The 56,580-nt window shown below is 59.9% G+C and carries 52 protein-coding genes and 11 pseudogenes (1 of these 63 only partly in view); 28 read left to right on the plus strand and 35 right to left on the minus strand.

Going from position 1 to position 56,580, the window contains the following annotated elements; genetic code table 11:
• The 8 genes and pseudogenes from ACVWY5_RS06915 to ACVWY5_RS06950 form a co-directional block, all read left to right on the plus strand.
• Window positions 1–983, plus strand: a pseudogene (locus tag ACVWY5_RS06915) (ParB/RepB/Spo0J family partition protein) (it extends 1,142 nt beyond the left edge of the window).
• A 106-nt stretch (window positions 984–1,089) separates the two neighbouring features.
• Window positions 1,090–1,518, plus strand: coding sequence for a hypothetical protein (locus tag ACVWY5_RS06920; protein WP_321177012.1), 429 nt, complete (start codon window positions 1,090–1,092; stop codon window positions 1,516–1,518).
• 264 nt (window positions 1,519–1,782) lie between these two features.
• A pseudogene (locus ACVWY5_RS06925) lies at window positions 1,783–3,063 on the plus strand (methylase); the annotation flags it as partial.
• Complete coding sequence (gene trbL, locus ACVWY5_RS06930) at window positions 3,021–4,079, plus strand: P-type conjugative transfer protein TrbL (protein ID WP_321177011.1); 1,059 nt, start codon at window positions 3,021–3,023, stop codon at window positions 4,077–4,079. The pseudogene ACVWY5_RS06925 and the gene trbL, both read left to right, overlap by 43 nt.
• A 99-nt stretch (window positions 4,080–4,178) precedes the next feature.
• Complete coding sequence (trbF, locus tag ACVWY5_RS06935) at window positions 4,179–4,862, plus strand: conjugal transfer protein TrbF (RefSeq protein ID WP_028336505.1); 684 nt, start codon at window positions 4,179–4,181, stop codon at window positions 4,860–4,862.
• Window positions 4,859–5,893, plus strand: coding sequence for a P-type conjugative transfer protein TrbG (trbG, locus tag ACVWY5_RS06940; protein ID WP_028336506.1), 1,035 nt, complete (start codon window positions 4,859–4,861; stop codon window positions 5,891–5,893). The genes trbF and trbG overlap by 4 nt, the downstream gene beginning before the upstream one ends.
• Window positions 5,890–7,101, plus strand: a complete 1,212-nt coding sequence (locus ACVWY5_RS06945; protein WP_028336507.1) for a TrbI/VirB10 family protein — start codon at window positions 5,890–5,892, stop codon at window positions 7,099–7,101. The genes trbG and ACVWY5_RS06945 overlap by 4 nt, the downstream gene beginning before the upstream one ends.
• Before the next feature lie 4 nt (window positions 7,102–7,105).
• Window positions 7,106–7,348 carry a DUF2274 domain-containing protein gene (locus tag ACVWY5_RS06950; protein ID WP_028336508.1) on the plus strand — a complete coding sequence of 81 codons (243 nt, stop codon included), beginning with the start codon at window positions 7,106–7,108 and terminating at the stop codon, window positions 7,346–7,348.
• A gap of 184 nt (window positions 7,349–7,532) precedes the next feature.
• On the opposite strand, the gene ACVWY5_RS06955 is transcribed toward ACVWY5_RS06950, so the two are convergent.
• The 3 genes and pseudogenes from ACVWY5_RS06955 to ACVWY5_RS06965 all read right to left on the minus strand — a co-directional run bounded on the left by ACVWY5_RS06955 (window position 7,533) and on the right by ACVWY5_RS06965 (window position 10,659).
• Window positions 7,533–8,417: a TauD/TfdA dioxygenase family protein gene (locus ACVWY5_RS06955; RefSeq protein WP_321177010.1), complete on the minus strand. Its 885-nt coding sequence runs from the start codon at window positions 8,415–8,417 to the stop codon at window positions 7,533–7,535.
• A gap of 281 nt (window positions 8,418–8,698) precedes the next feature.
• The gene (locus tag ACVWY5_RS06960; RefSeq protein WP_028336510.1) at window positions 8,699–9,379 is read right to left on the minus strand and encodes an HAD family hydrolase; all 681 of its coding nucleotides are present in this window, start codon (window positions 9,377–9,379) and stop codon (window positions 8,699–8,701) included.
• Between the two features lie 650 nt (window positions 9,380–10,029).
• Window positions 10,030–10,659 (minus strand): annotated as a pseudogene (locus tag ACVWY5_RS06965) (FMN-binding negative transcriptional regulator).
• Between the two features lie 788 nt (window positions 10,660–11,447).
• Here ACVWY5_RS06965 and ACVWY5_RS06970 point away from each other — a divergent pair.
• Together ACVWY5_RS06970 and ACVWY5_RS06975 are read left to right on the plus strand one after the other, a co-directional pair.
• Complete coding sequence (locus ACVWY5_RS06970) at window positions 11,448–11,693, plus strand: hypothetical protein (protein WP_028336511.1); 246 nt, start codon at window positions 11,448–11,450, stop codon at window positions 11,691–11,693.
• A 688-nt stretch (window positions 11,694–12,381) separates the two neighbouring features.
• Window positions 12,382–13,452, plus strand: a complete 1,071-nt coding sequence (locus tag ACVWY5_RS06975) for a cytochrome-c peroxidase (protein WP_080667198.1) — start codon at window positions 12,382–12,384, stop codon at window positions 13,450–13,452.
• 62 nt (window positions 13,453–13,514) lie between these two features.
• On the opposite strand, the gene ACVWY5_RS06980 is transcribed toward ACVWY5_RS06975, so the two are convergent.
• Window positions 13,515–13,934 (minus strand): hypothetical protein, encoded by a 420-nt coding sequence (locus ACVWY5_RS06980; RefSeq protein ID WP_456671660.1) that lies wholly within the window; start codon window positions 13,932–13,934, stop codon window positions 13,515–13,517.
• Window positions 13,935–13,962: 28 nt separating this feature from the next.
• Here ACVWY5_RS06980 and ACVWY5_RS06985 point away from each other — a divergent pair, with 28 nt between their 5' ends.
• The 4 genes from ACVWY5_RS06985 to ACVWY5_RS07000 all read left to right on the plus strand — a co-directional run bounded on the left by ACVWY5_RS06985 (window position 13,963) and on the right by ACVWY5_RS07000 (window position 15,938).
• Complete coding sequence (locus ACVWY5_RS06985) at window positions 13,963–14,220, plus strand: hypothetical protein (RefSeq protein ID WP_028336514.1); 258 nt, start codon at window positions 13,963–13,965, stop codon at window positions 14,218–14,220.
• A 435-nt stretch (window positions 14,221–14,655) separates the two neighbouring features.
• The gene (locus tag ACVWY5_RS06990; RefSeq protein ID WP_028336516.1) at window positions 14,656–15,156 is read left to right on the plus strand and encodes a hypothetical protein; all 501 of its coding nucleotides are present in this window, start codon (window positions 14,656–14,658) and stop codon (window positions 15,154–15,156) included.
• Window positions 15,157–15,182: 26 nt separating this feature from the next.
• On the plus strand, window positions 15,183–15,482 hold the full coding sequence (locus ACVWY5_RS06995) for a hypothetical protein (protein ID WP_028336517.1): 300 nt from the start codon (window positions 15,183–15,185) through the stop codon (window positions 15,480–15,482).
• A gap of 252 nt (window positions 15,483–15,734) precedes the next feature.
• Window positions 15,735–15,938, plus strand: coding sequence for a cold-shock protein (locus tag ACVWY5_RS07000; RefSeq protein WP_028336518.1), 204 nt, complete (start codon window positions 15,735–15,737; stop codon window positions 15,936–15,938).
• Between the two features lie 1,312 nt (window positions 15,939–17,250).
• Here the strand turns inward: ACVWY5_RS07000 and ACVWY5_RS07005 are convergent.
• Window positions 17,251–17,370: pseudogene (locus ACVWY5_RS07005) on the minus strand (ATP-binding protein); the annotation flags it as partial.
• A 29-nt stretch (window positions 17,371–17,399) separates the two neighbouring features.
• Between ACVWY5_RS07005 and ACVWY5_RS07010 the strand changes: the two are divergent.
• On the plus strand, window positions 17,400–17,906 hold the full coding sequence (locus ACVWY5_RS07010) for a hypothetical protein (RefSeq protein ID WP_321177008.1): 507 nt from the start codon (window positions 17,400–17,402) through the stop codon (window positions 17,904–17,906).
• A pseudogene (locus ACVWY5_RS07015) lies at window positions 17,842–19,053 on the plus strand (recombinase family protein); the annotation flags it as partial. The gene ACVWY5_RS07010 and the pseudogene ACVWY5_RS07015, both read left to right, overlap by 65 nt.
• Window positions 19,054–19,359: 306 nt before the next feature.
• Here the strand turns inward: ACVWY5_RS07015 and ACVWY5_RS07020 are convergent.
• The 7 genes and pseudogenes from ACVWY5_RS07020 to ACVWY5_RS07050 form a co-directional block, all read right to left on the minus strand.
• Window positions 19,360–19,593 (minus strand): hypothetical protein, encoded by a 234-nt coding sequence (locus tag ACVWY5_RS07020; RefSeq protein WP_028336520.1) that lies wholly within the window; start codon window positions 19,591–19,593, stop codon window positions 19,360–19,362.
• A gap of 244 nt (window positions 19,594–19,837) precedes the next feature.
• Window positions 19,838–20,230: pseudogene (locus ACVWY5_RS07025) on the minus strand (ATP-binding protein); the annotation flags it as partial.
• An 11-nt stretch (window positions 20,231–20,241) separates the two neighbouring features.
• Window positions 20,242–21,780: pseudogene (istA, locus tag ACVWY5_RS07030) on the minus strand (IS21 family transposase).
• 141 nt (window positions 21,781–21,921) lie between these two features.
• On the minus strand, window positions 21,922–22,476 hold the full coding sequence (locus ACVWY5_RS07035) for a hypothetical protein (protein ID WP_321177007.1): 555 nt from the start codon (window positions 22,474–22,476) through the stop codon (window positions 21,922–21,924).
• Window positions 22,477–23,107: 631 nt separating this feature from the next.
• Window positions 23,108–23,422: a hypothetical protein gene (locus ACVWY5_RS07040; RefSeq protein WP_321177006.1), complete on the minus strand. Its 315-nt coding sequence runs from the start codon at window positions 23,420–23,422 to the stop codon at window positions 23,108–23,110.
• 1,195 nt (window positions 23,423–24,617) lie between these two features.
• The gene (locus tag ACVWY5_RS07045; RefSeq protein ID WP_321177005.1) at window positions 24,618–24,785 is read right to left on the minus strand and encodes a hypothetical protein; all 168 of its coding nucleotides are present in this window, start codon (window positions 24,783–24,785) and stop codon (window positions 24,618–24,620) included.
• 632 nt (window positions 24,786–25,417) lie between these two features.
• Complete coding sequence (locus ACVWY5_RS07050; protein WP_143270977.1) at window positions 25,418–25,600, minus strand: hypothetical protein; 183 nt, start codon at window positions 25,598–25,600, stop codon at window positions 25,418–25,420.
• Between the two features lie 1,233 nt (window positions 25,601–26,833).
• On the opposite strand from ACVWY5_RS07050, the gene ACVWY5_RS07055 reads away from it, so the two are divergent.
• Window positions 26,834–27,118, plus strand: coding sequence for a hypothetical protein (locus ACVWY5_RS07055; protein ID WP_321177004.1), 285 nt, complete (start codon window positions 26,834–26,836; stop codon window positions 27,116–27,118).
• A gap of 72 nt (window positions 27,119–27,190) precedes the next feature.
• A pseudogene (locus ACVWY5_RS07060) lies at window positions 27,191–28,180 on the plus strand (tyrosine-type recombinase/integrase); the annotation flags it as partial.
• Here the strand turns inward: ACVWY5_RS07060 and ACVWY5_RS07065 are convergent.
• The 16 genes and pseudogenes from ACVWY5_RS07065 to ACVWY5_RS07140 form a co-directional block, all read right to left on the minus strand.
• Window positions 28,177–28,962: an ATP-dependent DNA ligase gene (locus ACVWY5_RS07065; protein WP_080667192.1), complete on the minus strand. Its 786-nt coding sequence runs from the start codon at window positions 28,960–28,962 to the stop codon at window positions 28,177–28,179. The pseudogene ACVWY5_RS07060 and the gene ACVWY5_RS07065 overlap by 4 nt on opposite strands.
• 763 nt (window positions 28,963–29,725) lie before the next feature.
• Window positions 29,726–29,923: a hypothetical protein gene (locus tag ACVWY5_RS07070; RefSeq protein ID WP_456671661.1), complete on the minus strand. Its 198-nt coding sequence runs from the start codon at window positions 29,921–29,923 to the stop codon at window positions 29,726–29,728.
• Window positions 29,924–30,135: 212 nt separating this feature from the next.
• Entirely contained in the window at window positions 30,136–30,342 is a 207-nt protein-coding gene (locus ACVWY5_RS07075; RefSeq protein WP_051376276.1) for a hypothetical protein, read from the minus strand.
• Window positions 30,343–30,441: 99 nt separating this feature from the next.
• A complete protein-coding gene (locus tag ACVWY5_RS07080) occupies window positions 30,442–30,636 on the minus strand; it encodes a hypothetical protein (protein WP_028336527.1) in 195 nt (64 codons plus the stop codon).
• A gap of 410 nt (window positions 30,637–31,046) precedes the next feature.
• Window positions 31,047–31,460, minus strand: coding sequence for a hypothetical protein (locus tag ACVWY5_RS07085; protein ID WP_028336528.1), 414 nt, complete (start codon window positions 31,458–31,460; stop codon window positions 31,047–31,049).
• Window positions 31,461–31,540: 80 nt separating this feature from the next.
• Window positions 31,541–31,666, minus strand: a complete 126-nt coding sequence (locus tag ACVWY5_RS07090) for a hypothetical protein (RefSeq protein WP_321177003.1) — start codon at window positions 31,664–31,666, stop codon at window positions 31,541–31,543.
• Window positions 31,667–31,705: 39 nt separating this feature from the next.
• Window positions 31,706–31,909 (minus strand): hypothetical protein, encoded by a 204-nt coding sequence (locus ACVWY5_RS07095; RefSeq protein ID WP_028336529.1) that lies wholly within the window; start codon window positions 31,907–31,909, stop codon window positions 31,706–31,708.
• 113 nt (window positions 31,910–32,022) lie between these two features.
• A pseudogene (locus tag ACVWY5_RS07100) lies at window positions 32,023–32,292 on the minus strand (SOS response-associated peptidase family protein); the annotation flags it as partial.
• Window positions 32,293–32,334: 42 nt separating this feature from the next.
• Window positions 32,335–33,870 carry an IS66 family transposase gene (gene tnpC, locus ACVWY5_RS07105; RefSeq protein WP_431017467.1) on the minus strand — a complete coding sequence of 512 codons (1,536 nt, stop codon included), beginning with the start codon at window positions 33,868–33,870 and terminating at the stop codon, window positions 32,335–32,337.
• A gap of 94 nt (window positions 33,871–33,964) precedes the next feature.
• Entirely contained in the window at window positions 33,965–34,312 is a 348-nt protein-coding gene (tnpB, locus tag ACVWY5_RS07110; RefSeq protein ID WP_028338269.1) for an IS66 family insertion sequence element accessory protein TnpB, read from the minus strand.
• The gene (tnpA, locus tag ACVWY5_RS07115; protein WP_028338270.1) at window positions 34,309–34,707 is read right to left on the minus strand and encodes an IS66-like element accessory protein TnpA; all 399 of its coding nucleotides are present in this window, start codon (window positions 34,705–34,707) and stop codon (window positions 34,309–34,311) included. The genes tnpB and tnpA overlap by 4 nt, the downstream gene beginning before the upstream one ends.
• Window positions 34,708–34,753: 46 nt before the next feature.
• Complete coding sequence (locus tag ACVWY5_RS07120; protein ID WP_321177073.1) at window positions 34,754–35,044, minus strand: hypothetical protein; 291 nt, start codon at window positions 35,042–35,044, stop codon at window positions 34,754–34,756.
• A 994-nt stretch (window positions 35,045–36,038) separates the two neighbouring features.
• Window positions 36,039–36,263 carry a hypothetical protein gene (locus ACVWY5_RS07125; protein ID WP_321177075.1) on the minus strand — a complete coding sequence of 75 codons (225 nt, stop codon included), beginning with the start codon at window positions 36,261–36,263 and terminating at the stop codon, window positions 36,039–36,041.
• Between the two features lie 178 nt (window positions 36,264–36,441).
• The gene (locus ACVWY5_RS07130) at window positions 36,442–37,254 is read right to left on the minus strand and encodes an Abi-alpha family protein (protein WP_028337242.1); all 813 of its coding nucleotides are present in this window, start codon (window positions 37,252–37,254) and stop codon (window positions 36,442–36,444) included.
• A gap of 122 nt (window positions 37,255–37,376) precedes the next feature.
• The gene (locus tag ACVWY5_RS07135; RefSeq protein WP_063616651.1) at window positions 37,377–37,706 is read right to left on the minus strand and encodes a hypothetical protein; all 330 of its coding nucleotides are present in this window, start codon (window positions 37,704–37,706) and stop codon (window positions 37,377–37,379) included.
• Between the two features lie 124 nt (window positions 37,707–37,830).
• Window positions 37,831–38,277 carry a hypothetical protein gene (locus tag ACVWY5_RS07140; protein ID WP_028337241.1) on the minus strand — a complete coding sequence of 149 codons (447 nt, stop codon included), beginning with the start codon at window positions 38,275–38,277 and terminating at the stop codon, window positions 37,831–37,833.
• A gap of 1,452 nt (window positions 38,278–39,729) precedes the next feature.
• On the opposite strand from ACVWY5_RS07140, the gene ACVWY5_RS07145 reads away from it, so the two are divergent.
• The 5 genes and pseudogenes from ACVWY5_RS07145 (at window position 39,730) to ACVWY5_RS07165 (ending at window position 43,618) form a co-directional block, all read left to right on the plus strand.
• The gene (locus ACVWY5_RS07145; RefSeq protein WP_051376331.1) at window positions 39,730–40,014 is read left to right on the plus strand and encodes a KTSC domain-containing protein; all 285 of its coding nucleotides are present in this window, start codon (window positions 39,730–39,732) and stop codon (window positions 40,012–40,014) included.
• A 165-nt stretch (window positions 40,015–40,179) separates the two neighbouring features.
• Window positions 40,180–40,338: pseudogene (locus ACVWY5_RS07150) on the plus strand (DUF4236 domain-containing protein); the annotation flags it as partial.
• A 117-nt stretch (window positions 40,339–40,455) separates the two neighbouring features.
• Window positions 40,456–41,661, plus strand: coding sequence for a hypothetical protein (locus tag ACVWY5_RS07155; protein WP_321177086.1), 1,206 nt, complete (start codon window positions 40,456–40,458; stop codon window positions 41,659–41,661).
• Window positions 41,662–42,308: 647 nt separating this feature from the next.
• Window positions 42,309–43,115: pseudogene (locus ACVWY5_RS07160) on the plus strand (amidase family protein); the annotation flags it as partial.
• Between the two features lie 203 nt (window positions 43,116–43,318).
• The gene (locus ACVWY5_RS07165) at window positions 43,319–43,618 is read left to right on the plus strand and encodes a putative quinol monooxygenase (protein WP_028337240.1); all 300 of its coding nucleotides are present in this window, start codon (window positions 43,319–43,321) and stop codon (window positions 43,616–43,618) included.
• Window positions 43,619–44,700: 1,082 nt separating this feature from the next.
• Here the strand turns inward: ACVWY5_RS07165 and ACVWY5_RS07170 are convergent.
• The 3 genes from ACVWY5_RS07170 to ACVWY5_RS07180 form a co-directional block, all read right to left on the minus strand.
• Window positions 44,701–45,330, minus strand: a complete 630-nt coding sequence (locus ACVWY5_RS07170; RefSeq protein WP_080667261.1) for a hypothetical protein — start codon at window positions 45,328–45,330, stop codon at window positions 44,701–44,703.
• Window positions 45,331–45,344: 14 nt separating this feature from the next.
• Window positions 45,345–45,665 (minus strand): PepSY domain-containing protein, encoded by a 321-nt coding sequence (locus ACVWY5_RS07175; RefSeq protein ID WP_028337238.1) that lies wholly within the window; start codon window positions 45,663–45,665, stop codon window positions 45,345–45,347.
• 1,167 nt (window positions 45,666–46,832) lie between these two features.
• Entirely contained in the window at window positions 46,833–46,970 is a 138-nt protein-coding gene (locus ACVWY5_RS07180) for a hypothetical protein (protein WP_321177076.1), read from the minus strand.
• A gap of 166 nt (window positions 46,971–47,136) precedes the next feature.
• On the opposite strand from ACVWY5_RS07180, the gene ACVWY5_RS07185 reads away from it, so the two are divergent.
• Window positions 47,137–48,408, plus strand: a complete 1,272-nt coding sequence (locus tag ACVWY5_RS07185) for a hypothetical protein (RefSeq protein WP_028337237.1) — start codon at window positions 47,137–47,139, stop codon at window positions 48,406–48,408.
• Between the two features lie 883 nt (window positions 48,409–49,291).
• Window positions 49,292–49,708, plus strand: a complete 417-nt coding sequence (locus ACVWY5_RS07190; protein WP_152977400.1) for a formate dehydrogenase accessory sulfurtransferase FdhD — start codon at window positions 49,292–49,294, stop codon at window positions 49,706–49,708.
• On the opposite strand, the gene ACVWY5_RS07195 is transcribed toward ACVWY5_RS07190, so the two are convergent.
• Window positions 49,622–49,879 carry a hypothetical protein gene (locus ACVWY5_RS07195; RefSeq protein ID WP_321177087.1) on the minus strand — a complete coding sequence of 86 codons (258 nt, stop codon included), beginning with the start codon at window positions 49,877–49,879 and terminating at the stop codon, window positions 49,622–49,624. The genes ACVWY5_RS07190 and ACVWY5_RS07195 overlap by 87 nt on opposite strands.
• Between ACVWY5_RS07195 and ACVWY5_RS07200 the strand changes: the two genes are divergently transcribed.
• On the plus strand, window positions 49,845–49,976 hold the full coding sequence (locus tag ACVWY5_RS07200; protein WP_321177085.1) for a hypothetical protein: 132 nt from the start codon (window positions 49,845–49,847) through the stop codon (window positions 49,974–49,976). The genes ACVWY5_RS07195 and ACVWY5_RS07200 overlap by 35 nt on opposite strands.
• A 19-nt stretch (window positions 49,977–49,995) precedes the next feature.
• Here the strand turns inward: ACVWY5_RS07200 and ACVWY5_RS07205 are convergent, their stop codons facing one another.
• On the minus strand, window positions 49,996–50,853 hold the full coding sequence (locus ACVWY5_RS07205) for an SDR family oxidoreductase (RefSeq protein WP_028337235.1): 858 nt from the start codon (window positions 50,851–50,853) through the stop codon (window positions 49,996–49,998).
• A gap of 571 nt (window positions 50,854–51,424) precedes the next feature.
• Here ACVWY5_RS07205 and ACVWY5_RS07210 point away from each other — a divergent pair.
• Window positions 51,425–51,652 carry a hypothetical protein gene (locus tag ACVWY5_RS07210; protein ID WP_051376329.1) on the plus strand — a complete coding sequence of 76 codons (228 nt, stop codon included), beginning with the start codon at window positions 51,425–51,427 and terminating at the stop codon, window positions 51,650–51,652.
• On the plus strand, window positions 51,649–51,855 hold the full coding sequence (locus ACVWY5_RS07215; RefSeq protein ID WP_028337233.1) for a hypothetical protein: 207 nt from the start codon (window positions 51,649–51,651) through the stop codon (window positions 51,853–51,855). The genes ACVWY5_RS07210 and ACVWY5_RS07215 overlap by 4 nt, the downstream gene beginning before the upstream one ends.
• Here the strand turns inward: ACVWY5_RS07215 and ACVWY5_RS07220 are convergent.
• On the minus strand, window positions 51,852–52,133 hold the full coding sequence (locus ACVWY5_RS07220; RefSeq protein WP_028337232.1) for a hypothetical protein: 282 nt from the start codon (window positions 52,131–52,133) through the stop codon (window positions 51,852–51,854). The two genes, ACVWY5_RS07215 and ACVWY5_RS07220, sit on opposite strands and share 4 nt — an antisense overlap.
• A 1,159-nt stretch (window positions 52,134–53,292) precedes the next feature.
• Window positions 53,293–54,252, minus strand: coding sequence for a sensor histidine kinase (locus ACVWY5_RS07225; RefSeq protein WP_028337231.1), 960 nt, complete (start codon window positions 54,250–54,252; stop codon window positions 53,293–53,295).
• Between the last annotated feature and the right edge of the window lie 2,328 nt (window positions 54,253–56,580).

Genomic DNA, 56,580 nt, shown 5'->3' on the forward strand with positions numbered 1-56,580 from the left:
GGCTTTCTGTCGATCGGGGCTATGTCCGACCGGAGGACGAGGCGCCTGCGGCCGCTTGCGAAGGCGAGCGGGGCACCAGTGCATCCTTGAATGAAGGGCAGGAGCCCGGTGCGTCCGCCCAGCGCACGACGATTTCGCTCGCCGGTGAATCGAGCGAGACGGACGAGGATGGAGAGGATGCGGCAAGGCCGTTGCCGGATCGGCTCATCACCGAACTGACGGCGCATCGTACGTTGGCATTACGGGATGCGCTGGCAGAAAATCCGGCAATCGCGTTCCAGGCGGTGCTGCACAATTTCGTGCTGACAGCCTTTTACCGGTACGGATCGTCCGGCTCGTGTCTGGAGATCGGACTTCGCACGCCGACCTTTCCCGCTCAAGCCCCGGGGCTCAGGGAAAGCGCATCTGCCAAGGCCGTTGAGGCCCGGCACGAGTCCTGGAAGGCACGGCTGCCCAAGAGTGAGAACGATGTGTGGGATGCGCTCACGGTCCTTGACGGTGCCGCACAGGCATCCTTGTTCGCTCACTGTGCGTCATTTGCGGTCAACGCCGTCCATGAGCCGGCCAACCGTTACAATCAGGGCCGTGTCTCTGCTCACGGCGTCGGCTCTCGGCTCGGCCAGGCCGATGTGCTGGCGCGCGCCGTCGGCCTCGACATGGTTCAGTCTGGCTGGAGACCGACCGTCGACAATTATCTCGGCCGCGTCACCAAGCCTCGTATTCTGGAGGCGGTGCGGGAGGCACGAGGTGAATCGTCCGCGCAATTGATCGATCACCTGAAAAAGACCGACATGGCCAAGGAGGCCGAGCGTCTTCTCGATGGTTCGGGCTGGTTGCCGGAGCTGCTGCGTCTCGTCGACGCCACCGCCGCGCCGGTCGAACAGGAGGCGGAGGCTGGCCCACTGCCCGAATTCCTCGCCAACGCGGGGCAGGAGGACGGCGGCGACGGCGACGCTGAACCACAGCTCGATCCCGCCGAATGAAGCCCTTTATCGCGGGACGGCTCCGGCCGTCCCGCACGCCTTCCATCGCAATTCTCATCCCGCGCTCGGCTTCGTGCCGGGCTTTCGGTTTTCCAAGGAGGCACAAATGGCCGATGACGATAGCTCAAGTCGTCCAGCAGACGATCCCCGAAGCGGACATGAGCCTGCTTTGGAACGATTGCTGCTCTCTCGCATCTTCGATGCCGAACGTGACGGCGAGGGCTGGTATTTCTTTTCAGAAGTCGGACCGACCGACATGATAACGCTTGAGCGCGCGCAGCTCGAAGCCGCGCTCGCAGCGTCCCCAATGGCCGGCTCGAACGTCGCGAGCAGCATCGTCAGAGAGCATCTGGCAAAGCGTGCGGCCGGCGAACCGCCGTCACACGACGTCGAGCTCGATCTTACGACGACATCCTGGGAGTTCATCATTCAGGACATCGTGCGGCGCTCGCCGACGCTGGAGTGTGTATCGGCCGTTTCCTCCTTTGCTTGTTCGCGGATGCGTGCGACGGTTTTGGCGGCGCGGTCGTTGTGATCTCGGCCAATCAAATCCTCGGCAAGTCCACCTACGATCTCCTCGAGGAGTTCATCGCTCAGGTCACGCCGTAAGGCCGGCCGGTCGCCCTCGCACTGCCCGGCAATGCGTTTCGTCCTGTCGACGCCCGAATGCCGTGGCGCGGCGTGAGGACGGCCGCGCGATGAGAGGCAGAGAGCGGCCGGGACGGGGTTTGAGCCGGCGCGGTCCAGAGAGAGCGCCAGCCGGATCGACCCGTTCCCGCTCTCCGAAAGACATCCTGCCATGACCGAATCTCTTACCGGCGGCGCCGCCGCCACGCCGCTCTCGATGCGTGCCGTTGCAAGTCTCACCTCCGCCGCCCTCCGCGCCGCGCAGCAGCTCCTGACCGAGCTCGAACGCGGCCATCGCATCGATGCCGCCGTCCTGCGCGGCGCCATGGAGGCGGCCTTCGGCGCCTCGGATGCAGCCGGCGCCTGGAACTGGAAGACCGCCTATGATGCCTGCGAGGCGGCGACCGTTCTATTCCTGCGCAAGTTCGGCCCGGCCATGCGCGCCAAAGCGGGCTCGACGGCCGCTATGCTGCCGATGCTCGCGAGGATCGCGAGCTGTCTGCCAACCCATACGCGGCGCTCCGAGGACAGCCAGGCACTTCAACAATTCTCGACGCCGATTTCACTTGGCCTTGTTGCATCTATGGCGGCGGGCGTAACGCCCGCCGATCGCGTGCTCGAGCCCTCTGCAGGGACGGGCCTGCTCGCTACCTTTGCCGAGCTTTCGGGCGGCGCCTTGGTGTTGAACGAGTTGGCCGAGGCCCGCGCCACATTGCTAGATCACCTCTTCACCAAGGTTAAGGTCAGCCGTTTCGACGCCGCCCAGATCGATGATCACCTCGATGCGAGTGTCGTACCGAGCGTCGTCTTGATGAACCCGCCGTTCTCGGCGGTGGCCAATGTCGAACGACCGATGCCGGACGCAGCTCTCCGGCACATCACCTCGGCCTTGGCTCGCCTTTGCGACGGCGGGCGTCTTGTCGCCATCGTGGGCGCGAGCCTTGCGCCGGATAATCCGGCATGGACGGAAGCCTTTGTTCGTCTCCAGGAACGCGGGCGGGTCGTGTTTTCTGCCGCCATTGACGGCGCCGTTTACGCCAAGCACGGAACACGAACGGACACAAGGCTGCTTGTGATCGACAAGCTGCCTGCGGCTGATCCGAAGGTCTTTCCTGCTTCATTGGGCATGGCGAGCGATGTCGCCATCTTGCTTGACTGGGTGACCCAGCATGTGCCTCCGAGGTTGCCCATCGCGAGGCCGGTAGCGGTCGGCCTTAGCCGTTGTTATCCGGCAAAGTCGAAATCGAGTGCGGCCGCTGCACTGTGTTCACCGTCCACGTCGGGAAGCGCGGCGCCAGAAGGCTTAGAGCTCAACTACGAGACGGTCGAATGGTCGCCACGGGACGGAGCCCGACTGACCGATGCCCTTTATGAGGAGTACGGATTGCAGTCGATCCGTATTCCCGGATCGTGCGCACATCCAACCAAACTCGTGCAGTCCGCGGCGATGGCTATCTCATCGGCAATTGGAACAGCCTGGCGCGCATCGTCTTCGAGAGCTTCGCCGGTCTTGGACTGAAAGCATCGGGCGCAAGCCTGTCCGCATCCGATTTTCTGAGACCTGGAAAGATCGCTCAAGTCGGGCTCGACGCCGGCCGACCGTTGCTCGACTCGATCTCTAACCTGATGGGTTACATCAGCTTCTTCGAGAATTTCGTCCAGATCGTCGTTCTCCTGTTCGCCTGGGTCGTGGTGTTGCTCGCCTTCTTCATTCTCGCGATCCAGCTCTTTGTCACCTTGATCGAGTTCAAGCTCACAACGCTGGCTGGCTTCGTGCTCATCCCATTTGGTCTGTTTGGCAAGACCGCCTTTGCTGCGGAGCGGGTCTTGGGCAACGTCATCTCCTCAGGGATCAAGGTCCTCGTCTTGGCCGTCATCGTCGGCATTGGATCGATCCTGTTCTCGCAGTTCACCGCTGGCTTTGGTGGCAATCAGCCGACCATCGAAGACGCGATGACACTGGTGCTTGCGGCGCTCTCCTTGCTGGGCTTGGGCATCTTCGGTCCAGGAATCGCCGACGGCCTGGTGTCCGGCGGACCGCAACTCGGCGCCGGTGCGGCGATTGGAACGGGCCTTGCCGCTGGCGGTATTGTTGCCGCCGGCGCAGGCCTCGCCGCCGGCGGTGCTGGTCTCGCTGGCGGCGCGATCGCGGGCGCCGCGCGCAGTGGCGGCGCTGCCATGAGCGGAGCATTAGCGGCCTATCGGAGCGGCGGCCTTGCCGGTGTCGCGGAGGCCGGCGCTACCGCTGCGATGAGCCCGTTGCGTCGTTCAGCGGCTGCGCTCGGCGGAGGTGGGGAAGCCGGCGCGCAGGGCGCGAGCGCTTCGGCCGAAGGGCAGCCCGATTGGGCGCGGCGCATGAAGCGTGCCGAGACTGTTCGGCACGGTGCGTCGGCAGTCAGCCACACGGTCCGCTCAGGTGATCACGGTGGCGGCGGCTCGTCCGTCGATTTGTCTGAAAGAGAGCGCTGACACTTCGCCACTGCGCCTTTGCCAGCCGCTGCGCGACTGACTGAAACGCGGACACCGAACAACTCGAAAACGATTACTTGATCTCAAGGGCAACTATCGATGTTCAAACGACCTTCCGTACACTACGGGCGCATGCCCGAGCGGATCACGCCTTACCAAAAGGCAGCGCAGGTTTGGGACGAACGCATTGGATCTGCCCGCGTGCAGGCCAGGAACTGGCGCTTGATGGCGTTCGGCTGCTTGATGTTATCAGCCGGTCTCGCGGGTAGCCTCGTTTGGCAATCGAGACAAGGCTCGATCACGCCGTGGGTGGTCGAAGTGGACCATCTCGGCCAGGCCCAAACGGTGGCTCCGGCCAACATCGATTATCAACCCACTGATGCGCAGATCGCCTACCATCTGGCGCGCTTCATAGAGGATGTCAGAGGCCTACCGGCCGACGGCATCGTTCTGCGCCAAAATTGGCTCCGGGCCTATGATTTTACGACCGATCGTGGTGCCGCTGCGCTCAACGACTATGCGCGCAACAATGACCCCTTTGCCAAGCTGGGCAAGGCCCAAATTTCCGTGGACGTCTCGAGCGTCATTCGCGCGTCGTTGGAAAGCTTTCGGGTCGCTTGGACCCAGCGCGTCTACGACAACGGCTCGTTGAGCTCGACCGAGCGCTGGACTGCAATTCTCTCGATCGTCATCGAGACACCCCGCGATGCCGAACGCCTGCGCAAGAATCCCCTTGGCGTCTACGTCCGCGCCATCAACTGGTCAAAGGAGTTGAGTCAGTGACCAAGACGCCGTCTGACGTTCATTCGAAACGTTCTCTCCAGCAAAGCAAGCTCAATTCGGCTTGGCCCGAGTTGGTGACCGCGAAGAGAGCATTTCTACCCGCTCTTCTGCTTTGTTCGTCAGCGCTTGGTGGGTGCGCGACCTACATACCGCCACAGATCAGCTATGATGCGGAAGTTCCTTCGATGCCAGCGTCGCCAGCGCCTCTGGACGACAAGTCGCAACCGCTACACGTTCCGCCCCTCTGGAAGCCGGCTCTCGGCGGCAAGGCGGCGGGGAAGGAAGAGCCTGAACCCATGAGCCGGATTGAGACGGCAAACAGCGCAGCCCGGGTCGAACCGCGCAAGCGGGGGTATTTCAACGCTGCGCAAATCTACGCCTACAGTCCCGGGGCGCTTTATCAGATCTACGCCGCACCGGGGCAGATTACGGATATCGCGCTTGAGGAGGGAGAGCAGTTGACGGGATCTGGACCGATCGCCGCCGGAGATACCGTGCGCTGGGTCGTGGGCGATACCGAGAGTGGAAGCGGCGATACGCGAAGGGTCCATGTCCTGGTCAAGCCGACCCGCGCATCGATCGAGACCAATCTGGTGGTCAATACTGACCGGCGCACCTACCTGATCGAGCTCCGCTCACGCGAGCGGCCATACATGCCATCGGTTGCCTGGTACTATCCGGAAACAATGCGCGAACGATCGCGTGCAGTCGCTCTGAGACCCTTGCTTCCGGAGCCGGCGCAACGCATCTCCCGCTACGCAATTGAAGGCGACAGCCCGCCCTGGCGGCCGTTGGCTGTCTATGACGACGGCCGTAAGGTCTATGTCGAATTCCCCCAAGGCCTCGTACAAGGCGAGATGCCACCACTCTTTATCATCGGTTCAGACGGCAAGGCCGAACTCGCCAATTACCGTGCCTACGGCAACGTCCTGATCGTCGATCGGCTGTTTGCGGCTGCCGAATTGCGGCTCGGCGGTGAGCACCAGCAGAAAGTCAGGATTGTCAGGAAAGATGGGAGGCCGTCGTCATGAATACCGAGGTCGGAAACGATCGCGATCAGGCGGCTCCGCAGCAGGCACGAGACGGGCAATCCGGAAGTTTCCGCTTGAGAGCGGAGCATCCGCGCGTGACACGGTTGTCACGGAAGGTCCTGGCCGGAGGGAGCGCGGTTGTCATGCTCGTCATTGGCGGAACTGTGTTGTGGTCGCTGCAGAGTAACCGCCCCCTAAACCAGGCGGCCGAGGAGCTTTACAGCACAGACCATCATAATGTGGCCGACGGGATCACGGCACTGCCGAAGGACTACTCTGACACTCCACGCCAAGCGTTTCCGCAGCTCGGTCCGCCGCTCCCAGGAGACCTGGGGCGGCCGATCCTTGCTGCTCAGGGGCAGTCGCCAACCATCGGCTCTGATCCCGAACAGCAGCGCCGAGACCAAGAGACCGAAGCAGCCCGCATCAGTCGCTTGTTCGCTGCGAACAATGGCGGCGAAATGCGCGCGCCCGCCGCTGTGGCCGCTGGAACCGACCGCATCGCGTCTCCGAGCGCGACGAGCTCTGGCGATGACGGATTGGCGCAGAACGGTCAGGACCGGAAGCTTGCCTTCGCGAACGCGTCTGTGGACCGTCGCACGGTCAGCCCGGACCGCATCAGCCGCCCGGCTTCACCATACATCGTGCAGGCTGGGACGGTCATTCCGGGAGCCCTAATCACCGGGATTCGATCAGACCTTCCAGGCCAGGTCACAGCGCAGGTAACCGAGAATATCTTTGACACGCCGACAGGCCGCTTTCTGCTTGTGCCCCAGGGAGCGCGTCTCATCGGTATGTACGATAATCAGGTCTCATTCGGCCAGTCGCGCGTCCTGCTGGTCTGGACGCGGCTGATCATGCCGAATGGGCGTTCTATCGTTCTTGAGCGGCAGCCTGGCGCTGATAAGGCTGGCTATGCGGGTCTGGAAGACCAAGTCGACAATCACTGGGCAGAACTATTCAAGGCTGCGGCACTATCGACGCTTCTAGCTGTTGCGACGGAAGTAGGCGCGGGATCCGACACAAACAGCAACGACAGCGCGATTATCCAAGCGTTGCGTCACGGCGCCTCCGACTCACTGAATCAAACCGGACAGCAGGTCGTTCGCCGCAGTCTCGGCATCCAGCCTACCCTGACCGTACGACCTGGCTTTCCGGTTCGTGTTCTGGTCAATCGTGACCTCATACTTGCGCCGTATGAAAGGTGAGAACATGCCAAAGCTCAAGATAGGAGAGCTTCAAGACGACAAGCCGGTCAAAGTGAGTACGGAGCTGCCGGCGGCCGTGCATCGTGATCTCATTGCATATGCAAAAGCCCTTACGCGTGAAGGTGGTCAAGTGGTTGAACCGACTAAGCTCATCGCCCCCATGTTGGCGCGCTTTATGGCCACGGATCGAGGGTTTTCTAAACTGAAACGTGAGGGGCACGTACCGGCCGCCGGCGAAGGGAAGTGATGGTCAATGCTCATCGAAGCTTCGCGGGACGCTAAATAACTGCGATGTCAACTTAGGCTGCTGAGTTTGTCCTGACAGTTGAGATATCGTTTAGCGTTCCCACGTCCGCCCTAAACAACTCCGGTAGCCACGCTTTGTCCATTTTCGGATGCGAGAGCGCTGGTCGTGGCGGACACCTATTCGGTCACTTCAGGCGCGTCACACTTCTCCTGCCATCCACGCTGACGGGCACGTCTCCATCGATCGTGGCCCGACGTACCACGCGATGCTGGTCCCCGTAATCGTTGACGGCGTAATGCTGTGTTGCGCGATTATCCCATATCGCGATATCGCCCTCTAACCAGTTCCACCGCACAGTGTTTTCGGGCGCGGTAATATGAGACTGGAACAGCTCGAACAGCTTTTGTCCGTCATACTTTGGCACCCCAACAAGGTGCTTCACCAAGGCGCCGAGCACTAGCGTCCGCTCGTCTGTCTCGGGGTGGACGCGCACCACGGGATGCTCAGTCTCAAAAATCCTACTGGTGAACACATCGTCAAAGTGTTTCTTGTCGATGTCACGGACGCGCGCGATCCCAGCGTAATCGAAAACGTTGCTGTGAACGGCCCATAGCTCCTCGGCAAGGCGTTGTAGCGGCGGCGGCAGATCAAGATAAGCGGCTGCTGTGTTCGACCAAACGGTATCGCCTCCGAACGTTGGCATTACAACGGCTCGCAAGACTAAAACCTTGGGATAGGCTTCGGCGAAGGTTCCATCCGCATGCCAAACATCGGCGCGACCGCCGCCGCGAGTGGAGTCCAGTTCGAGGAGCGACGTCGTCCCCTTGGTAGCACCGAGCATCGGATGCGGCACTAGCTTTCCGAGACGAGCGGCAAAACGCTCCTGCTCGGCGTCGTTGAGATGTCCTTGATTGCGAAAGAAGATCACCTTGTGCTCGAGCAACAAGCTGTTTATCGCAGCGATCGTGTGGTCCGGTAGATCGCCCGATAGCTTGATATTGTTGACTTCGGCACCGATGCGCGCCGCACGTCTCACAACATCGGTGCCCGGAATGACGTCATCGATCAAAGCCGTTGTGCTCCTGTTGATTTTCCAAGGCCTTGCAGTTCTTCCTCGCCTCTCGGTTCGCGAATGATCTGCAGCAAGCATCATGCCAGGCGAAAGACCGAACGTGTAGCCAGATCGCACTAAGCGGATCGCGATATTTGACGCGACTTATCGGACTGAGCCGTCGGTTCGACCGAGTGAAAGAACTCGATCTCCGACCTCGAATATCACCGGATCGCGAAGACGAAGCGGATAGCAGCAGCGGGCCAGCCGCGGATCTTCAGTTATGTTCTTGTGGTCACTTAACTGCTCTGAACAATGCAATGCTTCCGCAAAACCGGTAATAGTTGATGATGGTCATGAATCATGTAGTCAGGCCCCGCGGCGCACAAGCGCGCTTCGGAAACAAATCCCCCCGTGATTGACACGTTGATAAGACCGAGATTGCGGGCGATCTCCGTCTCAACTGGCATGTCGCCCACGATGACGGTTCTTTCTGGGGATAGATCGTTGGCCTGCATATACAAGCGCAGCCGTTCTTGCTTGCTCATGCTCCTAAACTGGGTTGCGCGGCTCTCAAATGCCAAAATATCCGTGACGTGAGTCTTGATTCCGAGTCTTCGCACTTGTGTGCGAATCGGTTCAACAATGTGATTGCTGACAATGACGGTTTGAACGGATCTCTGATCAAGGGCGAGCAAGACGTTTCGGGCCCCCTTACGTAAGGCAGCGTTGCGCGCCAAGAATTCGTAGGCGTTGTGAAAAATCGCGCTGTCGTTACTATGCACGACTTCGATTTCATCTTCCGACATGTCTAGGTTGCGGAAAAGAACCGAAAGAGGGAGTTCGAACTCCTCTCGAAGTCTGTGCATATCGACGGCTGATCGACCGAAGCGGCTCAAAATAGCATTAATGGTTTGCAGCACGGCATTGGCATCATCGAGCAGCGTGCCATTCCAGTCGAATACAACGGCGGATTTCATGCGTGAACCTAGACAAGTAATCGTGCGATATTAACGTGTTCGAGACTGGCTGTTTTCTGGTCTACGTGTTCGGTGCGATCCTGGTGGGTATGGTCGGACAGAGTGGTCAGCGGAACAACGCGCGCTAGTGAGCTGAGCGGGCGGACCGTTATTCTGAGGCGAGATGGGAGCGCAGAGCATGAGCATTGCTGCTTTTGTGGCCCTATTTCTGGATCGATTTACTTGAAGCAATGGTCATGCCAGCCGACGATCAAGGCCGAACGGGCTTTGGAAGGTCTGAACGCGTGCTATGCGCGCTGTACTGGACCTGACATGAGATTGTGCCTCTGTCAGAATGCGGACAAGAGTCTACCAGGTGCGATAAGTCCGAGCCGACTGACTCATTCGTGAGTATCGGTCGCAATTCTGGTGAGGCGAATGGGTTTCTCGATACCCTGAGTTGCTAGTCGAAGCTCGGGAGCTGAACAGCTTGCCATTGAGAAGACTGCAGCCAATGCTCAACATTCACTCTTCCAATCTGGCGCGAGCAACCATTGATGCCACGAGGCAAAAATACCTTGAGCGGCGTAGCGGCTAAACTATTGCTGCTGGATCCCGTGAGAGCTGCGTGTCGACCGCCGCTCTTGACAACGGTCATGCATATGATCGTCTCAGTCCTGAACCAGGATAAGAGGTGCAACTTCTTGGTCTCGTGCCAGCTTGCTCGCGGCTAGGCCGGTGGCGACACCAATGCGGTCAGGCATGGGGCGATTTTGGCTCATCTTGCGCTTGCTTTCGACCCTGGTGATCGGGATGCGCACGCCGACGATTTCACGCAACTGGGCGGCAATGAAATCCACGGGAGCATCGCTGACGGCCCAAGGCGTCGCACGTGACGTTTCATGGATATTCGTCAGGCGCGTCACGATCTCAAGCAGGCGATCGGGATCGTCGAAGAACTCAATCGGCCCATGGGCATGGACCGCGATGTAATTCCATGTCGGCACCACATGCTCAGCTTGTCGTTTACTCGGATACTAGGATGGCGTCACGTAAGCTTCCGGGCCAGTAAAGATCGCCATCGCATCTCCGATCGTGGCGATGCGCCATTGCGGATTGCGCTTCGCAAGGTGCCCGTACAGCGTGCCGTGCTCGCCTTCGCTCTCATCGAGCAAGAGCGGAAGTGGCGTCGCAAGGGGCCCGCCCGACGTGGCCGTGATCAGGTTGGCCAATCGAGCGCAGCGGATTGTCGCTCGCATGTTCTCGAGGTCGTCATCTCGAAAGGGGGACGGTATGTACACGAAGGGCGCTCCCGGTTGGGATGTCGTCGAGATGAACCCAGACCAACATGCTAGAAAAATGCCAGTTTCAGTCACCCCTTTGGAGGTTCGCCGTTGGATCCGGCCGCCTTGCTCGTGGCTTGGCCGCCTCATGATCGCCCGCTGACGTGTTCCTGGAGCCGTGATGTAACCGAGCGAGGCAATTATGACGCGCCAGTCCGGTTCCATGGGGCGTTCGCTTTCATTCACTGCTCTGAAAGTCTGGGGCGGCTGCTTACCGATTGGTGCGTGCCACGTTCAACCTGGAACCTACCAACGGCCGGCTTACCGAGAGCAGAGCGGACAGCGTGCTGACAACTTTCCGCTGGCTGCGCCGATAACTCCCTCAAGCCACCTCGATATCTCTCGTGGCACTTGCGGTGGGTCGAAATTTTATGAATGTCGCAGATTCCGATCTGTTTGATTTAATCGAGGTGAAGTGCGGAAGGACAAGCTGTTATGGCCGATGGATTATGCGCGACGCATAACTAGTCTGGTTTTTTAGGGCAGAGTGTGTCCGAGGCGAAGGGTTGCCATGAGCGAGTTTATTTTCAGCGCAGGAATCGTTCTGTTTGGCTTTTGGCTGTCGCAATTGCGGCAATTCCTTTGTTTCTGATCGCGTTCAATCATCGGCCATCCGCCGTTCGATTGTCACTTCCTAACTCTCGCCTCCGTCAAACCTTGGTATATGCCGACGCCGCTAAGATGGCCTTGCTCCGTTCCGTTACTGGCGTTAACGCTGGGCCACTAGTTTGGTTAAAGGGAATACAGTGAGCAAAGCCCGGGAATTTATCGACTTCTGGATCGAGAATAGCGTTCACGCCGTCGAGCAGTATCGGACTCCCGGCGCGTCGCAGGATGTTGCGGAACTCACTGAGCGCCTTGTCGAGGCTGCCAAAGAGCAGGATATTTCCGAAGCCGAGTTGCGGGCTGAGATGAGCGATATCTCTGAGCACATTGGAGAGCGGCTCAGGGCTGCAAATAGGGCTGAGCGCGAACGGCGCACGCCCACCTAGGAGAGCGAAGTCCGCTTACCTACTAGCCGGACGTCGCCGGCTCAATGCGACGTTCCTCAACATTCGCTGCTGCTCAGCTATCAAGCTACCGCCATCCGATTGCGCGAACACCGCGACAGCCGCCGCTCAGCTATTCGCCTTCAAGGCCGGTGCCTTGAGGGACATCATGAGATTGAGCTTCTTAATGGCGGCGTTGCGCTCGCTCAGTTGCCGCGTAATTTTGCCGTCGACCCGCTTGAAAAACCCGAACGGCGTTACACGAAAGTTGCAAGACCTACATTGTGAATTGTTCCGGGGCTCGTCAGCTTGTCGACAGCTAAGGATCACAGCATGGGAAGGTCTCTAGCTAGACTGACAGGTCCGGCTTGATTTGCCCAGATCTGGGGAGGAGAATCGGATGGATTGCTTTGACAATATCAACAGCTTCGACGACCCAGATCTCACGCAGACGTCTTTGCACCGGCAGAAAGTGCTGGGGTGGGCGAATGAGGCTGCGTGTTCGGCGATCCTGGATCATAACCGCTGTAGTTGACCGCCTCTTCATTGTTCGTCGGTGGCACGCGAGGTGGCCGGCGGCTTCGAGAGCTGCCGTCGACGTTTGCTTCCGGTGGAGCTGTGCCTTTCCTGGAGGGGCCCGCGTGCAGCTTTTCGGCCGTTTCCGGCATCTATGAAATTGGTGATGCAAGCAATGAAGAAGTCAACGATACGAGAGCTTTCCCTCGTCTACAAGCTGTGCGTTCTGAGCGTTGGGATGCTGGTCTCCTCGGCAGCTGGCGCAACTGACGATTTGATGAGCGCTGCCAAGGAGGCATTCAAACCGATTCCTTCGGTCGTTCCTGCGATAAAGGACAACACAGTCACCCACGAAAAGGTCGAACTTGGCAAGACACTGTTCTTCGATCCGAGGCTATCGGCTAGCGGGATCATTAGCTGCAATACGTGCCATAACCTTGGCGCGGGCGGCGTAGATGCCGGTCCAACGTCGGTGGGGCATGGCTGGCAGCGGGGTCCACGTCGGGCACCTACCGTCTATAACGCAGTATTCAATGTGGCGCAGTTCTGGGATGGGCGCGCGGCAGATCTCAAGGCGCAAGCTACCGGCCCCATCCAGGCGAGTGTCGAAATGAATGCCACGCCGGACAGGGTACTCAATACGTTGAATTCGATGACCGACTATGTCGTCATGTTTCAGAAAGCGTTCCCGAACGAGGCGAGGCCCGTCACCTTTGACAATTCCGCCAAGGCGATCGAGGCTTTCGAAGCGACTCTGATTACACCTGCTGCCCCGTTTGATCAGTACCTCAAGGGCGATGAGCATGCTCTGGATGATCAGCAGAAGGCGGGACTAAAGCTATTCATGGAAAAAGGATGCTCGTCTTGCCACAATGGAATCAACGTCGGTGGACAGGATTACTTCCCGTTCGGCGTGGTTGAAAGGCCGGACGGAACGCTGCTTCCATCCGCCGACAAGGGCCGTTTTGCGGTTACCAAGGTAGCCAGCGATGAGTACGTTTTCCGCGCCGCGCCGTTGCGCAACGTCGCGTTGCGGGCCCCGTACTTCCACTCGGGCCAAGCCTGGAGCCTTAAGCAAGCGGTTGGCGTGATGAGTGAGACCCAGCTCGGCGCGAAGCTCAGCGATAAAGAGGAAAACGACATTGTCGCGTTTCTAAATTCGCTAACTGGGCAGCTGCCCAAGATCGAATATCCGAGACTGCCCACGCGTAGTGATACAACGCCAAGGCCCTCTCTAGCCAAATAGAACCACCGATAAGGCGGATGCCGTGCGTCCATGGTTCAATGACATTCAGGATGTGCGCGTCGCTAAGCGTGCCCAATCTTAATTGTCGTTGTCCACGCGTCTATGATCACCGACTCCATGCCGTTCTTCAGTGCATCGTCGGGATATCGGAGATCCTCGTAGTTATCGAGCGCGACGACGGCTACATTAAATTTGGAGAGGTCAGGATCGCCAACATCGGACTTGAAGGTCTGCCAGAGCTGCGGCAAGCCCTGGCCGAGCTTTTTCAATTCCTGAAGGTCCTCGTCTTCACCATCGCGCCCTTCAACATGCATTCGATTGCGTGATGAAGAAGGTTGCCGCAGATCGGGTTGAGGCCAGCGGTCACGGCGTGCCTGCCCGCGACATAGTACTGGCACCCGCTCCCAGAAGTGATTCTGTCGCTGTGCGGTGTTTTGCATCCAGCACCCTGAACGAAAATCGAACTGTCGTGTCGCGCTCAAGGAGTGATCCGTAGGCGTCGGTAATTCGTTGATTTTACTGATATCGGTTGACGACGGCTTGCAACACGGAGACGGGCAATGGAACGAAGCCGAAACTGCAACAAACCGTTATTTTATCGGCACAAATGCTGGCGATGCCGGTAGGATTGGCGAGATCGGCGAGTATCTGGGATTCGGCGGCCAATATGCGCCGAGGATGACCGGCAAGGAGGTTCGCGCAGCAGTGGCTGCATTGAACGTGGTTATGGCTGAGGATGAGCCGGCTGCTGCGCAGGGCGCGCGGTGACACGCTGTCGATACGACAGCGCACCTGACCGTCCCTATGATGACTGTAACCCAGGGGCGGCGCTGTCGAGCTTTATCGCTTGCGTCGGGCTGTAGTCAGGATTACCGCCGCGCGCGGAGGGCCGCACCATGGCGAGGTCTCTCGTTGTACACAGGGATCGGGTACCCGAGTCGCAGAAGATTTATCGCGCGGCACAGTACGTCCGCATGTCCACCGATTACCGGCAATACTCAATTGAAAATCAGGCGGTGGCAATCGCCGCCTATGCCGAACTCCACAGACTCAGGATCGTGAAAGCGGTCTCAAAATCGAGAATAGAACAGGCTTAAGCGCGTTGCTTGTTGCTGCGAGTGACGCTGGTGTCCTGCCAAAAGGTTCGGGGAAATCCAATCCTAGCCTCTCGCCGCCAGAGCTTGCGCATCTGAACAGCTGAGTTTGATTGGCGAGCAGTTCGGCGTCAAAGGTCGCCGCAAGATGCTGCGGGCAGACGTTCCTGGTAGAGCCAACCAGGCAATCCGGATGTGGACGCTGACATCAAAGCCAGACTCCACCATCGAGCGCTTGGAAAAGGGCTACCTGGACGCCTTGTCGTCTGTCGATCTCGCCGAGAACATCGGCAAACAGCTTCATGCGGATACTCGATACACCGATCAGGGCCGACAGGATCAGTACCGCGATCACATCCTGCACCAGGCCGTGCCCGTATTTCATCAGGGGCGCTGCGCGATCTCGAGAGCCAAGCAGGAGCTCGACCGCATGCGCGCTCGTCTACAACTTCCGAAGGCCGATCCAGCCGACGCGGCAGAGGCCATCGCGAAGATGGAGATCCGGACATGGCTGCGCGGTTTGCCGCAGGTCGAACGCGACAAGATCACCAGGGCAGAGAACCTCGTCCGCAGGTCCGCGCGGCCATCATCGAGGCAGCGCTCGCTTTGACGGGTGTGGCTGACAGCCATCTAGCCGTGCTGAAAGAGAAGGTTTTGCGCGAAGTGCATGGCTCGCTGATCGATGACATCGCCCAGTTGGAGGACGCGATCAGCGTGGCAACATCGGCAGTCGAGGCCGGACGCGAGAGCGTTCACATTGATACCGGCATGACGATTGAGCAGTTCAATGCCGCCGCGGCGCCCATCGAACAGCGTCAGAAAGTGGCCTGGCTGCGTCGCGGTCGCGTGGTGGATCTCGAGCACGGTGTTGAGCGTGACCGTGCCCGCGGCGTGCTCGGCTCGCTCGGCATCGACACGGTGACGCCCGACGTTTAACCGCTGGGCCAGCCAGAAAAATACGCCGCCGGTCTCAGAAATATGCGCCCGGCGGCGTTCATTCCAAAACCTGGGCCCAGAAAATTTCCCAAGCGCGAGCAAACGTCAGTGCCCCCGCCCGAGTTGCTATTTTTTAAGGGGCCAGTTTGGTTGCTGATTTGCCAACGGCTGTTTCTCCACGCGTCTTTGTCCTTGCGGGACATGACGCTCAGCGCTTAGGTTTCCCGCATTAGGACCAAAGGAGTTTTGTCTGTGGCTACAGGTACTGTGAAGTGGTTCAACCCGACGAAGGGTTACGGATTCATCCAGCCCGATGACGGAGGCAAGGATGTTTTTGTGCATATTTCCGCGGTCGAAAGGGCGGGCCTGAGCAGCCTAAATGAGGGCGCGAAAGTCAGCTACGAAGCGAAGGACAATCGCGGAAAAACATCCGCCGAAAATCTGCGGGTGGGCTGACGCACCAGGAACAAGCGGCAATGCCGGGAGTCATCATAAGCTCCCGCGATAGGTTGCCCCCCGACCGGGAGTTTAGAGCGGCCTTGGCGTTCCCCGCGCCAGGGCCGCCATCCTTGTTATGCTGCATTGCCATGTTTCAGGGACAAGTGGCCGGGCCAATGAGTCCCTTCATTGCTCCCGGACAGGTGGCGCCCTCGACCGGGAGCTTAATGGTGGCCCCGGCGCGCCCGCGCTCGGGTCGCTTTTGATTGCGCCCCATTTTCAGAACAAACGCTAAACCGCCGTGTTGCGCCCATGTTGCGCGCGGAGTGATTTGTAGCGGCTGATAAACGTGTTGATTCTGCTGGTGTGGGGTCGCAGCGCCTTGCAACATGAAAACGGGCGCTGGAACGAAGCCGAAACTACAAGAAACCCTTATTTTATCGTCATAAGTCGTGGCGATCCCGGCAGGATACGAACCTGCAACCTGCGGAGTAGAAATCTTGGCGCCCGATCGCTAATGGATTTTCCACAATCCTCGCATGTAATCAAAGCCATGCGTCAGGGTCTCCCCGGTCTCAAACGGCATCCTTCCGCAACCAACGGTGGAGAACAAGCCGGAATTCTATGGGGTCGTCATTGGTTAAGCCCTGAACCGCCTGAGTACATTGGCAAGCCGCTTCGTGCCCATCTGCATGTGCGAACGGGTACCGAGTATGGGCCTCGATTCTCATCACGCTTCAGCGGGCCCGGCTTCGCGAATGGAACTGGCGGGGCAGGAGCGGTTGCGCGGCAGCGGCTCCAACACTGGCCATGGCCCCCGAAGTGCTGGGGGCTGTTCGCTCCCACTGTGGCGGCGCGCGCCTTCACCCACGGCAGAACTTGCTTGAAAATTGCCGGTACGTAATTTCCTTTCCGCTACCGCAAATGTTGTCGCACGTTTCGTTGAAAGCGCTTCTCGAAAAACTGGGATGGTCATTTTCAATAGAAAGCATCATGCGGTTGCCGCTCGCGGACGAGTTGTATGGATTGAAGCAAGGTCGTGTTTCACTGGACGCGCATGCTTTTATCTGCGGATTCCGATGATCTCGCCCGGGTGTACCGATTTGATCTCGCCCAGGATTCCGAGATGATCTCGCCCACCATTCCGATTTGATGTCGCCCGGGGCGCGAGGCGTTCTGGCTGTTTGGTTTCTGGCATCGGTGAAGCCGCGGGGTCAACCTTGAATCGCGGCTTGAGGCCCTTCTTCGTCTGCTGTTGGTCTGCTGTGGGCATGTGGGCAACGCTCTTTGCGTTGTCCAAGCGTAGCGGCATGTCCACAGCGCCACTTGCTCAGGCTTTTCGGCCGGGCTTACGGGTTCGCCGCATGCTCTCGCCGTTGAGATCGATCCGGTGGGCGTTATGGACCAGGCGGTCGAGAACGGCGTCGGCGTAGGCGGGGTCACCGAACACGACAGAGTACCCCTGTTCTTGAACGGGTCGTGTCTCACATCACGATCACCGACCCGCATCATTTCCTGTTTGGGCAGCGGCTTGAGGTGCTGAAGGAGCGGTCGGGACGCGGTCCCGCCTACGTCGTTGTCGCACTGCCGGACGGACGGCGGCGGGGGGTTCGGATCGCCTCGACGGATCTTGCGGAGACGCCGATCATTCCCTGGCCTAACGCGGCCGATCTGCCGCGTATCAGTGCACGTACGTTGATCCCATTGATGCAACATTTGAGCGCGAGTCTGAGCCTTCTCGACGAGAAGGTGATTCGCGATGACCCACCGACCGCTTCCAGGTCGTGTTGCGTATCGACCCCTGCCGACGTTGGCAAATCCACCTGGCCGTCCGACGGCCGACATTCCGCGCCCGTGGCCGAATCTGTCGACCGCGACGCAAACCCAGATTGCTCAAACAATCGCCGCGCTGATGCGGCGAATGCACGCGATCCCCGGCGCGCCCGGAAGGGACTGGGTCGTGCTGATCAGCTCGAACGTCGCTGACGAGCGGCTCACGACTGCGCACCGAGCCAAGTTGGCCTATGTCTACGCGCGGCAATCATCCGTGAACCAGGTGCGCCAGCACCAGGAGAGCACGGAGCTGCAGTACCGCCTTGTCGATCGTGCCATCGGTCTGGGCTGGCCGTCCGAGCGCGTTCAGGTGATTGACGAGGATCTCGGCAAGTCCGGTGCTGGCGGCGCGGATCGTCATGGTTTCCAGAAGCTCATTGCCGAGATCGGCCTTGGCAACGCCGGTCTTGTGGTGAGTCTCGACGCTTCTCGCTTGGCCCGCAATAACCGGGACTGGCATCAGCTTCTCGAGCTGTGCTCGGTATTTGGTGTGATCATTGCGGATGGCGAGCGGCTTTACGATCCGCGCGCCTACCACGACCGCCTGCTGTTGGGCTTGTCCGGCATCATGAGCGAGGCGGAGCTGCATCAGCTTCGGATGCGCCTTCACCAAGGGGAACGCCAGAAGGCGGCGCGGGGCGAACTGCGGCTGCCCCTGCCAGCCGGCCTCGCCTACGATCGAGCGGGTACGATTATTCTCAATCCCGATGAGGAGGTGCAGGCCCGTCTTCATCTCGTGTTTGCCAAATTCCGGGAACTGCAAAGCGCTCGCCGTGTGATGCGTTACCTGGATAGGAACGGATTGTCCTTGCCGGCTCGACCGCTGCTCGGACCATCTCCACACGAGATCGTCTGGCGTGCGCCAGATAGTACACGCGTCCTTAATATCCTTCAGAATCCGGCCTATGCTGGGGCGTATGTTTATGGCCGCCGGCGAAAGGATCCAAGCCGATGCCGGCCGGGATCGCTGACGGGAACGGTCAAGGTAGCGATCGCGGATTGGGCGGTTTGCCTCCACGCCGCTCACCCAGGCTATATCGGCTGGGAGGAGTTCATGGCCAACCAAGAGCGACTGGCAGATAACGTCTGCCGCTATGAGGCAGGACACTCTGGCGTACCGCGCAAGGGGGCAGCCCTGTTACAAGGAATTGCGATCTGCGGTCGTTGTGGACGGCGCATGAGCATGCGCTACACGGGCCCGAATGCCGACTATCCGGTCTATTGCTGCCGCTCGGATCGGGACCAGCAAGGCAGTGCAATGTGCCAGGAAGTCCGGGCCTTGGCGGTTGACGCGTTGGTCGAGCGGATGGTCCTCGATGCCCTGGTGCCGGATCAGATTGAGATCGCACTCGCAGCCGCGGGCCAACTGGAGCAGGAGAACCGTCAGCTCGAGCGCCAGTGGGCGCTTCGCGTGGAGCGGGCCCGCTACGAGGCCGAGCGCGCTCGGCGTCAGTATGACGCCGTAGAGCCCGAGAACCGTCTTGTCGCGCGCTCACTTGAGCGGGTTTGGGAAGAGAAGCTGCGTGTCGTCGAGGCGGTCGAGCAGGAGCATGCGCGTTGGCGCGCGCGAGAGCCGCTTCTGATTGGTCCGGCGGAATGCGCGGGGTTACAAGCGCTCGGCGAGAACTTGCCACGGATTTGGAACGCGACCACCACGTCGGCAGCCGATCGCAAGCGCATTCTGCGATTTGTGATCCGCGAAGTCGTTCTTGATCAGAAGCGGACCCGAGGTCAGGTGTGGCTCAAGATCGTCTGGCAGACCGGTGCAACCAGCGAGCATCACATACAACGACGCGTTCAGACCTACCGCGATTACATCGACATTGATCGGTTGCGGCAACGGATCGTCGAGTTAAATGCTGAACATAAAATGGATGCCGAGATCGCGGCAATACTCAATCAGGAAGGCTTCGTCGCGGCCCGAGGTTGCGCCTTCAAAGGCGAGAATGTCTGGCTGTTGCGTACCCGCTGGGGTATTCCCACCGTCAAAATCAACGGCGTGGACAAGAATCCGATGCGCTGGCCCGACGGTAGCTTCTCGATTCAAGGCGCAGCGGCTGAGCTTGGGGTAACCCCGCAAACGGTGTTCGATTATCTCGCCCGCGGATTGCTGGCAGGCAGGCCTTGTTGCCGAGCGCCGAGGCGAGCCAGCTCTTGCCGACGCCGGAGGGTCCGCAGATCAGCAGGTTGGCGTGGTCGTCGATCCATTGCATCGTCAGGAGGCTGCGGTCGAGGCCACGCGGGGTGCGATAGTCGATGTCCTCGACGCAGGCCTGCTGGCGCAGCTTGGCATATTGCAGCCGCTTCGACAGCCGCTTGTCGCGTCGCAGCGAGGCTTCGCGTTCGAGCAGCAGCGCGAGCCATTCGGCATGGCCGAGGCTTGCGGCATCGCCGCCGGCTTCGATGTCGGCAAAGGCCTTGGCCATGCCATGAAGGCCGAGCGCGTGGAGTTGATCGAGGGTCGGATGGGTGAGCAAGGCGTGATCTCCTAGTTGTAGTAGCGCGGCCCGCGGATGTTGGGATGAAGGACCGGCGCGTTGTCCGCGGGGCGCTTGGGTGAAGGACGCCGATCGAGGTTGTTGGCAAGGATCGATTTGACCGAGCCGTAGGTGCGCGCGCCGATGTCGATCGCCCGCATGGCGGCAGCATCGAGCCGCTCTTGCCCGTAGGATTGGCCGAGCCGGATGATGCCGAGGCAAGCGCGGAAGCCCTGCTCGGGGTGCGCCCGCTCATCGAGGATCAGGTCGCACAGCGCCGCGGTGGCCGGCCCGATCGTGGCGGCCTCCTTGCGAATGCGCTCGATGGTCCAGCCGGCGTAGCGCCGATGACTGGACGCCATGTGTTCCGGCACGGTGGTGTGCTTGTGGTTGCCGCTCATGCGCTGATGCGCGGCGATCCGCTCGCCCTTGTGGAAAATCTCGACGGTGCGGGCGGTGAAGCGCACCTCGACCTCGGCGCGGACGAAGCGATGCGGGACGCTGTAGTAATGCGCCTCGACCTCGACGTGATAGTCGATGCTGACCCGGCAGATCCGCCACTCGGCGAACACGTAGGGGCTCTCCGGCAAGTCCTTGAGCGCCGGCCGGTCGATCTCCTCCAATAGCTTGCGGCGGGTCACGCCGAGCCGCCGGATCGGCCGCTCCTCGTTGAGCCGGGTCATTAGCTCGGTGATCGCCGCGTTGACCTCGGCGAGGCTGTGGAAGGTGCGGTGGCGCAGCCGCCCGAGCAGCCAGCGCTCGACCATGAGGACCGCCTGTTCGACCTTCGCCTTGTCCCGTGGCCGTCGCGGCCTGGCCGGCAGAATGGCGGTGCCGTAATGCGCCGCCATGTCGGCGTAGCTGCGGTTGATCTGCGGGTCGTAGAGGGAGGCCTTGATCACTGCGACCTTGGTATTGTCCGGCACCAGCAGCGCCGGCACGCCGCCGATCGCCTCGAAGGCGCCGACGTGGCCGCTGATCTAGTAGGCGAGCCCCTGCGTCCAGGTCGTCTGCTCGTAGATGAAGCTCGATGCGCCGAGCACCGCGACGAAGATCTGCGCGGCGCGTCGCTAGCCGGTGAAACCGGTCGATTACCACCGGCACGCCGTCGCCGGCATAGTCGACGAACAGCTTGTGCCGGCCGTATGCGACTGGCGCATCGTCACCGACAGGCGGCCTTCCCAGGCGCGGTAGAGTTCGCAGAACCGCGAATAACGATACCCGCCGGGTTCGCCCGCGATGTACTCGTCCCACAGGATCGACAGCGTCACATGCTTGCGCCGGAGTTCGCGGTGTACCGCCGCCCAGTCCGGCTCGGCCTGCCGGCGATGGCCCCGCCGGGTGCCGGGACCGGCTCCCGCGCTGGCGAACAGCCGGGCTTCCAGCGCAGCGTCGGTGATGTCGTCGGGCAATGGCCAGGTCAGCCCCGCTGCCTCGAACCGGTGGATCGTCAACCGCACCGTCGAAGGGGCTGTCCCCACCCGCCGCGCAATCTCGCGGGTCGGCATCCCGGCCGACTTCAATCTGATCACATCGCGCACATGGCGCATCGCAAACCTCTCCGTCGGCATCCAGGTCCCCTTTGCAAAGCCGAAAGGCGGGACCGTATCGGAGCCAGAAGAGGACCTCGTCACCCCGGGCGACATCATCCCGGAATGGTGGGCGAGATCATCTCGGAATGGCGGGCGACATCAAATCGGAACGGTGGGCGAGATCATTCCGGAATCGTGGGCGACATCGAGCGGAATCAGCACTTTTATCGTCTCATGCAAATCGCTACATGTTCTGGCGTCGATTTTCGAGGTAATCTTCGAGCGATGAACTGACAGAGTGCCTCTTCGAAAGCTCTCAACTAGCCGATAGCCCTGCTTATTGCCGATCTTGAAGGTCGCCGTGTCGGTTCGAGCGTTTGTATGGAGGACCGTTAGCTCACACCAATAACAATCTTCTACAACATTTTTGACCGTTATTTTTGAACCCCGTTCGACAACGAGTCGAACGTCCCGCGAAGGGCAACCGTTACCGCCGCAGGAATCGGAAATTGGCAAGAGAGTGCAGCTTCTAGTTTTGACCGGCTCGCCGAAATAGAGAACGCCTCCTGCAGTCGAACAGAAGAGGCGCTCGCCGTTGCGGAACAGGCACTGCGTGTATTCATGTTCGGGTGTTTCTGAAATAGTGTAGGTCGAATGTGTCGTACGCAGCGTATTGTTGGCTTCATTCTCAGCGGATTTCGCAGACTGCAGCATTGGAAGAAGCCATATAACGGCTCCGATCATCAAACACAGTGCTGAATCGGTTCTTCGCATGTACCCAAGCGCTCGTGGCTAAAAGCTAGCTGACACCTACCTCCATATCTTCTTGACCTCTTGGCCAGTGTGAAGGGCCGGGTTCTTACGGGGGGCGATTGTGATCTGGTTCACAAATGCGCGGGTGAATGGCTGCTAGATCGTGTTTTCGCTGGGGGATTTAAGGGGCTCAGTGACAGGCGCCGCCGGGACGCGATATTTCGAGCCCGACGGCGTAGTTTTTTCAAGGGCGTTGAAGCGGCCTTGGGAGCGCAACGATGAACGCGCGTGTCACAAAACCTTGGCGGACAAGTGCCAAGCTCCCGGAACTGGGATTTCATGGCCCAGACTGGAATGCGTGGCGATCGCCGCGCGAGCGAACATACTCCGCTCGCGCGGAGTTCAGCATCAATCTCATTGGAGGGAAACGCATGTTCGACGCCGAAACGACCACGCTGCTAAGAGCGGTGCTAGAGGAAGTTTGCGAGAATATTTCCGTCTTTGAAACCGGCGCTAGGACGCACGTTGCTTCCAAGATCCTCGAAGCCGCGGCAAACGGTCGACTCTCAATAGATGACTTGAAGGCAGCGGGTTACAACGCCCTGAACACGCCTACGATGTGGCGCTGAGTTTCGTCGACGCTGTGTGATGCTGAGTCTCTCTCGGTGAGACGCTGTTCAAGTGCGGCAATGGTCACCCTGAGATTGTCGCGCCGATCGTTCAGCGACTTTGCCAAAATCGGATACCTCACGTTGGATCGGTCGAAAATCCTCGCGCGTTCTTCTTCGGCCGCGATCTCAGCTTCAATCAGTTGGAGGGTGCGGACAAGATCAGCCAGTATCTTGCTGATCGTCAATTCTCGTACCGTGCTTTCGCGGGCTGTCTCAAAACGAGGATGCATATTCATTTGCGTGCTCCGAATGTTTGAGTTCGGCACACCGAATAGCTGGTGGCCGAACTATTCACGCACGCATCGCAAGTTGTCTGCCAGAGGCGGTCCCGTAAGAATACTGTCGGTGCCGATGAGCACAACAGAGGCGTGGTGGACGCTTGCTCAAGCGGGGTTGGGTGTCGGCTAGATCCGCGCCTTGCGCCATCCGGCTGCAAGCGCGCTTGCTTCCGAGCAAAATCAGCGCTCACCGCGAAACCAATTGATCCGTGTCTGCGAATAGTACATCTGCCCCGGAAGGTGATATATCCGCTCGCCGGCTGCGCTTAGATTTCCCTTGATGGGGCAGCCGAGAAGCGCTGGCGCATAATCGAGTGCGACGAAGACGAGAAACGACAATCCCAGCACCGCAGCGAATATGCGAGCCCTCGATTCATCTCATTATCTCGAATAATTCGTTCACCTCGCTCAGCCGCGGCTTCGTGCCGGCCGGCGTGTACTCTAGTAGCATGTGCCTGGTGCCGACTGCGATCCGGTCGCGGCGGATGTCATCCTGCTCGGCGTGATATGCCCGCATGTCCGCAGCGAACTGCCGGGCAACTGCCGGCGGGATCTCGAGCGGCTTCCGGGTGATTGGCATGCCCGGAAGGTAGGTATCAGATGCCGGTTTCGCGAATCGACCTGGCGTGACAGGGTAGGGCTGCGCGGCAGCGGCCCCGGCACTGGCCTCCACGGCCCCCAGAAGTTCTGGGGCCGTTTCGTTATCGCGCTAACAGGTCTTTGCGAGCCCTGCAGCATTCTCACGAACGTCACGTTCTCAGGCTGGTGGCGGTAACTCCTGTGAAGCCAGCCATCGCGTCATCCGGCAGGCTACTTCAGCCTGCCGCGCCCGCCGAATAAGCCGGTCGCGCTCGACTCCTGGCGGGGTGCCGCGCGCCTCTTTTCGCAGCCGCTCAGCTTCCGCGCAGACGCTCTTATCGAGAGGATCAATTCGCTTGGAAAGTCGGAGCTCGGTCATGCGCTCCCCTCCCTGGTATGCAGGCGGGAGCGCGATCGGTCTCTCAGCCACCGACGCCTACAGGCAACCCTTGGCCGGTGATGTTGGAACAATGATCCTGAACAGAGATGGTTGCAAGGAACTTGCGGCCCGCAAAACCCCGGTGAGATGGCACCTGCGCTGAGGCAGCCCTGCCATTTTGAGAAAGCCTGTCCGTCACATATCGTGATGTTGGCGTAAGACGAACGCCACGCCGCGGCGCGGGGCTGTGGTGACGACCGGGAAATGGACCTCGGCACCTTCGACCGCATGCTGGACCAGCGGTACGCCTCCCGCCAGCGTCTCGGCGAAGAGACATTTGAGGTCGACGCCGAGCAGGACCAAGCGGACTCCGAGCCGAGCCTCGGGCCAGCCAGACCCATTGGGCGGCCGGTGATGCCCGCGACCTTGAGGAGGGGTTCGAGACCGGCATCGCGGATCTGGACGGCCTACTCGAGCAGATCGGGTCGCAGGATTGGCAACACCGGAGCATGGTATGAACCAGATAACCCGAGGGTTCGGCCTGCAGATGATTGCGGGTGCTGCCGGCTCAACGCTCAGTGGATCAGCCGGAGTCGCCGAGGCTTCCGTTGATCCAGCATTCGCCGCCATCGCCAAACATCGTCAGGCCTCGGCGGACCACTTGGCTTCCATCGAACCATACGATTGGGCGGAGCGCGGCCAGACGCCTACTACGCCGCCCGAGACCATAACGAGGCCTGTTGTTACACCGCGATGGATGCTGCGTGGGAGCTGGCGTCAACGATACCCACGACTATCGCCGGCATCGCTGCCGATCTCCAGTACGCGAACGAGGTGGAAGACGCAGGCGACGAATGGCCGGTCACTAACACCATCGGACCGGACGGCTGGCATTATCAACTGCGACAAGCGATGGCCGTTGCGGCAGCCAACCTAGCGGCGGAGTGACGACGAACACCGTCGCCTGCAACCACAATTGAGCCCAGCCCGCCGGTTCACACCGGCGGGTTTTCCCTTGGCGCAGTTTCCATTGTTTCAGGTGGTCGACGGCGGCGCGCGCTATGTTCGGTCATGGCTTTCACCGCCTCATCTTCGTCGGCGCAAAAAGCGATGCTTCGCCGATCGGCAAACACGAGCCACTGGCGGAGGCCAACTTCCCTGATGACGTACTCGGTCATTTTCGAGCGTCCTGCAGCGAGTGGACTACATCTTATGCAAGCGATGTTGCTGTTCCATTAATCAGAATCCGGCCGGGGTGACGCCGCCGGGCTCGAAATGTTTTGTCGCGGCGGTGGGATTTCAGCTGGCCCCGATAGTCGCTGCTTCGTGGGCTGAAGGGTTAAATCAGCAGCTTCTTGCTCAGCCTTTGTATGCCCAGCGGGCGGTTCAATCGGGCTTTCGGACCAGTGCCTTTCAGGTGCTCCCGCTAGAACCGGCTGCTTACGCCTGGCTGCCCACCGCTGTTCGCATTTTCTTTCAACGTCCAGAGGGAAAGTACTCATGCCTCAACCTCGGTCTCGGATCTGCCCCGGTCCTGCGCGTCAACTTACAACTTGTGCAAAAGCTCCTATTGATCTGCCGCAAGTCCCAGGAAAAGACGCCGCCGGTGAGCCCCCCGCGGGGAGGCCGTTCTTCATGACTCTCTAGGAAGCGCAGCGCGGCTTCAGATTGACCGACCGCAGGAAAGTGTCCAGCCCGCTCTGGCTGCAGTTCTTAACTTCGCCAAGCTGTTTCTCCGCTTTGGGGCGGGTAACTGGCGAACTGCTTCCGCTACTCGCATTCGGCTTTGATTTGTACTTGGTGTCCGCAGGATCATGCCAATGTCGAGAAATGATCTTGGCCGGCGCCTTCAATCGATCGGTCGGACGGGGCGCGACAGCTATTGGGGGTGCTGCTGGGGCAGCGATCGTTGCCGAAGCTGAAGCACCCGTTGTGACCGCAGCAACCTCGTTTGCTGGCGCGACTTCGTTCTCGACGGCAGCCACATCTGTCGCGGGTGCGGGCTTCAGCGGTAGACGGTCGCTCTTACTCGAGGTCTCCGCCACCGGGTAGGCAATTGGATGTGCTGGCGCGGGATTTCTCCCCAAGGCTGCAACAGCGCCCATTCCTACCAGGCCAATTACTCCGACGGCTAAGACCCTAATCCACACCTGATTGATCCTCGACCAACCCAGCGAACCAGAGACTTCCGCCGAAGTTTGCCCAGAATAAGGCTCTAAGCCATTGGTTTGACAGACGGACTTCTTTTCTCCTGGGTCAACCCGGGGCGGCGTGACCTCGGCGCGCCGCCCGCGCTGGAGTGGTTCTCATTTGTGGGCTGACTGGTGAGCTGCTCGAGGGGTCGAAAACTAAAGATTGTTATTTCAATACCTTAGATTGGATGTGATCGGCTGTTGCCGGTTCTGGAGTACGTGAACCGGTACGAAGAGCCTTCCCTGAGGACCGGCGGTCACCATCCATGGAAGACGGCCGAGGGCGAGCAGTTCGAGAAGTGTCATGCCGTCGGCACCAGGGCAACGCTGGCCTATGAGCTGCTCCTGCAGACCGGCCAGCCACGCTGTGACCTGGTCCGGATGAGGCGGCAGTATATCCGCGGCGGGATGATGGCGATGGGCCGCAAGAAGACTGGGGGTGCCGTTCAACGTCGAAGTCGTGCCACGCCTTCAGGCGGCGATCGACGCAATGCCGGCGAGTGACCATCTGACCTTCCTGGTCACGGCCCAGGACAAGCCGTTTACCGCTGCCGGTTTCGGGAACTACTTCCGCGATACCACGAGGCAGGATTGCCGGAGCGGTGCACGTCACATGGTCTCCGAAAGGCCGCAGCGACCTATCTGGCCGAGCTCGGCTTTACCGACCATCAATTGATGGCGTGGTTCGGCTGGTCGTCGATATCGCAGGCACAAGTCTACACGCGAGCGGCAAACCGAAAGAAGATGGCGCGTGAGGGGGCGAAGCTCATTTCAGGAACAGGCACTGGCACACCTTCTGACCCGGTGACGCGCTCAACGCACCAGCCGATTCAACTGTCGTCTACATCGTTGCGGAAGGATCATTCGGCTTACCTGTTCTTCATTCAGCAGGTGCCGTGGCTGCAGTTCGGCGATCCGATGCAGGACCTCACTTTCGTTACCTGGACGCTGGCGATCGAGGAGCAATTCTACCTCGTCCTGCCGCTGCTGATTTTCTGGCTGCCGCGGCCGTGGCTGGTCCGCGTGCTGTGGGGCGGTGTGCTGCTCGCGCCAGCGTGGCGTTGGCTGTTCCATGCATGGCTTTCGCCCTTGTCTCATGAGTTTCTGTTGCCCGGCCGCCTCGATGAGCTGTTCGGCGGCGTCCTGCTGGCGTGCTATGCGCGCAGCTATTGCCGTTCGCCGATCGCGTGGCTGTTGCTGGCCTGCGTTCCGCCGCTTTGCGATCTGATCTATGGTGTGACGTTCGTCCCGTTCACGTTTCTGTCGGTCGCCGCGTTCTTTTGCTGTGTCATCGTCTGGGCGGCGACGAGAGTGGATCGGCCGGCGCTATTGCGGCCGTTCATCTGGCCGGGGCGCCGATGCTATGCGCTCTATCTGTTTCTCATGGTGGCGTACGACATCTGTTTCGGCCTCGGCAATCCATGGGCCGGGCTGGCCGCGCTGCCGATCGCATGCGCCTTCGCCGAGCTGAGCTGGCGCCTGATCGAGGCGCCGTTGATCGGCTACGCGAAGAAGCGATTTGCGAGGGCTGCACCGGCAACCGCCGGTGCTGTATGCGCGGCCTAAGGTCGATCAGGTCGGAAGCCTGGCGGCATGTCGGGAGGGGCGTCGCGATCGTCAGGCTTGTTGCAGTCGGGGCAGGGCGCACCGGCGCCTCCGCATCTGCAGGCGTGATTGCCGGTCCATGGCTGGTCCGGATGGCGCTCGCAGACCCAGCGCGTGCCGTCGCAGCGGATGCAGTGCTCGGTCATGAACAGCGCGTCCTTTACCCGGCTCATTGCCGGATGCGTCCTATTCTTGACCTTGATCCAGTGCGGACACTTACCAGCGCGATAAGATCTATCGGCACGCTTCGATACCAGGCCCTCGAGGCCGAATTCACAGGCCTTTCGAAAGAGATCAGGGCCGATCTCGCCTTGCTCGAATTCCGAAACGAAGATGCCCGCCGGCCGGCGCGCCAGCAATCGCTGCAGGTTCGTCTTGCGCATCGACAAAGGAAGGTCCCGAAGGTCGTCGCCATCTATGGCCAGGATGTCGAACGCCAGCATCTCGACCTCGGCATTGTGCTTGCCTGAGTGCAGGGCGTTGAAGTCGGAATAGCCTTCGACGTCGCGGACGATGGCCTCGCCGTCGATCACGAACCGCTTCTGGCGGTACTTGAGCGCGGACTCGACGATCCACGGGAAGCGCTTGGTCCAATCGTAGCCGCCCTTGGTGATCAGCCGGACGCGGTCTCCGTCGCGCTCGAGGCGCAGGCGGTAGCCGTCGTACTTGATCTCGTGAAACCACTCGGGCCCGGCCGGAACCACTTTCCCAACGGTCGGCAGGCAGAAATCGAATTTAAGCATGTCCGAAAGGTAGGTATCAGGAGCCGGTTTTGCGAATCCCCGTTGGCTCGTTCGTCAGTTAGACCGAGGAGGGTCCCGAAGGTCATTACCATCCATCGAGTTCGGCCCGCCCTCTCTTGGAACTTTTCCGCTCATTCGGTTTTCTGCATTTTTGGGGCAGCAACGTCAGCTTTGGAGAGAGGAGCTATGAAGCGGCGGCGCAGAGTAAAGCAGGTATACCCCCTTGAAGAACGCCTTACCGAAGAAGCCAAAGAGCTACGCAGACGGGCTAAGGCACTCCCCCCAGGTCGAGAGCGAGAGTCGCTGCTAAGACGAGCGAGGCATGACGAAATCACTGCCCATTTGGCGGAGTGGCTTCTGTCCGCAAGCCGGCGTGCGCCGATCTAAGGGGAGGCCACACCATGCAGATGGATCACCACCATTTCGATGGCGTGGAAGTTGCCTTCGTCTGCGCTGCGGCGGTGTCGTTTGCTGCACTCATCGCCAGTATTACTTGGCTTTTCATGCGATGAGATTGCGAAGGCCGCCGTTAGACCAATGGCGGATTGTCTCGCGACGGCCGATTTACGGAAAATCTTGCCACGCGGCGGTGCACGCTACACGCTTGCGGAACTACAGCACCAGCGCCGGGCAGGGGCGCTGGTGTTTTTTATGAGAACAAGTGCGCAACGCTCAGAAAGTAATTGCTGTTGTCGCATCGGTCGCGAGCATGAAGAAGGCGCGGCCTGTCGGTGCTGTCCTAGCTCGGACGCTCGCGAGAAAATTAGGACAGAAGATGCCGGCGCACTTCCCCGACCGTCATATTCAGCGAGGGGATGTGCTCGGGCGGTAGCTGTCGCTGGATCAGGCTGACGGCCCATCCTTCCGGGATGGCTTCCAGCACTCGGTCAACAGCTTCTTCGCGCGAGGTGGCAGCGAGCCAAATCTGAACTTCGCCCTCATCCGTAGTCACGCGAACCAAATGAATCTCGCTAGCTGGCTGCATAGATCTAATGTCGATACATGGGCGGATTGTTTCTAACCAGAAAACGCGGCGCATTGTTGATTGACTAGGAACAGGCAAGCGCGAGGGCGGTTATCGGCAGGTCCGCATGCTTTCCCCCCAAGGCATTGGACACCATGGAGCCCCGAACCCCAGCGACGCGACCGGCGCGCTGGGGTTTCTCTGACCGGTCACGCGAACAGGTCTTTGCCCGCCTGCGTCATCCGCACGAATGTCCCGCTCTCGTGGTACTCGAGCCAGCCCTGATCCTTGGCGCACTCCAAGCCTGCCCAGTACTCAGCCGGCGTCGCCTTGTCATGGTAGAGCATCGGATAGTTGATCTTCTCGAGGTAGATCCGGCCATCCTGGATCGGCTCGAACGCTCGAGCGTGCTCCATGATCCTGCGGGCGGCTTTCTCGGGGTCCGAGTAGGGGGCGGTCGCCCTTTGTCTTCATTATCGGATCATCTCGCTTTGAGCACCGGTCGGGAAGCATTCTCAGACTGGTCTGATCTTTTCTTTGAGCTTGCGGTTTATCAGCATTTCGGCGCGCCGTCTTGCCAGCTCAGGCAGCCTCGTGCGCACAGTGCTGCGTATCGTTTCATCATCAAGCTTGATGACGATCTCGAATTGATCGTCGTATTGGCGGGTGACGCTGAACGGAACGCCTCGGTGCTGGTCGGTAGTGGGCATGTCAGTGATTTTAGCAATCGACGCGCGCGGGAAGCACCCGGAAGGTACGGGGGATCGTCCCACTACGAGAATAGCCCCATGCAACCGGATCAATGACCCGATCACAAAACGAATTGCGGGCGCTACGAGGCGCGCCTGTGTCCCGGGTGCTGGTCTATGGTCCTCTTTGCCGCGGCGATTGCTTCCCGCGAGCTTTGATAGGTCATGGTTCTAATGATTTGCCGAGCGCCCAGAGGCGCTATCTCAACCAGGAAGCCGCCGCCGGGTTGCTCGACGACTAATAGCCGGTGCCCTGAATATTCAAGTTCGTCCGCCACTTCCGCGGCCTCCGCCGGTGCTGCGAGACAACGAATGTCCTGTTGACAGCGTTCCAACGAGACGCAGGGATCTTCTTGCGGCGCCGCGATGTCTCACCGCTCTCCCGGCCACCACGTCGACGGCGGATTCATGGCCGAGACCTTGTTCGTTCGCAATGCCACGAGATGGCTGCGCTTGAACGGATAGCCGTTCGATCGCGAGCACTGCTTGCACCGCATGTAGCGTTCGAGCTCATGGATCGGCGTCCACTTCGGTCGTCGGACGATGTCGAGCGCGACCGTCTGGTGCGTCTCGCAGCCTAGGCACTTCACCTCGAGGTAGCGATAGCCGGCGTTGAGCGCATCGCCGAGTGCGGGCGATGGCTGGGCCGGTCCCTGAAACGCGAGCATGCGCGCGTTCCAAGCTTGGCAGGCAGCCGCGTCCGCCGTCAGCCTGGCTTCCTTGGCCCGCTCGGCCAAGTGTCGGACGGTGGCGCCGAACATGTACTCCCGAGACTTGGATCCCATTTCCCATGATCGCGCCCAACCGCCCGAGAGAGAAGCCGCTAGGGCTACCGGGCGCCCTGCGTCCGACTACAACGAGTAGGTCAACGGGCGCCGGCTAAGACGGTCGGCACTACCTCGCCATCCGCGACGCGGATCACCACCCGGGCCAACTCCATGACGTCAAAATCTTGGTCTTCGAGCGTGTCCGCCACGCCCTGACGGTTCATTTCATGGACGCCTCGGCGACCTTCGTCAGGCGTGCGGTTTCAGCTGGGTCGTCTGTCATCATTTCTGCCACTTTCGAAACGGCACACGTCGCCGTCTGCCGCGCGGACGACCACGCGCCCCAGCTCCATTGGGTCGAAGCCGAGGTCAGCTACAGCTTCGGCGACGCCTTGGCGGTCCAGCTCACGGACGATCGCCTCGGTCACCTTCATCAGTCGTGCCGTTTCTGCAGTGAGGTCTACCATTGGTCTGTTCTCGAGCTTCGGGTAACCGCGACCTTCCTCTCTGGTGCGATTCTAAGTCTATGTCCGTTAGGGCAGGTGAGGTCAGATATTGCACGAGACGCAAACGCAGCCCCCACCGGCATCGCCTTGGGATGGATCGGTGCCGCGACCGCATTCGGCTCCGTTGTCAGGAAGCCGTAGACCAGATGCGGGCCGGGCACGGGCTTGGCCTTGGTGCCGCGGTCGCCGGCATATTCGGTCCAGATCCCGGCGAACGACGTCAGCGGCCGGTCGTCGCCCAGCGCAAACCAGGCGACGTCCTTCTTGCCGGTCGCCGGGTTCGGCTCAGGTGCGTATTCGGAGAAGCTGTTGAACGGCACCAGGCAGCGGCTTTCAGTACGCATCCGGTCAGCACCCCGGGCAGGCGCGCCGATCAGCCGTGGCGCTCAGGCGGCAGCGGCTTTGGACTGTCGGGTCGCCTTCCAATTCCACGGGAGTAGGTCGGCGACACTGTTGGCGGGGTGATCTGGAAGCCTGGCCAGCATGTCAGCGAGCCAGGCTTGCGGATCAACGTTGTTCATCTTGCAGGTCTCGATCAGGGTATAGACGGCGGCGGCACGATTGCCGCCAGCATCTGAACCGGCGAAGGTCCAATTTCGTCTCCCGACAGCCACACCGCGTAACGCTCGTTCGGCAGCATTGTTCGAGAGGCAGACGCGGCCATCGTCCAAGAAGCGAGTGAACGCCGCCCAGCGGTTAAGCAGGTAGTTGATCGCCTTTGCGGTATCATTGTTTGAGGAGAGCAAGGTCCGCTGCTGGCGCATCCAGATCTCAAGATCAGCAACGATCGGCACGGACTTCTCTCGACGTACCGCAAGCCGCTGTTCTGGCGTTTTGCCGTTGATAGTGCGCTCGATCTCGAACAGGATATCGATGCGCCGCACGGCCTCGCTGGCAATCGGCGCCTCTCCAGATTTCGCCAGGTCGAAGAACTTTCTGCGACCGTGGCTCCAACAGGCCGCTTCAAGGATCGGAGCTGGCTTCCTTTGCGCCTTGTAGAGCTGGTTATATCCATCAAAGGCGTCGGCCTGCATCAGGCCCACATAGCCGGCAAGATGGCTTTGCGGGTGCTCTCCAGCCCGGTTGCGTGAGTAGTAGAACAGGGCCGCCGGCGGACCTGTGCCGCCAAACGGCCGGTCATCGCGAACATAGGTCCAGATCCGGCCGGTAACCGTCTTAAGCTTGGCCAGTACCGGCACCGTCGTATCGTCGGCGTGGATGCGTTCCGCGCTCATGACGTGGATCCGGATGGCCTCAATAATGGGATCGAGTGCCACCACGCAGGCGCCGACCCGATCCGCCAAGGTCGAGACGTCGATCTCGATCCCTTCGCGGGCATAGGTCTTGCTCTGTCGGTTCAACGGCTGATGCAGCAGGAACTTGTTGACCAGCACCATCGCCAGCAGGTTCGGCCCGGCAAAGCCTCGCGGGATCGGATGGAAGGGCGCCGGAGCCTCTGTGATCGCCTCGCAATCTCGACAGGAGAACTTTTCGCGGACATGCTCGATAATCTTCCAGCGCCGCGGCTCGCATTCCAGGGTCTTCGATACCACCTCGCCGAGCTTGTGCAGTCGCTCGCTGCCGCACTTGCCACATACGCAAGGAGCGGGTTCGACGACGCGTTCGATCGGAAGATTGTCCGGTAACGGAGGTCGCGGCGGCCGTGGATTTCGCACGCGCTGCTGTTTGGCGGCTCCCGGCGCTGCAAGCTCGGCCTTGATCTCCTGCTCCGCCTGGGTCGCTTCAAGATCCTCGATGGCGAGTTCAAGCTGCTCGACCAGCAGCTTGCCGCGCTCAGAAGATTGCCCGAACTGCTCTCGCCGTGCCTTGGCCAGCATCAGCTTCAGTCGCTCGATCTCCAGCCGGCCGACGGTCACCTCGCTCTTGGCCAGCGTCAACTGCTCGCGCTGCGCAAGGATCATCGCGTGTGCTGCGGCAAGGTCGGTGGGAAGCTGATCGGAGGGCGTCGTCACGAAGACGAATCAACCATATTCGTCGCAAAAAATCCCGCTCGATTTAACCGGAAGCCTGTGGACGCCAGGTTGCCTGCGGCATCCGCCAATCAATTCCGGACAGAAGATACGATAGCTGCGCAACGCTGATCGTCACAACGCCGTCCGCCAGTAACGGCCACAAAAAGCGCCCGCGCTCCAGCCGCTTCGTGAACAGACACGCGCCCTGGCCATCATGCCAAATAATTTTGATCAGGTCGCCGCGGCGGCCCCTAAAAACGTAGAGATCACCAGCGTGCGGATCACGCTTCAAGCTCTCCTGGACCAACCGCGCAAGGCTTGGAAAGCCGCGGCGCATATCGGTGTGGCCGGTCGCAAGCCACACCCGCACATTACCCGGTATGGCAATCATCGGCGCTCAAGTACCTCGAGGACCCGCGCCAGCGCTTCCGGATCGACGTGCGCGTCCACTCGGATGCGTCGCCGGTTGCCAAGGTCGATCTCGATCAAACCAATACGCGCGGCTGCTGCCACAGACCGCCCTCGGCCATCACCCGCAGATAAGAGCTTCGGAGTCTCCTCCGCTTCCGTAGCGGCGATCTGCACCGGCACAAAAGATGGTACGGCCTGCTCGGATGTCCGCGCTTGTCGACGCCAGGTGAACACCAGGCTGGCCGCTACGCCGTTGCGACGCGCAACCGCAGTGACCTTTGCGCCCGGCGCCAATGTCTCCTCGACAATCCGCGCCTTGTCATCCTGCGACCAGCGCCGCCGCCGCTCCAGCCCGCCTAAAACCTCGACCCGCATCGCCTGATGACCTTAAAGCTAGACTTAAGGTTACACGCTTGGCCAATTACAGCGCCTCAGACAAGACGGCGCCCGTCGGATGCGTACGGCTTTCCGGCTTCAGCCAGCGCTTCCAGTGTGGTGGCTTGACGTTGCGGATGTTGGTCACCGGCGGTCCGACGTCACGACGATGGGCGCGCAGATCTCGACGGCGACCAAAGACATCGCCGAGATGAAACCGACCGTCCAGGCCGTCCAAAACGTTTGCGTCCAGGCGGACGGCGTCAGAAACGTTAGCCGCTGGCTCTATTGGGTCGCGGTCGGTTTGAGCGGCGTCGTCGTCCAACTTCGTCGACATTCACGTAAGCGCTGATGTTTCGCATCGTTGTCGTCGCCGCGCTCGTGTTGATGTGCTCGAGCTCGGCGGCCGAGGCGCGGCCACGCCTGGCGCGCGCCTGGCCGGCGCCGTGCACGACAACCATAGGCCGGGTTTACCGCGCTCCTCTAACTCCTTGATCCTTGTGGCTAGTTGACAATCGCAACGCGGTGCGCAACCTAGGGTGCATTGGAGGGGTGATGGCAATTGCACCACTTGCGCCTGCGGATAATGCGCAAACCTTAGATCGTCTCATTCATTTTGAAGTCGAAAATCTTTCGGTGAGTTTACGTATCGAATTCCGGTAAACGTCGAAAAGCGGGTGACAGCTATCATCGCTCCGAATGGTAGCGGTAAGACCATATGCCTTCGCTTGATAGCGGCGCTTTTCGCAAAGCAGTGGTCTTTCTTTTCGGATTTAGAGTTCGCCGCAGCGCGGTACGTCTTTCAGTCAGGACGTATCGTTACCGTTCGGCGCGATCGTACGCTTGATGCAACTGAACAATCAAACAGGCTTGGGATACTGATCACCATTCATATTCCAGATCACAAGCCCATCCAATGGAGCGGCCAGGAAATGCTGATCTAAAGTCGGGACGCGCACTGTCGCCGGAGCGATATCTCTCATTTCTGACACGGCGGGCGCCAAATCAACTAGAGCACGACTTTACGGGCGAATGCTTGCTCGATTCAAAATTGCTTCGGCCGGACCAATCTTGTGGGAGCAATCGAGTTGCTTATCGATGAGGGATTCCCCGGCGTTCTCGGCCTGGCAGATGCCGATTTTGACCGACTGAATGACTGCCTCGAATGCAACGAGGCCATTATCTATTCAGAGTCCCACGATTTCGACCTTGACGTCGCCCGGTCGGATATCTTTCGCCGATATCTTGAGGAAGTTGGAAATGAGGAGAAGTGTGCCGAGCTAGGCGGTCATCAGGATATTCGGAATTGGATCTACGGCGCCTGCAAGCCACTATCGATGCTCCGCCACATTAGTCACACCCAAAAACTGGGCTACCGGCTTGATCGCGTCAGCCATCGCGATGTGTGCATTGACAGCGCAATTGATGCTGGTCTGCTCATCGAGCACGTTTCGACCGGTCGGCATGGGGGAGATCAAAGAAAGCGAGAAATAGCTCGACTCATTCAAAACCACGTGGCTCGCCAAACAGACTTCGAGCAGCTGACAAACGGCCACGATTTTCTCACGATGCTCGGCCTTGCATTGCAAAGTAAGATCGGAGATCGACGGCCGCCACAAGCTTGGGCGTCAGAGGTTGAGATTCATTTTCGTTTGGCTTTCTCCGAGGAAGATTTCGTTCGGGGGCCTCTGTTCCCCGCAATACTTGTTTGGCAAGACGAAAACGTCCCATACCTTATCTTGAAGGCCTCACTGATTGCGCGCGATCGCCGAAGAGCAGGCAGACATCAGGGCCCGGCCAAGTGCGGCCCTCGGGCAACAGGGATGCTCGGCCTGGGTTTCGACGTGATGCTGCGGCCTCATAGTCCATGACACCGCTTGCGATGACCTGTTCGTCAGCTAGCAGCCCGAGGGTCTTGCTCAGCTTTTTTGCATCGACCACGGACCATTTAGTCGGACCGCGGGCCGCCGGCACCTCCTCAAACATCCAGTTCAAGTTAACGTCGCGTTTTCGGAGTGTCACGCATCGAAGGCGGATGAGATTCTGGATCGCAGCATTCCTCTCCTCCTTGGGGAATTTGCGCCACCCCGCATTGGCGGCTTGGAGGAGCTTTTGCTCGGCCGCCGCATATTCCGCGACAGTCATCATCACGCGAATTTCGGCGTCGATCTCCATCATCAGATCGAGGAAAACGACTTCGCGTCCAGCCAGCGACTTCAAAATCTCGACGAACATTTTCTCCGGTCTAACGGCCTGACGGGGGTCAACAGCGTTGGCCATGAGGCGAGCCCATAATTCCTGGACTGTTTCGTCCTCTTCTTTAGATGCCCCCTCGAGCAGACGGATCGCGTCCCCGAATCCGAGCGCTCTGAGCTGCTCCGGTCTCAATCCTTTGTCCGTGACCAGCTTCTGGGCTTTCTCCATTACATTGACGGCGTTCTTGAACTGCCAGTAGCGCATGCGCACGCCGAGCAGCTGCCCCAGCTCAGTAGCGGCGGGTTCAAAAACCTTGTTCAGGAACTCGCCTGCGCGCCCCACAAGATCCATTCCCTTTTGGATCGTCTTCTGCTGCTCCTGTTCGGCCTTGGCGACGTTCGAGACCGCGTCCGCCCCGCCTTGATCATGTCGCCGATGCTGCCTTGTTGGTCGTCCGTCATTGCGATCCCCAACTACGGTTTCACACGCGGTCTTGCTCGAGCGGCTTGGATATGTCGGACATGGATCAAGTTTTCGCTCAGGATATGGCTATCAAACGTCGTGCCACAGGGACAGCGCATCAGCGACGACGGCCGCTCTGAAGGCAGCTTCTCGCCGCGTGCCCACATGGCCTGCTTGCGCGCAATCCAGTCGCGCTGATTGCGCCACGTCTGGAAGTGCGCCTCGGTCAGTTTCGGCAGCAGCTCGCCCCACGCCGTTTCGAACGCCGTGCGCGCTTCATCAAAGGTCGCGGCCGGGCCTCCGGTCGACCGATCGCAGCCCGGTGGAAGCCGCATTTCCATTCCCACTGATCGGCGTGGTTCGGCACGCCGGTGCGAAGCCCGATCGAGCCAACGACGACGTCGCCATAGAGTATGTTCCATTTCTCCCCGGCCGCTTCCTTGTCGCGCCGGCGCGTCAGCTCGGTCACGGCTCGTCCCCGATCGGGCAGCGCTGCCACAGCTGCAGCAGCTCGGCGGCTGGCCGCTTGCCGGTCTTGCTGCATTTCACACAGCGGAGGCGGCCGGCGAGGTCATGCACGTGGGTGGTCGGCACGTGTCGCAAGGCGGCCAGGTCGACCGCGCGCGGCGTCTTGCAGCGGGTGCATTTAATCTCGAGCCACGGGTAGCCGGCATTGATGGCCTGGTCGATCGAGGGCGACGGGTCGACCGGACCACCATCGGCCCACATCTTCTCGTTCCAGCTCTGACAGAGCAGCTCGTCGGCCTCGCGGATCAGCGCCTCGCCGGCGGCGCGCTTCTCGGCCGATCGCGTGGCGAGGATCGTGGTCACCGCCCGGGCGCGCGCCAGCTCCTTGGTCAGCGCCTTGCGGTCGCCGCCGGAGAGGGGGGTGGGATGGTGTTTCGGGGCCATTGCTGAATATTAAATCCCAGAACGGGGCAAGAACAAATTCCCCGGAATTTCCCCGGGCGTTGCCGCCGGAGGCGGTCCAAAAATGCAAAAAAAACCTCGATTTTACGGGCTTTTGATGGTGGACGCACAAGGGATCGAACCTTGGACCGCTCCCGTGTGAAGGCGTCACCGGCCTTTGATGTTACGAAGCTTTTCGGCGCGAATGGGCGATGCCCCGGTTATTCCCCAGCTTCGTCATGTTCACGCTGATGGGGAAAATTCGGGGTGAGGTTGCGGTATGCCGTTGTGCCAGCGCAGCTGCGATGGACGGAAGCCATATGATCGGTCGCACATGGCGATTAGACGGCTTGGGCGACGACTTTTCCGTCGCGGTATCGCGCCCTTCGCCTGTAGAGCCGAGCTCCTTTGCTTTGACGCGGCATAGCCTCCTTCGCCGACTAGCGATTACAGAACTGGGGAACGAGTATGAAAATCGACAATGGCCTCCTCACAGCGGTTGCAATTGTTTGCTGCGTCTCGGTTACGCCGGCTCTCGCAAAATCTGCAAAGGAATGCACCACAGAGTGGCTGGCCGACAAGGCTGGCATGCAAGCCCGGGGCGTGACCGAGAAAGCCTACGTTGAGCAATGCCGGGCAGGGGCGGAGCCCACCGCCGCTGCTCCGGCTGCCAAGCCGACAGAGGCACCGCCACCGACGCTCGGACGAGCTGCGGCGACAGGATCAAAGTCCGCGAAAGACTGCATCGCCGAGTGGCGCGCAGATAAGGCCGGCATGCAAGCCCGCGGCGTCACCGAGAAAGCCTACGTTGAACAGTGCCGGACAGGTGCGGCGCCAGCTGCTTCCGCGCCTCCGCCTAGGCCGACAGCTGCGACGCCTGAAGCCCCTGCGGTGCCGTCCACCAGCACCTCGCAGTCCCAGAAGACCGCTAAGCAATGCATTGCGGAATGGCGGGCCGACAAGGCGGGCATGCAAGCCCGTGGCGTCACGGAAAGGGCCTATGTCGACCAGTGCAGGGCTGGGGTAACCATGCCGACCGCGACCGCTCCCGCACCAGCGCCAACGCCCGCTGCGCCCCCGCCGAGCCGGTCCACGCGGACCGCGACGCAAGCTGCGCCCACTCCTGCGCCGCAGAGGCCGGCAGCCACCCCGGCCGCGTCACCCGCGCCTGCTCCCGCGCAGCAACCATCTGCTCCTAGAGACAATGCAACGCTGGAGGCCGGCCAGTTTTCCGACGAAGCTTCCGCAAAAGCCCGTTGTCCGTCTGACACTGTCGTGTGGGTCAATCTGCCGTCGAAAGTCTATCACTTCGCAGGGTCGAGAAGCTACGGCACCACGAAGCGCGGCGCCTACATGTGTGAGAAGGAGGCAATTGCCGCGGAAGATCGCGCTTCGAAAACCGAGAAACATCCCTAGCTTCAACCCTGTGGTCTTGGCACGAGGGAGACATCCTGCATGTTTCGGTTTGCCGTCCTCATCATCCTTTCTCTTGCTGGCGTCACCTGGGCGGCGGCGGAAACCATCGATGTAAAGTATTACGGCAAACTGGATCTTGCGCCCTTCGCCTGCACGACGGTCTCGCGGAGCAGCTTCATCAATCGAGCTTGCTACGACAAATCCCAGCAGTTCATGGTGGTGCAACTGAGGTCGGTGTACTACCCGTATTGCGAGATGCCTGCGGTGACCTTCGAGGCATTCTTAGCGGCGCCGTCGATGGGACGATATTATAACGCCACATAAAGGGCTCCGGTTCAGATGGGCCCTTTGACTGTCGGACGCACCGCGTTCCCAAATACTAGGTTCTCTTGTCCTGGTTCAGACTCCAAGGATGAAAAGAACCAAAACCTGCTTTCGTGGGCACGCATTTGTGACCGATGCATTGCGACCAGCGGGTAGGAGGCAGCCGTGTCCTTCCGGTTTACGAGGCGAATGTCCATTCTTCCTGGAGTTCGCTTGAATTTCAGTGGATCCGGCATTTCGACAACAATCGGGGTGCCCGGGATAGGTCTCACACTAGGCGGCCGTGGCGGGCCAACAGTCAACCTTGGCATCCCGGGAACGGGTATTTCGTATCGGCAACCATTAAGGTCTGTTCCGCGGACGCGTAACTCGATCGAAGCACCCGATCCCTCTACTCCATCTGAACGCTTGATACGCCCAGCGCCTGCTGAACGTCCGGAATTGACGGCCATTCAGTCTGACGCAGTGGGGGATATTACAACGCCGGGACTATCGGCGTTCCACGAATTGATTCTAACCGCACAACATCAGCGCGGCGCTTCCGAGCGCGATCTAAACGAAGCCATTTCGTCGCTCGAGAAAGCCGAAAGGGCTGCGATTGAGGCTCGAGATCGGCACGATAGAGCAGAGCTGCGGCTTGCACGTCTGGAGGCATCATGGTTTCGCGCTCTCAGGGGTGGAGCAATTGCGGTAGCCAAGAAAGAGATCGAGCAAGCCGGTCGCGACATCGTCGTAGGTATTAGGCAAGTCCAAGACGCCGGCCAGCGGAAGGATCAAGCGGAACAGAAACGGGATGCGCTATGGCTTAACACCGAGTTCGGCTTGTCTGGAGCCGCGCACGCAGCTTGGACCAGAGCGAGCGAGGCTTTCGTCGGCTTGTCGAAATCGGAGCGAAAGTGGGACATTACAGCTTATCGAGCGAAGGGGCGCGGCCAAGAACGGTCGGTCGCTACGGAAATTGTAGACCGTAGCCCAATTGAGCTCGGCACGTCGGAATTGCCGATCATCCAATCCGAGTATGTCGCCATGCGGTTACAGAACGCGAATGGCGCCGATCTATTCGTGTATCCCGGCTTCGTCGCCGTTTATCAGACAGATCGGAACTTTGCTCTGGTGGACTTGCAGGACGTCGAGTTTCAGTTCGTTCCTGTGCGCTTCCACGAAACGGAGAGAATTCCTTCCGATACAAAGCAGGTCGGCTCGACCTGGCAATATTCGAACAAGGACGGCAGTCCCGACCGGCGGTACGCCGACAACGCTGAGATACCGGTGGTGCAATATGCTCAGCTGAACTTGAAAAGTTCGACGGGCTTGTCAGAAGCCTACATGTTCTCAAATGCACAAGCTGCCGCATCTTTTGCCGACGCGATTGCTGACTTTCGTCGTGCACTTGCGGCCTCAACCTCCCCAGCGACACCGGGTGAAATTCGACCGAATCTGCCGCCGGCGCTAGAAAACATTTCAGAGCGTATCGCAGTTCAAATTAAGGAGGCGTTTCAACAGCCCGGGACGACCGCATGGCGCTTCAATTGCGATTTCAGGTGCAAGAAATGCGGAGGCAATGTGACAATCATACTGATCAATCTCTTGCGTCATGCAAGTCGTGCGGGACTGAGTTCGGATTGTTCGCAGACATCAAGGAAATAGTAAAGTTGCTGGGCGACGCATATCTTCGGAGTCGGGGACTCACGATCAAAGATGGCGAAGAACCGACCTACTTCGAAGGCAAGCCGGATGTGGATGTGAGATAGTGAGCAGATTGGTCTCGTTGTCGCGACACGTGGCCGGCTGGCGAACGTCCGCCGAGCGTGCCAATAAGCTCAAACAGAGATAGTCTGCTGAAGCGGCACGACGCTGGTTGATTGGGGACCGCGTAGAGCAATGTTCGCAGGCGACCAACACGTGACTGATAAGCTTTGGTCGCAAAGCTTATCAGTTCGGCTCAACGGTCACATGTCAGTACAGAGGCTCGCGGTCTGCGTGACAGCCGCAGCTTAACGACATTTGACGCGAGCCGATTAAAATCGCGCGGCTACTCGTCCCTGCAATATCCATGATTTCGCTGACTGCCGCGCGCCGCAAGACAGGCGCGGGCCACCCTCTGGGAGCTGGCGTTCAACTCGATCGGCGACGATTTCCAACCGTTGTTCGACACCCCAAGCCCAACGAGGGTGATGGCGAATCAAGCAGTGGCGGACGCGGTGAAGCATTAGACAGCTCTCCGATGCAGCCAGAATGAACTTCGCGCGAGGTCTCGGCAGGCATGCTAAGCCGCGACCCTCGCGGTCGGTTGCGGGAAGTTCACGGCGTTCAATCCGAGCTCAGAAGGGCGTCCGATCGGTCCTCAGATCGGGGCGGTCTCCGGTCCCCTAGCGCGCACCATCAGCGATCTGCGCATTTCACTGGCGGTGATGTCAACGCCCGATGCGCGCGATCCTTGGTACGCGCCAGTGGCCCTTGAAGGCCCGCCGAGGCCGAAACGAGTAGCGATGTGCCTCAACCCCGATGGTCTCAACCCCGCACCCGAGGTTGTCGCTGCTGTGGCCGACGCCGGCAAGCGGCTGCAAGGTGCGGGCTGGATCGTCGAGGAGATCGAAGATACGCCATCCATGCGCGAGCCGGCCGATATCCAGACTAAGCTCTGGCTCGGCGACGGCTATGAGGCCCAGCTCAAAATGGCCGAATGCGAAGGTGATCCAGGCGCGCTGGCCTGCTTGCGCTGCGTCCGCGACAAGGTGCATCCGTTCGATCTTTCGAAGGCGTTGACTCGGCGCGATACCTTGACGCGAGAGTGGTTTGCCTTCCTGGACAAATATCCGGTGCTGCTAATTCCTGTATCAGGCGAACTGCCGTTTCCCGATCATCTCGAACTTAAGGATGACGCGTCGTTCGCGCGGGTGTGGCATGCCCAGCTGCCGCAGATTGCCATTCCCCTCATGGGCCTTCCAGCGCTAACGGTCTCCACTGGGCTTGTCGGACGGATCCCGGTTGGCGTGCAACTCGTTGCCGGCCGCTACCGCGAGGATTTATGCCTTGCTGCGGGCGAGGCGATCGAGGCTGGCGGCACACCATCTGTGGCGATTGATCCGGCAAACTGGTGAGCAGGGCGCGCGTCGGATTTTAGGCCCGCGATCGCTGATCTGCGTGGGCATGCCACAGCAGGGACTGGTGCTTGTTGATGGTCGAGGCGCTTGCGAGTTACGATGCAATACAATGGCCTGCAGGGGCTGCATGTCGTCTGTCGAGCGGGTTCGCCGTCCTTGGCGTTCGACGAAATCGGTCAGTAACTTTTATGGAGCTGCTTATGACGATCCCCTTGGTCGCCATCTTTCTCGCCAAACCAGGCGCAGAAGAAAAACTCGAAATCCTATTTCGCGGCGTGATCGCGACCACTCTCAGGGAAGAAGGCTGCATCAGCTATCAGCTCAATCGCGATCTCGATCAGCCACGCCGCTTTGTCTGGATCGAAGAGTGGGAAAGCCGCGAACTTCTAGACAAGCACATCGCTGCCCCACATATAGCGGCGCTACTTACCGAGATACCTGACCTCGTCGAAAGCGCCGAGGTCATTCCGCTGGGCAAGGTCGACGGCGGCGTAGCGTGAAGCTCTTTATCGATGCGCACCCGTTCTCGATCCACGAGCGATTGCGTTCGAGTCAAAACGAGCCAGTCATGAAATTGCGATTGTTAGGAACCACGAACCGGAGATGGGGAGGAGTGCGCTTCAATGGTAGAAGAGAGAAAGTCCAGCGTGGACGAATGCTTGCGTCTTTTAGCAGCTTTCGTTTCCATAAAGGATCAGAAGACGCGAACGGAATTAATCAGGCTGGCACAGCGGTTTGCGAGCTTGGATCCGGTCGGGCTTATAGTTTTCGATGATGATAGCAAACCGTAGGCCGCGCGAACGGCGTGTCCCAGATGCGCCCACCAAGTCTCGTTGGCGGCTTCCCGCATCGGGTTGCTCCGGAGGTTGGATGAAGAGGCCCGACCTCCTTGCGCTGAGTACAGACCCGGGCCTGAAACACATCGAATAGCGATGATGGTGTAGTGGATGACAAGATCACGCGAGAGTGGATTATCCAATCTTGAACAACATCCAACCTCGCATTGATCGCATGAGCGTTCAGAGAGTTCAGAACATCGTGGGCCCACCTCCGGGCAGAAGACTCACTGCGTACGAGAGACAGGGCGTCCTCGATCAGATCGACACTTAAACCGAATGTCGGTATCGGTGGTTGAGCCTCCAGGACTTGAAACCTACGCAAGACCTTTTTTGAGCCGCGATAAATAGCGTATAGACGGCGGCTTTTGACGAGCTCCCAAGGGTCCACGTTGCGAGTTAGGCTGCTCTCCAGTAGGAAAACAGCACTAGCGGAACACAGTGAGCCACGAGGCGCTTCCGCTCCTCTAGTACGTATGTATTCCCAAATAACTTTGGCCGCGCGCAATTCGGCCTTTTGCCCGCTGATGACTGCACTCTGTATCTAATCACTGCGCACTCCTGTGGTTGGCAATTGCGGTCATTCCGTTGCCAAGATCACGCGAGCCAGCTCCGACGGATTCTCGACAGACAGGGAAACAGAACGCGTTTGAGATCGTTCCTCCTACTGCAGCGAAAAGGCCCCGACGCTGAGGAGACATGCGTCGGGGCCTTCAGTAGGCGAATTGGGAAACGGAATTTGTGCGTCAGCGACCTATTCCGGTTCCTTCGCCATAGAGTTCGCGCTCGCGCTGGATCTGATCGCTGCTGAGTGGCTCTGCCGCAGGATCAAAGCCCTTCCATCCAGACTGTTGCCATGCCGCTGTGCGCTTGCTGATGTCGACTGACGACCGATCGAGCACAGCCTCTGCTCGACCGCGATCCTGTTCGTTGACACGTGCACAGACGAGTGTTCCGCCGCGGCGCACTCCCTCGGCATATCGCTGGGCTTCTTCTTCCGGAACGCCCGCTTGAGTCAACGCGCCGATGACGCCGCCCGTTGCGGCGCCTGCGGCAGCACCGGCCGCGGTGGAGACGAGCCATCCAGCGGCGACGACCGGGCCGAGGCCAGGAATTGCGAGCAAGCCGAGACCCGCAAGCAATCCTGCAGCTCCGCCCAGACCTGCGCCGATGCCCGCACCTGCGCCTGCTCCTTCTGCTCGGTCGTCAACGCCGTCGCGGTCTCGATCAACTTTTCCATCCCGGCCGTGCCAGCCTTCCCCATTGTTTGCGATGACGCTGATATCGGAGGAGGGGACGCCGCTCTGCTCGAGTCGCTGGACGACACGCTCAGCGTCGGCATAGTTGTCATAGAGGCGAGAAATTGTAGTGGTCATGCTGGTCTTCCTTTCTAGTTCGCCGGGTTCACGTTGCCCTGGAAGTCCAAGCTGACTTCGGTCTGGTTGCCTCCCTTGGTGGCCTTTCCTCTCCAGACGCCATTATCGTCCTTCTTGAGGTCGGAAACGCCGGAATAACCGGCAGCTTCGATCCGTGACTTCGCTTGCCCCTCGGTAAAGCTGTTTCGGCCCGCCACGGGTACGTTCGAGTTGTTTTCACCCGAACGATTGACGGCGCTATTGCTTGGGCCGCTCTGCGCTGATGGCGTTTGCGCCGAGACAGGCGCTGAGCTCAGCAGAGCTGCCGTGGATACGATAGCAAAGACTCGCAACATCTGTTTGTCCTCTGGTTGGGTAATTGCCGAGGACAAATGAACATCAATTGGGTTGGTTGCTAAGTGCGTTACTCAACCGCAGGCAGACTGACTTCGTCGCTTTTGAATTATCGCAGGTTAATAGATCAGCTCTGATTTGTTTCTCGCAGCAGTTGGGCGGTGCCGCAAGTTACGCTGGTCCGTTCCTTGGGAAGCGAAGGCGAACAGACCCTTGCCGGTTTGCGACATTCTCGCGAAGGTGCCGCTCTCGTGTCACTGGAATCCTGTCGGGGAAAAGCTCTTCGAATTGGCCGTGGTATAGTTGCTCGTCAAAATCAACCCATCTGTGTGAGTTGACTTTTGGTCACTTAGGCACCGGCCACCGTCGCTTTGACCGTCTTGTGTTGCGTGACAATGAACGTGGGCGATGCTAATCGATTTCGGCGCGTTGCGGCCGATTGCGGAGGATGAGCGGAACTGCGATCTGGCGGCCTGACCAGGCCAAATACATTCTGCGTCGAGCAAGCCCGACTCTCGCCACTGCTGGCTACATGCTAAGCAATTGCCAGCACCAGTACAACGGCGATCACTGTCCGAACGGCGAAAGCAGTAATGCGCGAGCTGACTGCCATAGGGCGCGTCGAGATAGGTGAATTAGCGATTGCACGATGTGGGCGCGAAGCAACCAAAGCGCCATCGCGTCGTTGACTGACGTTGTTGACATCGTGATCCTGATGACGAGCAGTGCGGCGGCGGCAAGATTGATTTCAAAGCCCGGGAGAAGCCCAAAATGGGGATGCGGTCTGCGGATCGTCCGGTCGGTTGCCTACAACCTAAATTTAAGCGGGAGGGGTACCCGCTCGTGGAACTAGAGCTAAGTTGGCCGCTTGGATAACCAATTTCTTCATCGTTCGAACGAAGAGCTGCACCACATCGGTGCAAGTCGTGGCCTCGTTGGATAGGGCGGCCGCGCGCCACGCTGCGCAACCCGCGTCACCTTATTTGTTCGGCGGAGAGCGAATCTCTGCCGTCGTCGCGACGGACGGCCGAGCGTGATCCGGCTGAACGTCAGCGGGGCCGGCGGAATGCAATGCAGCAGAAGCAAAGCGAGCGACACCACCGTCGACTGTTCGTCACTTCGTTCTCCAACTTGTCCTGTCTATGAAAGTCGGGCAGGGGGGAGGTCTTTCAGGTCCATAGCCTTCGAAGCGGCACCACGCCGCCGTCAGCTCGAATGGCCACCCTTGCTATCTCGAGCACATCGAACCTAAGCTTAACAAGCGCATCGGCGAAGCCTTGGCGATCCAGCGCGCTCGACTCGGTCATGGGTCGTCCATCCCCAGATGGCGTCCAGACAAGAAGCGTGCGCAATGCACAATGGACAGGTGAAACAAAGCGCCGCCTGTAACCTATCCATTTGCTGCAGAAATTGACCACCGCTGCAGCAGCTCGCGCAATAGGAGCCAAGGTGGATGCCGGACGTTGAAGGCTCATGGAGACCATGGAAGCCTACCTCCGTCGGAAGCATGAAGAGGTTCAGTTGCTGGACGCCTGTCTTGACAAGTCCTTTGCGCCGCCAACGCCGAAATCGATCAATGAAGCGATCGCACTCAAGTTCAAGCTCACGGCGGCCATCAGAGCCCAGCACGATCTGAAAGATTGGACCACGACCGAAACCGCCTGGTCGCATCGCAGGCAATCGTCCGATAGCCCGTTCGACTTCCGGTACGACTACCAGCGCGCCGATCTCGACGTGGCCGGCCCGTCGTTTTATGATCTCGGCGATGACATCGATTGGGAGACCGTCTACACGTCTTCTGGCATGGCCTCCATATCTGCCCTGCTTTTGGCGTCGTCGCACTTGTTCGATCGAGCGGATATTGTGTCGCTGCCAGGGACGTACGGAGAGACCCTGGAGTTCATTGAAGCGTACGCTCGGCACCTGAAGAGCATCACGGCCGGGGAAATCCTGGGCGCGCCCGCTTCAGGCGCGTCGCACCGCATCCTTCTTCTGGATTCCTGCGCATCGGCAAAGGATTTCGAGGCCTGTCTGCGGTCACCCTGGACGCAATTCGGCCTCTGCATCTTCGATAACAGTTGCCTCGCCGGTGGCTCCGGCAAGATCGCGCGAGCGTTGCGGAAGGCCCGCAGGTGCGGAGTGCCCGTGGCTATGATCCGAAGCCACACGAAGTTGGATTCGCTGGGCGTCGAGTATGGACGATTGGGCTCTACGACTTTCGTCCGCTCCGCGGAGGCCGATCTCTGGGTTCGCTCGCCTCTCCGAAAGCTGCCCGATGAGATGCGGAATGCAGTCAGGCTGCTCGGCGGCGCAGCACTGCCGGCCCACTTCCCGCCTTATGTCGGCAGCCCCGAGTATCGGTCGCTGACTGCAAGGAGAGTGGCTGCGATCATCCGCAACAGCCGCCGCACTGCTCGCTTCTTCCGTCAGGCGCTCGGCGATCTGGTGAGCCAAACGAATTTCGCGCATGGCCTTTATGTGTTGCTCAAATGCAGGCGGCCCTTGGACGAAGAAGAGGCAAGGCAAGCGGCGTCGGAGATGAGCAGAGATCTTGGCCTGGCCGGTTTTCCGATCCGTCATGCCGGAAGCTTCGGGTTCGACTTCGCTGCCACGGAATGGTTTCACGACATGACGAGCGGGGCCTTCAGCGTGCGCATTGCCGTCCCGGACCTGCCCACCGAAATATGGGACGAGCAAACCCGGGCGATAGCTCGGTGGTGGAACGAACACGACTGCCGAGCATGAAGCATGCGGGACACTTGCTCGCGGCCCCTGGGCAAGATTAGGGTCGGCCACGAATCGCTAGTAATCCCGGCCCGATGAAAAAAGCCGCGCGGTATTTGCGCGAATTCGATATCTGGCCTTTTCCATGAAGTTGTGCCTGCGGAACGATGCAGGCCACGCCTCGCGAGCGGGCAGAAATATGAGGTCACCAGACGGAGAAGACAGGCACGTCTGCCGTCTCAGTGAAGGAGGCAGTCAAGACAGTCAGCAACAACCGCAAGCGGTGGCGAGTGGCAAGCTTTAGACCGGGCTTCCCGTGCTGAGTGAAATAGCTGACCCCGATTCGGTCGTAGCACGATGCAAATTTTCGAAGCATGTCCGTGCGATTACGGCCGCGGGAAAAAGTAGTACAGGCCGATGCGCCTACTCCGCTTGTCTATCGGCTTTGACTGGTACGACGCAAAGGCAGTCCATTCGCGTGGTTGCCGCTAGGGGCGGTGTCACGCGGGCCCGCCAGGGGAGCTTAATTAGGTTCGTCATGGGTCTGCAACGTAACCCGAATTGTTTTGTTCCTTGCCCTTTTTTCTGGCCTGGTGCCGCTCGCGCACCCGCGCTGGCGCTTGGAGCTATTTGGGAGGCATGACCGTGGTCTTTGTCGATCCGTCCGGCGCGGACTGCATCCTCGGCGGGCTTTGACCGTGGGGACTTTCCGGAGGAGCGCCACCCGACCCCGTGTTGACGGGCCCGATCCAGCCTTGCGGTTGCAATTGACCTTTGTCTTCAGGCGCCGAACGCCCGGTCGGCGCCTGAATATCGTCCGCCGGCTTAGCAGGCTGTGCAGTTGCCAATCCACAAGACAGCACAAGAATTATCGATGCAAGTCGGACGCTCACTGAAGCCTCCGTTGACTCTGGTCAACGAAGAACGTCCCGCCGATCTTGCCGTTCCTGCTCATCGGGACCGAATTGCTGAGGCCTTCGTTCAAGAACGACTTACGGGAGGACTTGAATGGCAAGAGCAACATGGAAGCGGCCCGGCCGACGATCGGCAAAGGGGCAGCGCAGAGCAAATTCCTCATACAAGTGTCGTCCGCGTCACTCGAGGTGTGCCGCGAGATGCAGGCATTGAGCTACTGATCTGGCTTGGTTCGGGGAGCGCTTCAGGTACCGCCACCCCCGCCTTGGTCGGCACGACTGGTTGCGGCCTGTGCGGCATCGAGAGCCTCACCGAGGCATCACGCCCGCTTCCGCGCAGGCTGGGCCGCTTTTTTCTCGATCACGGCCAGATCGAGCGCGCTTTGCACAATCCCTCGAATGCGTAGCTCTTGTTCCGCATGCGGCCAGCCTATTTCTCCTGGATAATACTTTGGTCGCGACCGCGTGGAGATTTGCGGGTGCGCTCGCCGGGTCAGCGTCCCGGGCGATGCCGGCGCAATCACCAGCCGCGTCTCGATCGAGCTGGTTAAATGGCGGCGGCAATCGGGATGCTCCATGCTGGTCGCCATATCGGCGCCGACGGCGCTCGCAGCGCGGCTCAATCTCGCGAAATGCAATCGTTGCGGTCGCGCGCGGCGGCGGATTTGCGATTGAATGCCGCTCTGTCAATGTCCTAGATGAACGGCTTTCCACCAGTAACTGCGACCGTCGTTCCCGACGTATAACTCGAACGCGGGTCGGCGAGCATGACGTAGACCGTCGCAAGCTCGGCGGGCTGGCCTGCTCGCTTCAGTGGAACCTGCTTTCCAAAATGCCTGACCGACTCGTCCGGCAACGTCGATGGGATCAGCGGAGTCCAGATCGGCCCCGGTGCGACGGCATTCACGCGAATGCCCTTGTCGGCCAGCATCTGGGCAAGTCCTCCGGTAAAATTCTGGATCGCGCCCTTGGTCGTGGCATACGCGAGCAGTATTGGATTCGGCATGTCCGAATTGATCGATGCCGTGTTGATGATCGCGCTGCCAGACCGCATATGCGGCACTGCCGCCTTTACTAGATAGAACATCGCGTGGATATTGACGTCGAAGGTGAGCCGCCACTCCTCGTCGGAGATAGCAGCAATATCCTTGAAACTGGCCTGATGAGCGGCGTTGTTGACGAGGATGTCTAGTCCCCCGAAATCCTCGACCGCGCGTTCGATCACGGCGCGGCAATGCTCGGGGCTGCGAAGGTCTCCGGCGACTAGGACGGCCCTACGCCCTTCCGCCTGGACCAGCGTCTTCACCTCATGCGCGTCGTCGTGCTCGTTGAGATAAGAGATGAGAATGTCGGCGCCTTCGCGGGCGCAGGCGATGGCCACGGCGCGCCCGATGCCGCTGTCGCCGCCAGTGATAACCGCTCGCTTGCCCGCCAACTTGCCGGAGCCCCGATAGCTGGATTCGCCATGGTCCGGACGCGGGTTCATTCTGGCGGTGACGCCGGGCATCGGCTGCTTCTGGTCGGGATAAGGCGGCTTTGGATAGTCTGGCATGGCTCTCTCCGCAAAGCTGTTGGATTTCAATTACGCAACTGAGCAAGTGTTCCTGGAGGCTGGCCCCACCGAATGGCAAGACCCATTTGGCAGGCGGACCGACCCCTTCCTCGGCACGGCGAGCGCGTTCACCCTCAATCCAAAGGACTGCTGCGTGCAAGCTCACTAAAAGGATTGAGGCGCAACTAACTTAGTCTAGCGCTACGCCCTTCGTGACTTTTTACTTTGCTCGGAAGATGGAGCTGAAGCTCCGGCTTCCGAGGGAATGCGTGATGAAGAAAAACTAGAAAGCGGGTCAAACAAACGACGTCGCTGCAGGAGTGACTCGCTGCGTTCGCGGATATTTTCCAACAAGGTTCCAAGCGCCTGAGGGGTCGAGCGCGACCATCTCTTGAAAAGAGCTCACACGGGAGATTGCAGCAGACGTCGACGAACGGGTCTCCTCGACGGCATCTCAATCGCCGACGCCACAGGCTTGGAGCGCTCTCCTCCCTCCAGGTCAGGAAGAGCCTCCGCCGACCGGGGCTATTCCGCACTAGGAACGAATGCCTGCTCCTGGCGTTGCGACAGGATGATCGAGCCCATTTCAATTCTCGTCGAAGACGCTATCCAAATCGCCATCCAAATCGCCTGGGATTTTCTCGAACGTTCGGGAGAGATCGGCGACCCCTACACGGCAGGCCGCTTCCTGACGAAGACCATCGACGAGATGGCTGGCAACGGCGAGCATCGTAAGATCATGCTCGCAAACCGTGCCATTGAGGTCTATCGAAGGCACAGGCGAGCGGTTGCGGCATGATCAATCCCAATTGTCCGATCTGCCGCGGTCTGGGCTGGGTGTGTGAAAATCATCCGCACCTCGCGTGGACGGCGGAGCCGCACGGCTGTCAGTGCGGGGCAGGGATGACGTGCGAGTGCAACAAGTCCGACTACATCGACAAGGGCGTTGAAGAGCCCGACGTGAACGGCGTGCTCGATGAGAATCCGCCCGCCGAGAGCTAGCGTCGCGCTGCCTTCTTGCGCCGATTGTAGGGTGAGCGGTTGACGGGCCGCAGCGAAATGCCCTCGCGTTGCGCCTTGCTTGCGATTGAGCCCTTTGGTCTGCGCATCTTCAGGCTGATCACGCCTGTCGGCGTGTTCGCCTTCGCCAGTGACCGCAACTGCTTCACTTCCTTATCCGTCCATGGTTCGCGCGAACGGCGCTTGTACTTCGGGTTTACCTTGCGCGCTCCCTTCTTGCCGATTGGCGATCCCGGACGCTTCCACGATGCAACTGCCATTTGCGATCCTCCTGCATCGTTAGGCTCGAATCGGGATCTTTGTTCCTAAGGACACTCAAAACAAAGGATGCAGGTCACGTCGCCCGTGGTACGCCGCGCGGCGTGGTTTGGCAGCGTCGGAGAGTTCGTAGCGCATGATTCGACCCGTTCGGTTCGAGATCTGAAACATAACGCGGCAGTCGGTTCAATGAGTCCGCGTGTGTTTGCCCACGGGGCGGTCGCGATTTGCCGCGAAAGCGAAAGCATTTTGCTCAATTTGAATTTGAGCATGGCCCTGAGTCGACATTCGCTTCTGCACCGGCCTCGCCGGATCTAACCCAGCGGAGCCTGTGGAGGTTGCCGGCCGCCGTCGAATCGTATGGGATGTGATGAGATTGAAACGCCTCGCCTCCGGATCCGATGGCATACGAATAGTATGGAAGTTTGTGTTCGACTAGTCGCGGGATAAACCGTCCTCGGGCGAGCACTCCGGACGGGTGTCGCCGATCGAGTCGAGCATCTTTCGTTCACAGCGTCTTCGGAAGAAACGCCACGCGGCGGATCCTGGCGGGCTGTCTCAAACGCTCGCTCTCAGGCATGCGGATCGACGCGGTCAGACATCCAGCTTTGCTCTGAGCACTCGCGAATGGCGTGGGCGTCCTGCGACACGAAGATCGTCCATCCCTGCAGAGCGCGGAACGCCGGTCGCCTTTCACTCAACATCATCTTCCCCGTCCCGAGCTGCTGACTCAGACCAGGGATTCCGAAATGCCATACTTGCGGTTTGTCCACTGTTCTGCCAGCCTATCTATAAGCCTAGGCAGCCGCCGCGGAGTCTCCCTTCTCGCCACTTGCGACGACCTTGAGCGGACCATCTGGGAGCGGACGCTGCAGTTCTGGATCACCGGCATCGAGTTCGGACGAACATGTTCGATCTCGACATTGGGATCGCAGGTCAGAGAGCCATAGACGTCGATGGCAACCTCGCTTTCCTTTGCTTTCACACTCGTCCAGTTGGTCCCTAGGCTTGCGAACGCGACGAGGAGCTCGCATCCGACGCGAACCAGACCGGCGCTTTCCTCCCCTTCGATCGTGTCGTATTCTGAACGACGTGAGTGGCAAAACAGCACTGGCCGCGGTCGGTAGTTGAAGGCCCGTGGCAACCCGCGGATCTCGGTAATCAGTCCTCAAGGTTGACCACCACTTCCACCTCGCAACCTTTTGCCATGGGCGTCCTGATCATGCTGCCTTTCATCTGCGCGGTCATCAGGTTGATCAAGCGCGTCCCCAGCCCACTCTTGGCCTCGAACGGGCATCCGATTCCATCATCCCGTACCGTGATTGCGACCTGCTCGTTTCGGCTCCGGACATCGACTTCCACGGTGCCCGGTCGTCCGTCCGGAAATGCGTATTTGAAGGCGTTAGTCACCAGTTCGTTGACGATCAAACCGATCGATGCAGCTTGTGAGCTCTTCACAGCGATTTCGTCGCTGGTCACCCGTATCGCAATCGGGCGCAAGCCCCGGTGGAAGTCAGCGAGGCTTCCGCACAACGCCTCCAGATAGGCCGAGAGATCGACCGTGCTGTCAGCGGAGGTGTTGCGCAGCCTGTCATGGACCTTGGCGACCACCTCGATGCGTGCGAGGGCGGAGGCGATCGCCGCCTGCACGGCAGGGTTGGAGTCTGATCGCGCTTGCAGGCGCAGGATCGACATGATTGTCGCAAGGTCGTTCCTGGTCCGATGCGCGAGCTCCATCAGCAGCACGTCCGCGTAGGCCTTCGCTTCCGAGTGCTTCTCCAACGTGGTACGCAAGGCTTCGGTCACCGCCGCGATGGACAGCCCGCTTATCAGGAAAATCAAGAGCGGCAGGATCTCAGCGCTCAAGGGCGGTGGCATAAAGTATCGCAGGGCAAGCGCGGCGCTCGCGCCAGTGGCAAGGAAGCCGGATCCGCGATCGAAGATGACTGAGGCTAGGAAAATGGCCGGAATGAACAACAGCAGCGGATAGGGCTTCAACTGGTCATCCAGCAGGAGCTTGGTCAGGAAAGCCAAGCCGACCAGCCCCAGGCTCAAAAGATACCGTACCCAGACCGGGTAGCTGGGCTTAACTGAAATGAAATGAAGCAGAAGCCGGTCCATGAAAGGCAACGAAGCGGTTGGACGACGTGTTCCTGTCGCACGACGCAGCGCGTGAGCGTGCAGCCCGGACTAAAAGGCCGACGAGTTGTCTTGCCGCTGCGCCAGCGTTCGAATCGCCTAGGAACGATTCAGTAAAGCGTGAGTTCGTCTCGAAAGAAAATTCAGACGAGAAAACGTCAAATTCCAAGACGGTAACGCCATGATGCGATCAGTGGAGAAGCTGAGGCGCGAGTCCGAGCGCAGCCGCGCAGAACTCGCCGTGACGGTCGAATCGATTGAGGGAACAGATATCGGATAAAGCATCCGAGACAAGGTTTCCCCGCAACACGTCAAATCCAAAGTCTTCGATTTGTTAAAGGGAAGACCAAGGGCGGGGTTAAGGCGGTGATGCAACGGGCCTTGGATAATCCCCTGCAGGCAGTCGCTGCGGATACCCAGTCATGGTGCCGCTCCTGCGCTCGGCGAGCGGCTACCACTCCTGACGATAGGCGCAGGTCTTGCCTTAATCAAAAGCTCGCGACGGAGCCGCGGAGGCCATCGCCCCGGCAACAGAGGAAATGCTGGATAAGGCGGCCGAGCGCGCTCAGGCACCGCGGAGCGAAGCCAAAGACCAGTCGCTTCGGTTGAAAGCCGCGCCAGGGACATCGCCCGCGACGCGCAAGGTAAGGCCGCTGGCAAAGCCAACGATCTCAGGAACCAAACTGCGCAGGCCACCACCGCGGTGAGCGACAAGCTCAGGAGCGACGTGCCGGCCGACACGGACACGGCGTCGATCGCGCCGGCAAAGGCCAGTGAGATCGTAGGCGACGATGCCGCGCTGATCGGCGGGTGACTAGGGATCGCGATCGCGCGACCATCGCCGCGGCTCTCTCCCCGAGACCGGAGCCGAGGCGACGGGCCAAGCGAGCGATCGAAGCAGGCGGCAGGGGAGGCGACGCAATCCGGGTTTGAAACGGCCAAGGAAGCGACGATGTCCGCAGCCGACGCAAAGGCGAAGAGCGTCAAAAGGCCGATCTGGACGATCACGCCAGCCGCATGAGGCAAAACAGGTCGAGACGCTCCAGAGAAAATATCATTAGCAATTTAGACCTACCAGAAGACGAATTTCACCTAGAACCAGAACACAGGTTCTTCACAGACCCTGAAAGTTCAGGTGGCCGACGCCCGCACCGAGATGATGCAACGCGCCGGAGATGCACAGCGAGCGTCGATGGTATTGCCCGCGACAAGCTCAAGGAAGCGTCTAACGCAGCCAAGGAGATAGCCTCCGATCGTCGTGGTGCTGATTTGGGTGTACTGCACTCGCAGACCACGCGGTGGCGCGAAGCGGCGGCTCACTGGCAACATTGTGCCGAGTTTTATGGACTTTAAGTCATGACGGCGTTTTAAAGCTCCCGCTTCGCTCGGCCTTGCCCACGTCTTGCTGTAACAAGAGTCGTATGTTGGGGCCTGCGCTTTGTGATGCCCGCTTCCTGAGCGAGCCATTATGCTTGGCGTGGGCGTGCGCGACCTCCGCGCTGATCTGGATGACCGGTGCTCGCATGCGATATTGTCCATCTCTCCCTTCAAGAAATTAAGTGCGTTCGGAGGCGGGATTGATGCTGAGCCGTGCGATCATTCGTATTCGACAGAGAGTCCAATGCCCGTTCTCAGCAACGATGCGTAAATCGAATTTAAGCTCGCCCGTGAGGTAGTTTGCGTCCAGGACGTAGGCGACCGTCATTTCACTATGTGAATCGCGACGATCAGCTTGGTCACGCAGTGCTTGCGTTTCCCCAACGAACGAAAGCGGCCCCAACCAGGGAGCCGCCAACCCGGCAATACGGATTTTCCTCCGGCAGTCGGGGGCGCCTTTGGCCAGCCGGAGCGACAGATAGACGCCCTGGCTTCTCGATGGTTCCTGCCTGCCAAGCGTCTGAGGGAAAAGGTGGCAAATCGCACAGGAGAGCGTTAACAATGGCTCCTGTCGGGTCGCGCCGACACTAGACAACTGGCCTCAGCATCGGCCTCCAGGCCCAAAGGTGCTGAGGCCTATATTTTGGCCGGACACTTCGCCGAATATATTAGGATGATTCACGCGAGTTACTTCTGAAACCGCGACGGGCGTGATGATCTGGCGTACAGGGCAGGCGATTTTCATCCGATATTTTTTCAGCCGAAACGACGACCGCTGCTTCTCGGCCGACAGCGGTTCGGCGATCCAACTCGGTCCCAGCATGATCCGGATGCTGGGGTCTCTTTGATCAGGAACGAAGCAGATGCAGCGGCATTGGTCGCCCTGTTCGGTGCCGTATCGCTATCGGCACTGAGACGGCCAGTTAAAGATTA

Source organism: Bradyrhizobium sp. USDA 3256, assembly GCF_054058275.1.

Excerpts from the sequence above, each read along its gene's own strand:
- ACVWY5_RS07140 (WP_028337241.1), bottom strand. The coding sequence starts at position 38,277 with ATGGCCCCGAAACACCATCCCACCCCCCTCTCCGGCGGCGACCGCAAG.
- ACVWY5_RS07205 (WP_028337235.1), bottom strand. The coding sequence starts at position 50,853 with ATGCCAGACTATCCAAAGCCGCCTTATCCCGACCAGAAGCAGCCGATG.
- ACVWY5_RS07050 (WP_143270977.1), bottom strand. The coding sequence starts at position 25,600 with ATGACCGAGTACGTCATCAGGGAAGTTGGCCTCCGCCAGTGGCTCGTG.
- ACVWY5_RS06960 (WP_028336510.1), bottom strand. The coding sequence starts at position 9,379 with ATGAAATCCGCCGTTGTATTCGACTGGAATGGCACGCTGCTCGATGAT.
- ACVWY5_RS07215 (WP_028337233.1), top strand. The coding sequence starts at position 51,649 with ATGATCAATCCCAATTGTCCGATCTGCCGCGGTCTGGGCTGGGTGTGT.
- ACVWY5_RS07085 (WP_028336528.1), bottom strand. The coding sequence starts at position 31,460 with ATGGGATCCAAGTCTCGGGAGTACATGTTCGGCGCCACCGTCCGACAC.
- ACVWY5_RS07225 (WP_028337231.1), bottom strand. The coding sequence starts at position 54,252 with ATGGACCGGCTTCTGCTTCATTTCATTTCAGTTAAGCCCAGCTACCCG.
- trbF (WP_028336505.1), top strand. The coding sequence starts at position 4,179 with ATGTTCAAACGACCTTCCGTACACTACGGGCGCATGCCCGAGCGGATC.
- ACVWY5_RS07080 (WP_028336527.1), bottom strand. The coding sequence starts at position 30,636 with ATGCCCACTACCGACCAGCACCGAGGCGTTCCGTTCAGCGTCACCCGC.
- ACVWY5_RS06920 (WP_321177012.1), top strand. The coding sequence starts at position 1,090 with ATGGCCGATGACGATAGCTCAAGTCGTCCAGCAGACGATCCCCGAAGC.
- ACVWY5_RS07220 (WP_028337232.1), bottom strand. The coding sequence starts at position 52,133 with ATGGCAGTTGCATCGTGGAAGCGTCCGGGATCGCCAATCGGCAAGAAG.
- ACVWY5_RS06975 (WP_080667198.1), top strand. The coding sequence starts at position 12,382 with ATGAAGAAGTCAACGATACGAGAGCTTTCCCTCGTCTACAAGCTGTGC.
- ACVWY5_RS07210 (WP_051376329.1), top strand. The coding sequence starts at position 51,425 with ATGATCGAGCCCATTTCAATTCTCGTCGAAGACGCTATCCAAATCGCC.
- ACVWY5_RS07170 (WP_080667261.1), bottom strand. The coding sequence starts at position 45,330 with ATGACCACTACAATTTCTCGCCTCTATGACAACTATGCCGACGCTGAG.
- ACVWY5_RS07090 (WP_321177003.1), bottom strand. The coding sequence starts at position 31,666 with ATGAACCGTCAGGGCGTGGCGGACACGCTCGAAGACCAAGATTTTGAC.
- ACVWY5_RS07040 (WP_321177006.1), bottom strand. The coding sequence starts at position 23,422 with ATGAATATGCATCCTCGTTTTGAGACAGCCCGCGAAAGCACGGTACGA.
- ACVWY5_RS06945 (WP_028336507.1), top strand. The coding sequence starts at position 5,890 with ATGAATACCGAGGTCGGAAACGATCGCGATCAGGCGGCTCCGCAGCAG.
- ACVWY5_RS07165 (WP_028337240.1), top strand. The coding sequence starts at position 43,319 with ATGACGATCCCCTTGGTCGCCATCTTTCTCGCCAAACCAGGCGCAGAA.
- ACVWY5_RS07095 (WP_028336529.1), bottom strand. The coding sequence starts at position 31,909 with ATGGTAGACCTCACTGCAGAAACGGCACGACTGATGAAGGTGACCGAG.
- ACVWY5_RS07180 (WP_321177076.1), bottom strand. The coding sequence starts at position 46,970 with ATGACCGAGTCGAGCGCGCTGGATCGCCAAGGCTTCGCCGATGCGCTT.
- ACVWY5_RS06950 (WP_028336508.1), top strand. The coding sequence starts at position 7,106 with ATGCCAAAGCTCAAGATAGGAGAGCTTCAAGACGACAAGCCGGTCAAA.
- tnpA (WP_028338270.1), bottom strand. The coding sequence starts at position 34,707 with ATGCGGGTCGAGGTTTTAGGCGGGCTGGAGCGGCGGCGGCGCTGGTCG.
- ACVWY5_RS07120 (WP_321177073.1), bottom strand. The coding sequence starts at position 35,044 with ATGTCGACGAAGTTGGACGACGACGCCGCTCAAACCGACCGCGACCCA.
- ACVWY5_RS07135 (WP_063616651.1), bottom strand. The coding sequence starts at position 37,706 with ATGGAAATGCGGCTTCCACCGGGCTGCGATCGGTCGACCGGAGGCCCG.
- ACVWY5_RS07195 (WP_321177087.1), bottom strand. The coding sequence starts at position 49,879 with ATGGAGCATCCCGATTGCCGCCGCCATTTAACCAGCTCGATCGAGACG.
- ACVWY5_RS07130 (WP_028337242.1), bottom strand. The coding sequence starts at position 37,254 with ATGGATCTTGTGGGGCGCGCAGGCGAGTTCCTGAACAAGGTTTTTGAA.
- ACVWY5_RS07175 (WP_028337238.1), bottom strand. The coding sequence starts at position 45,665 with ATGTTGCGAGTCTTTGCTATCGTATCCACGGCAGCTCTGCTGAGCTCA.
- ACVWY5_RS07065 (WP_080667192.1), bottom strand. The coding sequence starts at position 28,962 with ATGCTTAAATTCGATTTCTGCCTGCCGACCGTTGGGAAAGTGGTTCCG.
- ACVWY5_RS07185 (WP_028337237.1), top strand. The coding sequence starts at position 47,137 with ATGGAGACCATGGAAGCCTACCTCCGTCGGAAGCATGAAGAGGTTCAG.
- tnpB (WP_028338269.1), bottom strand. The coding sequence starts at position 34,312 with ATGATTGCCATACCGGGTAATGTGCGGGTGTGGCTTGCGACCGGCCAC.
- ACVWY5_RS07145 (WP_051376331.1), top strand. The coding sequence starts at position 39,730 with ATGTTTCGGTTTGCCGTCCTCATCATCCTTTCTCTTGCTGGCGTCACC.
- ACVWY5_RS07035 (WP_321177007.1), bottom strand. The coding sequence starts at position 22,476 with ATGCTGCAGTCTGCGAAATCCGCTGAGAATGAAGCCAACAATACGCTG.
- ACVWY5_RS07075 (WP_051376276.1), bottom strand. The coding sequence starts at position 30,342 with ATGGAGCACGCTCGAGCGTTCGAGCCGATCCAGGATGGCCGGATCTAC.
- tnpC (WP_431017467.1), bottom strand. The coding sequence starts at position 33,870 with ATGATCCTTGCGCAGCGCGAGCAGTTGACGCTGGCCAAGAGCGAGGTG.